The 56683-nt window shown below is 65.7% G+C and carries 49 protein-coding genes (1 of these 49 cut by a window edge); 27 read left to right on the top strand and 22 right to left on the bottom strand.

What is annotated here, in order from left to right; all coding sequences use genetic code 11:
* The 6 genes from AC06E9_RS19420 to AC06E9_RS19395 all read left to right on the top strand — a co-directional run.
* On the top strand, window positions 1–278 hold the final stretch of the coding sequence (locus tag AC06E9_RS19420; RefSeq protein WP_478056655.1) for an SURF1 family protein. 457 nt of this gene lie to the left of the window's left edge; the window shows 278 of its 735 coding nt (coding positions 458–735); its start codon lies beyond the left edge, outside the window; its stop codon occupies window positions 276–278.
* 27 nt (window positions 279–305) lie between these two features.
* The gene (locus AC06E9_RS19415; protein WP_121042257.1) at window positions 306–881 is read left to right on the top strand and encodes a hypothetical protein; all 576 of its coding nucleotides are present in this window, start codon (window positions 306–308) and stop codon (window positions 879–881) included.
* 11 nt (window positions 882–892) lie between these two features.
* Window positions 893–2104, top strand: a complete 1212-nt coding sequence (locus AC06E9_RS19410) for a COX15/CtaA family protein (RefSeq protein ID WP_121042259.1) — start codon at window positions 893–895, stop codon at window positions 2102–2104.
* A 4-nt stretch (window positions 2105–2108) separates the two neighbouring features.
* Window positions 2109–2999: a heme o synthase gene (cyoE, locus tag AC06E9_RS19405; RefSeq protein ID WP_152153737.1), complete on the top strand. Its 891-nt coding sequence runs from the start codon at window positions 2109–2111 to the stop codon at window positions 2997–2999.
* 72 nt (window positions 3000–3071) lie between these two features.
* A complete protein-coding gene (locus tag AC06E9_RS19400) occupies window positions 3072–3896 on the top strand; it encodes a TraB/GumN family protein (RefSeq protein ID WP_226956685.1) in 825 nt (274 codons plus the stop codon).
* A gap of 490 nt (window positions 3897–4386) precedes the next feature.
* The gene (locus AC06E9_RS19395) at window positions 4387–5253 is read left to right on the top strand and encodes a hypothetical protein (RefSeq protein ID WP_478056654.1); all 867 of its coding nucleotides are present in this window, start codon (window positions 4387–4389) and stop codon (window positions 5251–5253) included.
* Between the two features lie 98 nt (window positions 5254–5351).
* Here AC06E9_RS19395 and AC06E9_RS19390 read toward each other — a convergent pair whose 3' ends face one another.
* From AC06E9_RS19390 to AC06E9_RS19375, 4 genes are all read right to left on the bottom strand, one after another.
* Entirely contained in the window at window positions 5352–6332 is a 981-nt protein-coding gene (locus tag AC06E9_RS19390; RefSeq protein WP_152153742.1) for a bile acid:sodium symporter family protein, read from the bottom strand.
* Window positions 6333–6384: 52 nt separating this feature from the next.
* On the bottom strand, window positions 6385–6831 hold the full coding sequence (locus AC06E9_RS19385) for a protein tyrosine phosphatase family protein (RefSeq protein WP_461770724.1): 447 nt from the start codon (window positions 6829–6831) through the stop codon (window positions 6385–6387).
* A 98-nt stretch (window positions 6832–6929) separates the two neighbouring features.
* On the bottom strand, window positions 6930–8660 hold the full coding sequence (gene dnaG, locus AC06E9_RS19380; RefSeq protein ID WP_121042271.1) for a DNA primase: 1731 nt from the start codon (window positions 8658–8660) through the stop codon (window positions 6930–6932).
* A 62-nt stretch (window positions 8661–8722) separates the two neighbouring features.
* Window positions 8723–9637, bottom strand: a complete 915-nt coding sequence (locus AC06E9_RS19375; protein WP_121042273.1) for a YihY/virulence factor BrkB family protein — start codon at window positions 9635–9637, stop codon at window positions 8723–8725.
* 147 nt (window positions 9638–9784) lie between these two features.
* Between AC06E9_RS19375 and AC06E9_RS19370 the strand changes: the two genes are divergently transcribed.
* Window positions 9785–10720, top strand: a complete 936-nt coding sequence (locus AC06E9_RS19370) for a hypothetical protein (protein WP_226956686.1) — start codon at window positions 9785–9787, stop codon at window positions 10718–10720.
* Window positions 10721–10789: 69 nt separating this feature from the next.
* On the opposite strand, the gene AC06E9_RS19365 is transcribed toward AC06E9_RS19370, so the two are convergent.
* On the bottom strand, window positions 10790–11236 hold the full coding sequence (locus AC06E9_RS19365) for a GatB/YqeY domain-containing protein (RefSeq protein WP_121042277.1): 447 nt from the start codon (window positions 11234–11236) through the stop codon (window positions 10790–10792).
* A 136-nt stretch (window positions 11237–11372) separates the two neighbouring features.
* Window positions 11373–11588 carry a 30S ribosomal protein S21 gene (rpsU, locus tag AC06E9_RS19360; protein ID WP_002808376.1) on the bottom strand — a complete coding sequence of 72 codons (216 nt, stop codon included), beginning with the start codon at window positions 11586–11588 and terminating at the stop codon, window positions 11373–11375.
* Between the two features lie 167 nt (window positions 11589–11755).
* Between rpsU and tsaD the strand changes: the two genes are divergently transcribed.
* The 5 genes from tsaD to AC06E9_RS19335 all read left to right on the top strand — a co-directional run bounded on the left by tsaD (window position 11756) and on the right by AC06E9_RS19335 (window position 17549).
* Window positions 11756–12781: a tRNA (adenosine(37)-N6)-threonylcarbamoyltransferase complex transferase subunit TsaD gene (gene tsaD / locus AC06E9_RS19355; protein WP_070471538.1), complete on the top strand. Its 1026-nt coding sequence runs from the start codon at window positions 11756–11758 to the stop codon at window positions 12779–12781.
* 80 nt (window positions 12782–12861) lie between these two features.
* Window positions 12862–13230: a dihydroneopterin aldolase gene (gene folB / locus AC06E9_RS19350; RefSeq protein ID WP_088434566.1), complete on the top strand. Its 369-nt coding sequence runs from the start codon at window positions 12862–12864 to the stop codon at window positions 13228–13230.
* A gap of 26 nt (window positions 13231–13256) precedes the next feature.
* Window positions 13257–14531, top strand: a complete 1275-nt coding sequence (locus tag AC06E9_RS19345) for a mechanosensitive ion channel family protein (RefSeq protein ID WP_121042281.1) — start codon at window positions 13257–13259, stop codon at window positions 14529–14531.
* 137 nt (window positions 14532–14668) lie between these two features.
* Window positions 14669–16843 (top strand): glycoside hydrolase family 3 N-terminal domain-containing protein, encoded by a 2175-nt coding sequence (locus tag AC06E9_RS19340; RefSeq protein WP_478056653.1) that lies wholly within the window; start codon window positions 14669–14671, stop codon window positions 16841–16843.
* Between the two features lie 118 nt (window positions 16844–16961).
* Window positions 16962–17549, top strand: coding sequence for a hypothetical protein (locus AC06E9_RS19335; protein ID WP_478056652.1), 588 nt, complete (start codon window positions 16962–16964; stop codon window positions 17547–17549).
* A gap of 69 nt (window positions 17550–17618) precedes the next feature.
* Here AC06E9_RS19335 and AC06E9_RS19330 read toward each other — a convergent pair whose 3' ends face one another.
* The 7 genes from AC06E9_RS19330 to AC06E9_RS19300 all read right to left on the bottom strand — a co-directional run bounded on the left by AC06E9_RS19330 (window position 17619) and on the right by AC06E9_RS19300 (window position 24862).
* Window positions 17619–18773 carry a PQQ-dependent sugar dehydrogenase gene (locus tag AC06E9_RS19330; protein ID WP_478056651.1) on the bottom strand — a complete coding sequence of 385 codons (1155 nt, stop codon included), beginning with the start codon at window positions 18771–18773 and terminating at the stop codon, window positions 17619–17621.
* A gap of 147 nt (window positions 18774–18920) precedes the next feature.
* A complete protein-coding gene (locus tag AC06E9_RS19325) occupies window positions 18921–19268 on the bottom strand; it encodes a hypothetical protein (protein WP_121042287.1) in 348 nt (115 codons plus the stop codon).
* Window positions 19269–19373: 105 nt separating this feature from the next.
* On the bottom strand, window positions 19374–20675 hold the full coding sequence (locus AC06E9_RS19320) for an APC family permease (RefSeq protein ID WP_478056650.1): 1302 nt from the start codon (window positions 20673–20675) through the stop codon (window positions 19374–19376).
* Window positions 20672–21430: a L,D-transpeptidase family protein gene (locus AC06E9_RS19315; RefSeq protein ID WP_478056649.1), complete on the bottom strand. Its 759-nt coding sequence runs from the start codon at window positions 21428–21430 to the stop codon at window positions 20672–20674. The genes AC06E9_RS19320 and AC06E9_RS19315 overlap by 4 nt, the downstream gene beginning before the upstream one ends.
* Window positions 21431–21448: 18 nt before the next feature.
* Window positions 21449–22297 (bottom strand): MurR/RpiR family transcriptional regulator, encoded by an 849-nt coding sequence (locus AC06E9_RS19310; RefSeq protein WP_121042293.1) that lies wholly within the window; start codon window positions 22295–22297, stop codon window positions 21449–21451.
* A gap of 10 nt (window positions 22298–22307) precedes the next feature.
* Complete coding sequence (locus tag AC06E9_RS19305) at window positions 22308–23417, bottom strand: dipeptide epimerase (RefSeq protein ID WP_478056648.1); 1110 nt, start codon at window positions 23415–23417, stop codon at window positions 22308–22310.
* Complete coding sequence (locus AC06E9_RS19300) at window positions 23414–24862, bottom strand: C40 family peptidase (RefSeq protein WP_478056647.1); 1449 nt, start codon at window positions 24860–24862, stop codon at window positions 23414–23416. Before AC06E9_RS19300 ends, AC06E9_RS19305 begins: the two co-directional genes overlap by 4 nt.
* Before the next feature lie 134 nt (window positions 24863–24996).
* Here AC06E9_RS19300 and AC06E9_RS19295 point away from each other — a divergent pair, with 134 nt between their 5' ends.
* The 9 genes from AC06E9_RS19295 to hglS all read left to right on the top strand — a co-directional run bounded on the left by AC06E9_RS19295 (window position 24997) and on the right by hglS (window position 35936).
* Window positions 24997–26481, top strand: coding sequence for a transglutaminase-like domain-containing protein (locus tag AC06E9_RS19295; protein WP_478056646.1), 1485 nt, complete (start codon window positions 24997–24999; stop codon window positions 26479–26481).
* Window positions 26482–26524: 43 nt separating this feature from the next.
* Complete coding sequence (locus tag AC06E9_RS19290; protein ID WP_478056645.1) at window positions 26525–29551, top strand: TonB-dependent receptor; 3027 nt, start codon at window positions 26525–26527, stop codon at window positions 29549–29551.
* Window positions 29552–29733: 182 nt separating this feature from the next.
* On the top strand, window positions 29734–31311 hold the full coding sequence (locus AC06E9_RS19285; protein ID WP_461770718.1) for a serine hydrolase domain-containing protein: 1578 nt from the start codon (window positions 29734–29736) through the stop codon (window positions 31309–31311).
* Window positions 31265–32011: a M15 family metallopeptidase gene (locus AC06E9_RS19280; protein WP_478056644.1), complete on the top strand. Its 747-nt coding sequence runs from the start codon at window positions 31265–31267 to the stop codon at window positions 32009–32011. The genes AC06E9_RS19285 and AC06E9_RS19280 overlap by 47 nt, the downstream gene beginning before the upstream one ends.
* Window positions 32012–32054: 43 nt before the next feature.
* Window positions 32055–32432 (top strand): hypothetical protein, encoded by a 378-nt coding sequence (locus tag AC06E9_RS19275; RefSeq protein ID WP_121042305.1) that lies wholly within the window; start codon window positions 32055–32057, stop codon window positions 32430–32432.
* 219 nt (window positions 32433–32651) lie between these two features.
* Window positions 32652–33068 carry an EF-hand domain-containing protein gene (locus AC06E9_RS19270; RefSeq protein ID WP_152153771.1) on the top strand — a complete coding sequence of 139 codons (417 nt, stop codon included), beginning with the start codon at window positions 32652–32654 and terminating at the stop codon, window positions 33066–33068.
* Window positions 33069–33177: 109 nt separating this feature from the next.
* Window positions 33178–33930: an HAD family hydrolase gene (locus AC06E9_RS19265; protein ID WP_121042309.1), complete on the top strand. Its 753-nt coding sequence runs from the start codon at window positions 33178–33180 to the stop codon at window positions 33928–33930.
* Window positions 33927–34472, top strand: a complete 546-nt coding sequence (locus AC06E9_RS19260; RefSeq protein ID WP_282264171.1) for a hypothetical protein — start codon at window positions 33927–33929, stop codon at window positions 34470–34472. The genes AC06E9_RS19265 and AC06E9_RS19260 overlap by 4 nt, the downstream gene beginning before the upstream one ends.
* 96 nt (window positions 34473–34568) lie before the next feature.
* Window positions 34569–35936 carry a 2-oxoadipate dioxygenase/decarboxylase HglS gene (gene hglS, locus AC06E9_RS19255; RefSeq protein WP_282264168.1) on the top strand — a complete coding sequence of 456 codons (1368 nt, stop codon included), beginning with the start codon at window positions 34569–34571 and terminating at the stop codon, window positions 35934–35936.
* A 220-nt stretch (window positions 35937–36156) separates the two neighbouring features.
* On the opposite strand, the gene AC06E9_RS19250 is transcribed toward hglS, so the two are convergent.
* A complete protein-coding gene (locus AC06E9_RS19250) occupies window positions 36157–37671 on the bottom strand; it encodes an acetyl-CoA hydrolase/transferase family protein (RefSeq protein ID WP_461770716.1) in 1515 nt (504 codons plus the stop codon).
* A 318-nt stretch (window positions 37672–37989) separates the two neighbouring features.
* Here AC06E9_RS19250 and glnE point away from each other — a divergent pair, with 318 nt between their 5' ends.
* Complete coding sequence (gene glnE / locus AC06E9_RS19245) at window positions 37990–40830, top strand: bifunctional [glutamate--ammonia ligase]-adenylyl-L-tyrosine phosphorylase/[glutamate--ammonia-ligase] adenylyltransferase (protein ID WP_478056643.1); 2841 nt, start codon at window positions 37990–37992, stop codon at window positions 40828–40830.
* 224 nt (window positions 40831–41054) lie between these two features.
* Here glnE and AC06E9_RS19240 read toward each other — a convergent pair whose 3' ends face one another.
* From AC06E9_RS19240 to AC06E9_RS19220, 5 genes are all read right to left on the bottom strand, one after another.
* Entirely contained in the window at window positions 41055–41609 is a 555-nt protein-coding gene (locus AC06E9_RS19240) for a queuosine precursor transporter (protein ID WP_046272868.1), read from the bottom strand.
* Between the two features lie 76 nt (window positions 41610–41685).
* On the bottom strand, window positions 41686–42213 hold the full coding sequence (locus AC06E9_RS19235) for a hypothetical protein (RefSeq protein WP_478056642.1): 528 nt from the start codon (window positions 42211–42213) through the stop codon (window positions 41686–41688).
* A gap of 34 nt (window positions 42214–42247) precedes the next feature.
* On the bottom strand, window positions 42248–42769 hold the full coding sequence (locus tag AC06E9_RS19230; RefSeq protein WP_478056641.1) for a hypothetical protein: 522 nt from the start codon (window positions 42767–42769) through the stop codon (window positions 42248–42250).
* A gap of 67 nt (window positions 42770–42836) precedes the next feature.
* The gene (locus AC06E9_RS19225) at window positions 42837–43700 is read right to left on the bottom strand and encodes a DUF2145 domain-containing protein (RefSeq protein ID WP_259261658.1); all 864 of its coding nucleotides are present in this window, start codon (window positions 43698–43700) and stop codon (window positions 42837–42839) included.
* Between the two features lie 57 nt (window positions 43701–43757).
* Window positions 43758–44729 (bottom strand): mitochondrial fission ELM1 family protein, encoded by a 972-nt coding sequence (locus tag AC06E9_RS19220; protein WP_478056640.1) that lies wholly within the window; start codon window positions 44727–44729, stop codon window positions 43758–43760.
* Between the two features lie 129 nt (window positions 44730–44858).
* Between AC06E9_RS19220 and AC06E9_RS19215 the strand changes: the two genes are divergently transcribed.
* A complete protein-coding gene (locus tag AC06E9_RS19215) occupies window positions 44859–45449 on the top strand; it encodes a malonic semialdehyde reductase (protein WP_176990511.1) in 591 nt (196 codons plus the stop codon).
* A gap of 85 nt (window positions 45450–45534) precedes the next feature.
* Entirely contained in the window at window positions 45535–46236 is a 702-nt protein-coding gene (locus AC06E9_RS19210; RefSeq protein WP_121042323.1) for a YceI family protein, read from the top strand.
* A gap of 97 nt (window positions 46237–46333) precedes the next feature.
* On the opposite strand, the gene AC06E9_RS19205 is transcribed toward AC06E9_RS19210, so the two are convergent.
* The 3 genes from AC06E9_RS19205 to AC06E9_RS19195 all read right to left on the bottom strand — a co-directional run bounded on the left by AC06E9_RS19205 (window position 46334) and on the right by AC06E9_RS19195 (window position 48219).
* Window positions 46334–46771 carry an efflux RND transporter periplasmic adaptor subunit gene (locus AC06E9_RS19205; protein WP_282260239.1) on the bottom strand — a complete coding sequence of 146 codons (438 nt, stop codon included), beginning with the start codon at window positions 46769–46771 and terminating at the stop codon, window positions 46334–46336.
* 57 nt (window positions 46772–46828) lie between these two features.
* Window positions 46829–47626 (bottom strand): siderophore-interacting protein, encoded by a 798-nt coding sequence (locus AC06E9_RS19200; protein WP_478056639.1) that lies wholly within the window; start codon window positions 47624–47626, stop codon window positions 46829–46831.
* A gap of 89 nt (window positions 47627–47715) precedes the next feature.
* A complete protein-coding gene (locus AC06E9_RS19195; RefSeq protein WP_478056638.1) occupies window positions 47716–48219 on the bottom strand; it encodes a PadR family transcriptional regulator in 504 nt (167 codons plus the stop codon).
* Between the two features lie 468 nt (window positions 48220–48687).
* Here AC06E9_RS19195 and aceE point away from each other — a divergent pair, with 468 nt between their 5' ends.
* The 3 genes from aceE to AC06E9_RS19180 all read left to right on the top strand — a co-directional run bounded on the left by aceE (window position 48688) and on the right by AC06E9_RS19180 (window position 56356).
* The gene (aceE, locus tag AC06E9_RS19190; RefSeq protein ID WP_088434592.1) at window positions 48688–51375 is read left to right on the top strand and encodes a pyruvate dehydrogenase (acetyl-transferring), homodimeric type; all 2688 of its coding nucleotides are present in this window, start codon (window positions 48688–48690) and stop codon (window positions 51373–51375) included.
* 78 nt (window positions 51376–51453) lie between these two features.
* Window positions 51454–54327 (top strand): NACHT domain-containing protein, encoded by a 2874-nt coding sequence (locus tag AC06E9_RS19185; RefSeq protein ID WP_478056637.1) that lies wholly within the window; start codon window positions 51454–51456, stop codon window positions 54325–54327.
* Between the two features lie 889 nt (window positions 54328–55216).
* Window positions 55217–56356, top strand: coding sequence for a YncE family protein (locus AC06E9_RS19180; RefSeq protein WP_478056636.1), 1140 nt, complete (start codon window positions 55217–55219; stop codon window positions 56354–56356).
* Window positions 56357–56683: the final 327 nt, after the last annotated feature.

Raw genomic sequence — 56683 nt, 5'->3', positions numbered from 1 at the left:
AGCCGGGCGTCTGGCTGGCCAGCCGGATGCCACCCGACGACATGGCCCGCGCGCTGTCACTGCTGCCGGGCAGCCTGGGCGCGCGCGTGCTGCGGTTGGATCCGGCGCTGCCAGTTGGCTACGCGCGCGATCTGGAGCTGCTGCCCAATACCCTGCCGCCCAGTCGCCATCTGGGCTACGCCGTGCAATGGTTCGGCCTGGCGTTGACCGTGCTGGTGGTCGCGCTGGTCCTGGAATTCCGTCGCCATCGCCGCCGGCGTGGCACTCCCCGGCGCTGACCGGCTCAACATGAGAAAATGCCGCCCATGAATGCCACTTCCCCGGCCCGGCTGCCGTCCCGTTCACGCGGCCGCTGGACCCTGATCGCGTTGTTCGGCGTGTTCTTCGGCGCCATGGCGCTGGCGGGCGTGCTGCGCTTCTCCGGCTGGCAGCCGACCTCGCACCGCAATACCGGGGAGCTGCTGCAGCCGCCGGCCGATCTGCGCGCACTGCCGCCCACCCTGGCCGATGGTCAGCCGTACCCGTGGAACCCCAACGACCGCACCTGGCGGATCCTGGTGGCCCCGTCTGCCAGCTGTACCAGCGAGTGCGTCACTTTGTCGCAGGGATTGGGCAAGGTGTGGCAGCTGTTCGGCCATAACGCCGATAATGTCGAGATCCTGTGGCTGGGCACGCCGCCGGCCGAGGTCCAGGGCATGCCCGCACTGCGCGCGCTGCGCGCCCAACCGGACCTGCGTGCCGCTTTGCCCGCCGTGGATGACGCCGCCGGCACGCCTGTGTATGTGATCGATCCCAACGGATTCGTGATCATGCGGTACGCGCCGGGATTCGATATGGCCGGTCTGCGCAAAGACCTGGCCACGCTGCTGAAACTGAAGTGAGTTCCGTTTAGATGAGCCTCTCCGCACGCCCGGTGCTGCACCGCAATTTCCACCGTCTGGCGTGGTTTGCGCTGATCATGACCGCCAGTACGATCATGTTCGGTTCGTTCGTGCGTCTGTCCGATGCGGGCCTGAGCTGCCCGGACTGGCCGACCTGCTATGGCCGTGTCACCTGGCCGCAGCACGCCGAGGAAGTGATCGGCCACGAGGCCGCCAAGATCCGCCCGCTGGAAACGCACAAGGCGTGGCGCGAGCAGGTGCACCGTTTCCTGGCCGGTGCACTCGGCATCGAGATCCTCACCCTGGCGCTGCTGGCCACGCGTCGTCGTCGCTGGGGCAACACGGCGGTGATCACCGCCTGTGTGCTGGTGGCGACCGGCATACCGCTGTACATGATGGGCATGCACGTCCCCGCGAGCATCATCGCCCTGATCGGCGAAGCGATCCTGCTGATCGCCGCGCTGCGCTGGACCAACATCGACCTGGCCCGCGCCGCGTTGCTGACGCTGGCGGTGGTGATCTTCCAGGCGCTGCTCGGCATGTGGACGGTCACCTGGCTGCTCAAGCCGATCGTGGTCATGGGCCATCTGCTCGGCGGCATGCTCATGTTCGGCCTGCTGGTGTGGATGGCGTGGCGCGCCACGCATATGCCGATCACCCTGGCCGAGGCGCCCAGGCTGAAGTGGCTGATCCGCGCCGGCGTGGCCGTGCTGGTCGCGCAGATCGCCCTCGGCGGCTGGGTCAGCGCCAACTACGCCGCACTCGCCTGCGGTGGCGGCAGCGCCTCGCTGGACAATTTCCCGCGCTGCGTCAGCCAGTGGTGGCCGCCGCATGATTTCAAGGAAGGCTTCACCCTGTGGCGTGGCATCGGCGTGGATTACGAAGGGGGCGTGCTCGACGGCGCCTCGCGCATCGCGATCCAGATGGCGCACCGCGTGATGGCGATCGTGGTCGCCGTGTACCTGCTGTGGCTGTCGGTGCGCCTGTTCCGCCTGCCGAGCATGCGCGGCTGGGCGAGTGCCCTGGGTCTGCTGGTGGTGTTGCAGATCACCCTGGGCATCCTCAACGTGAAGCTGGCGGTGCCGCTGGAAGTGGCCGTCGCGCACAGCGGGGGCGCCGTGGCCCTGCTGTTCGTGCTGGTGACCTTGCTGGCGCGCCTGCGCGCGCCGGATGCCGAGGGTGGCAAGGCCAGCGCTGCGTCCACTGCCGTGCAGGCAGGCTGACGGCATGGCCAGTTACCGTCAGTACTGGGATCTGACCAAGCCCAAGGTCGTCGCCCTGATCGTGTTCACCGCGCTGGTGGGCATGTTCCTGGCCATCCCCGGGGTGCCGACCGCGCAGCAGGCGCTGGACGGCGCCCTCGGCTTCCTCGGCATCTGGCTGGCCGCTTCGGCCGCCGCAGCGATCAACCAGCTGCTGGACGCGCGCATCGATGCGCAGATGGCGCGCACCTCGTGGCGCCCGCTGGTGGTGGGCAAGGTCAAGCCTTGGCAGGTGCTCGTCTTCGCGGGCCTGCTGATCGCGCTGTCGATGACGATCCTGGTGGTCTGGGTCAACGTGATCACCGCCGTGCTGACCTTCGCCTCGCTGATCGGGTACGCGGTGATCTACACCGTGTACCTCAAGCGCGCGACCTCGCAGAACATCGTCATCGGCGGCCTCGCCGGTGCTACCCCGCCGATGCTCGGCTGGGCCGCGATCACCGGCATGCAGGGCCCGTGGGACTGGGCCTACGCGTCGCTGCTGGTGCTGATCATCTTCATCTGGACCCCGCCGCACTTCTGGGCGCTGGCGATCTTCCGCCGCGAGGATTACGCCAAGGCGGAAATCCCGATGCTGCCGGTCACCCACGGCGTGGCGTACACCCGCAAGTCGATCATGGTCTATTCGATCGCCCTGGCCATTGTCAGCCTCCTGCCGGTCGTGTTCGGCATGAGCGGCATGTTCTACCTCGGCGGTGCGATCGTGCTCAACGCGGTCTTCCTCTGGTACGCCTGGCGCATGCTGAATCCGCCGGACGAACTGTTCTCGATGAAGATGTTCGGCTACTCCATCGTCTACCTGATGGCGCTGTTCGCCTTCCTGATGGTGGACCACTGGATGTTGCCGTTCCTGTGAGCTTCCTGCGCCGGCCTTGAAACGGGCCACAGCATCGCCATTGCTTTCATGACCCCAACAGGACGTGACGGTATGAAGCGATGGCTCTGGATGGCTGTAATGGTGGCTTCGATGGTGTGCGGCACAGCCGCTGCCGTGCCGGCAGGCAGTGTCGCTGACACCGCAACGCAGATAGTGACCTTGGCGGGCAACCACCGGCTGGTGATGCTGGGCGAATACCACGGCACCGCCGAGACACCGCTGCTCGTGGCCGACCTGATGGAACGCTACAGCCGCGACACCGCACCGGTGCGGTTGGGCCTGGAACTGCCGATGAGCGAGAACGCCGCGCTGGCGCGTTACCTGCGCTCCAGCGGCGATGCTGATGCGCGGGCGGCACTGCGCACCTCGCCGTTCTGGCAGGTAAAGGACGACCAGCACGACGGGCGCCGCAGCCGGGACATGCTGGCGCTGATCGAGACGCTGCGCGTGCTGCGCCTGCAGGGGCGCGACATAGGCGTGGCCGGCTATGACATTGAAATCAGTACGTACGACAGCGATATGGATCGCGACGCTGCGATGGCCACGCACTTGCGCCAGCAGTTCAACGCACTGCCGGCCGGGGCGCGGATGGTGGTGCTCACTGGTAACGTGCACGCGATGCGCCACCCCTTCGCGGACGCGCCGCCGGAGATGAAGCACCGCACCATGGCGTCGTACCTGCTGGACCTTCCGCTGTACAGCGTGCGCGTGGAAGCGCTGCGTGGGCAGTTCTGGGGCTGCATGAACCCCTGCCGCGCGCTCACGCTGCGTGAATTGCCGGCGCAGGATCCGGTCGTCGAAACGGATCCGGAACGGTCCTACGACGTGTGGGTGCATCTGCCGGCGCTGAGCGTGGGGACGCTGACGGACCCGTAGCGAGGCCGAATGCCGAGGATGCGGTGCCCTGGTAGGGTCGCTTCCCAAATGACCGCACGCAGACACCACCAGCCCGGTAAGGCATGACCTTTACCGGAGTTCGGCTTTGTAAGCGCCGTTACGTTTGCGACCGCGCTTACCCTCCGCCAATCATCGATACCGGCGGGGCGCTTCTCCGCATCCTGCGGCCGCGCCGCGCTGCATCCATGCGCGGTGTCATCTGGGAGACGACCTCCCGGCACTCCCCTCACATGGATGGCGCTTGAGGCACGGTCTCTTGTAAGGAACCCCCGCGTCGAGGGGGGGGACAGATTGCACGACCTGCAACGATACACAGCGCTCACTTTCATCAGAAACAACCCCGTAGAAATGACGTCGCGAGACTTTGCTCGCTCAATCTCATGGTGCTCAAGTGACGTCCATAAGAGACATCGGGGTCGTAGCCGCTACGGCTACTGGCCTGCTCATCAGTGCAGAAGCATCTGCTGCGATGAAAACCCTGAGTCGTGCCAACTGTCTGTTGTCCGTCAATGAATCAATCACGTATGACAGGCCGCTTTTCAGAAGAATGCCGGGATCAGCCGCGAGCACACATCATGCGCAAGGTGTGACCTTCATGAATTCTTTGGCCGTGTCGTTGCTGATTGTCGCGTCGCTGTACAGTGCCCCGAGCTTCAGTGCCCAGAACGACGTGGATGCGGTTGGAAAGTGGTTGAATGAGCGAACCATGCGCGCCGCAATGGAAGACAGCAGCAATGGAGTGCGCCGCTCGTCGGAGCAGGGTACCTATCAGGTCATTCCCCTGTCTGAGTTGGATGCACCCGAAGAAGTCAAGCAACACTTCCGTGCCGAAATAGCGCTAAGTCGAGCCGGAGTGCGACGGGTTTCCAATGGCGAGATCCCATCGCAGGGCCAGCTGATCTCTTCGCTTCCAAGAACCGTACGTTCCAACGCAGAACTGCGTCGGCGATTGCCTTCGCCGCCATCCGATCTCCAACGCACAATTCTCGGTGCGGCGGAGCTGATCGGAATGGAGCCAAGCGGCGCACTGGATGGGCTCAAATCCACCGGTCTAACCCGTTTCTATCGCGTGAATGGCGTGGGTATCGTCGAGTTCAATGAACACAACTTTCGTGCCCCAGGCAGCAAAGTAGAGGTGATCGCAGAGTTTCAGAACATCCGCGTTAACGGTGTGCCTGCGCAGCTGGAACAAGTCTCGGATGATCTTGGGCGCAGCCGCGCAACGTTGGAATGGGCAGGGGAAAACAAGGCCTACTCGCTGATCGCTATCGGGGAAGGCGACGTGGAGCAAAAAGCCATCGTGTTGCAACAGATCGCCGCTGGTGTGAAAGATTGAGACGACGGCGATAACAGCGCAACGCTTCCACGGGCTGTCCTCCGGTAGGGTCGCTCGACAGACGACTTCCGGTATCGGCGGTCGTCTGTCGAGCGACCCTACCGCGGGGTGACCGGGTCACGTGCATACCGCTGCGCGATCATCGCGCAGACGATCAACTGGATCTGGTGGTAGATCATGATCGGCAGCACGATCGCACCGAGGCTGCCGCCGGCGAACAGCACCTTGGCGATCGGCACGCCGGTGGCCAGGCTCTTCTTGGAGCCGCAGAACAGGATGGTGATCTCGTCTTCGCGGTTGAAGCCCAGCCGGCGCGCGATGAAGCGGATCAGCGGCATCGCGATGCCGAGCAGCACCGCCGCCACCACGGCCACACTGAGCAGCGACAACAGCGGCGTCTTGCTCCACAGCCCTTCGCTGACCGCTTCGCCGAAGGCGGAGTAGACCACCAGCAGGATCGTGCCCTGGTCGGTATAGCGCAGCAGCGCGCGCTGCTTCTCGACCCAGCGGGCGATCCACGGGCGCAGCAGATGGCCGGCCACGAACGGCACCAGCAACTGCAGCATGATGCTGACGATGGCCTGGCCGGGGTTGTGCATGCCGCCTTCGGTGCCGGCCAGCAGGGCCAGCAGCAGCGGGGTCAGGAAGACGCCGAGGATGCTCGACAGCGAGGCGCTGCACACCGCCGCCGGGACATTGCCACGGGCGATCGAGGTGAACGCGATCGAGGACTGCACGGTGGACGGCAGCGCGCACAGGAACAGCACGCCGATGTACAGCTCGGGCGTGAGCAGCCAGCCATCCAGCGGTTTGAACATCAGGCCCAGCAGCGGGAACATCACGAACGTGCAGGCCAGGATGGTCAGGTGCAGGCGCCAGTGCAGCAGGCCGGCGACGATCGATTCACGCGGCAGGCGCGCGCCGTGCAGGAAGAACAGCGCGGCGATGGCGACGTCAGTGACATCGTCGAGCACCATCGCGGCGGCGCCGTGCATCGGCAGGAAGGACGCCAGCAGCACGGTGCAGAGCAGGGCGAGGGTGAAGTTGTCCGGTCGCAGGCGCGACCACCAGCGGGTCATGGTGGGCAGGCTCCTGTAGAGCAGGGAAGTAAGCGGGAGAAGAAGAGCAGGGTCAACGCGCGGCGTCCTGCTCCAGCAGGGCACGGGTCGGCGCTTCCAGCGAGGTCATGCCGGCCGCGCGGCCGAACTGCAGGGCCTGATCCACCGAGGCACCGTCATGCGCCTGCAGCAGTGCCAGCAGCGCACCGGCGCGATTGCCGGAGGCGCAGTGCAGCAGCACCGGGCCCTGGCTCTGCGCCAGCGCGGTACGCAGGGCCTGCGCATTGGCGTCGGTCAGGCCGGCGGCACCGGCAACGGGGATGCGCACATAGCGCAGCCCCAGGCGTTCGGCCGCGGCGGTTTCATCGAAGCCGCGCGCTTCGTCGGGCTGGCGCAGGTCGATCAGCGTCGTGACCCCGGCCGCGGCGGCCTGCTGCAGCTGAGCGGCGCTGGGTTGTCCTGCGGTGTACAGCTGCGGCCGTGGCTGCGCGAAGGGCAGCTCCGCGGCCCAGGCGGGCATGCATAGCGCCAGCAGTGCGGCGATGACGCCAGCGCGGAGCCAGCGGAGGATCGATGCAGCGGGACGGGCGAGGTGGGATGCCACGGCGGCTCCGTTGGTCAGAAGCGGAGGGTGCTGCGCGCCTTGAGCAGTTCGCGCAGCTCGTACTTGTCAGTATCGTCCAGACCCTGCTGGCTCTGCTTTGCCTGAAGCTCATCCAGACGTTGCATCAGCAGCTGTTTCTCCAGCTGGGCCACCGCGTCATGCAGCTCCTGGGTCCACATCGCCTCATCGCCGGGCAGGGTCTGCGCGGCCAGCTTGTGCAGCGATTCCTGTTCCTCGCGGCCTTCGAAGTGCTCCAGCAACGCCCCGGTGCTGATGTCCGGGCGCTGCTCGACCAGGGTCAGCAGTTCGGTCAGCAATTCGATGCCGGGCAGGCGCAGGCCGGTGAAGTGGTGGCCTTCCAGCGTCATCGCCAGCGAGGGCTGCTGCAGCAGGATCGCGATGGCCGCGCGCACCAGGCTGCGGCGCTGTGCCGGTGCCACCGCGCGCTGCGGTTGGCGTGAGGGCTGCGCGGATGCACCGGGCTTGGCGCCCAGCCCGGTCAGCGTGGTCAGCTGCTGCTTCATCAGGTCGCCGAAGGCGCCATCGGGAATCTGCGCCAGCATCGGCTTGGCCCGTTCGGCCAGACGTGCCTTGCCGTCGAGCGTGCCCATGTTGACCTCACGGGTGAGCTCGTCGAAGAAGAACTGCGACAGCGGCGTGGCCTGCTGCAGGCGGGCATCGAAGCCCTCGCGGCCTTCCTTGCGCACGATGGTGTCCGGGTCTTCGCCATCGGGCAGGAACAGGAAGAAGGCCTGGCGGCCGTCCTTCATGCGCGGCAGCACCGACTCCAGCGCACGCCAGCCGGCGCGCCGGCCGGCGGCATCGCCATCGAAGCAGAAGAACACGTCCGGCGCATTGCGGAACAGCAGCTCGGCGTGGTCCGGCGTGGTCGCCGTGCCCAGTGTCGCCACCGCCTGGGTGACGCCGAACTGGAACAGCGAGACCACGTCCATGTAGCCCTCGACCACGATCAGCCGCTCGATCTTCTGGTTGGCCTGGCGCACCTGCCACAGGCCGTACAGCTCGCGGCCCTTGTGGAACAGCGCGGTTTCGGGCGAGTTGAGGTACTTCGGGCCGTCGTCTTTTTCCATCACCCGGCCGCCGTAGGCGATCACGCGGCCACGGCGGTCGAAGATCGGGAACATGACCCGGTCGCGGAACTTGTCGTAGACGTGGCCACGGTCGTTCTTGGAAAACAGGCCGGCGCGGTCGAGCAGCTTCATCCGCCGCTCGTCCTTGCCCAGGGCATCCTTCAGCGCGCTGTAGCCATCCGGTGCGTAACCGATGGCGAAGCGCTCGCGGTTCTCTTCATCGACTCCGCGCTGGTCCAGGTAGGCGCGCGCCTTGTCGCTGCCCTTCAGCGCGGTCTGGAAGAAGCGCGTGGCCGCATCCAGCGCCGAGTACAGATCGCGGCTGTCGTCCTGCTGCTGGGCGGTGCGCGGCTGGGTATCGCGCGGCACTTCCATGCCCACGCGCTTGGCCAGCTCATCGACCGCGTCGAGAAACTCGAGGCGGTCGTAATTCATCAGGAAGCTGATCGCCGTGCCATGCGCGCCGCAGCCGAAGCAGTGATAGAACTGCTTGGTCGGTGAGACCGTGAACGAGGCCGAGCGCTCGTCATGGAACGGGCAGCGCGCTGCGTATTCCTTGCCCTGGCGCTTCAACGGCACGCGACTGCCCACCACCTCGACAATGTCGGAGCGGGCCAGCAGGTCGTCGATGAATGCGTCGGGGATACGGGCCATGGGCAGCAGGCGGGGCATGGCCGCTCACGGCCACGCACGGAAGCGGGGGTACCGCTAGTCTACTAGCTGCCGGCCGGTTCGCCCGGTTTCGGTGGCTCCACCCCAGCCTCGGCGAGGACGGCATGGGCGCGCAGGCGCTCATCAATCACCGAGGTCATCAGTGCACCGACGAAGAAGACCACCGTGGCGTAGTAGATCCACACCAGCGAGATCACCAGCGCGCCCATCGAGCCATACGCGCTGCCCGGTGCGACGGTGGCGATGTACAGGCCGATGCCATAGCGGCCCAGTGCGAACAGGGCCGAGGTGATCGCACCACCGATGAAGGCCTGGCGCCACGCCACGCGGCGGTCGGGCAGGTAGTGGTAGAGGAAGGCGAAGCCCACGGTGTACAGGGCCAGGCTGGTCAGATAGCCGATCGCCGGCAGCACCGAGGGCAGGTGCGCGAACACGACCTGCAGCATCGTGGTGGCGGTCATCGAGAGGATCAGCAGGAAGCCCAGCGCCAGCACCACGCCGAACGAAAACACGCGCTTGCGCAACCAGGCCACGATGCCGTCCAGGCGCTCGCCGCTGGTGTTGAAGATCAGGTTCAGGGCGTTCTGCAGCTGCGCGAACACCGCCGTGGCACCAATGAACAGCAGCAGGGTGCTCCACACGCCGGCCAGCGTGCCGATGTCCGGCTGGTTGTTGGCGTTGCTGAGCACGGTCTCCGCCACCGAGGCGGCGCTGGTGCCGGCCACATCATTGATCTGGCCCAGCAGCGCCTGCTGCGCCGGGGGGTACAGCGAGGCGGTCAGCCACAGCAGCAGCACCAGCAGCGGCGCCATCGAGAGCAGGGCGTAGAAGGCCAGCGCGGCGGCCTGGGTCATCACGTCTGCATCGATGAAGCGGCGCAGCAGCACGGCGGGGAAGCTCTGCTCCAGCCGCGCCAGGTGTTTGCGGACGGTGGACAGGGAAGGGCGCGTATGCGGCATGGACGGCGTCAGATCGGGAGCGAGGCCTCCGTTCTAGCAAATCGCCGGGTTGAGCCGGGTGAAGTGGTTCGATCAGGTCAAGATCTTGACGGATATCGCGTTATCCTTTTGCCCGGTTTTCCACCTTCACAGCAGAAAGGACGCTTCATGAAAGGAATGGTCTACACGACGATGGTGCTGTTGGCCGCTGCAGGGCCAGCGATGGCGTCCCCGGCCTGCGAAAAGGCCTTCAAGACGGTAGGGGATCCGCGCAACGGCGCCCTTTACATGGCCGATCTCACCTTGCCGGGGTTGAAGGTTCAGAGCGCGCTGGACCAGCTGCGCAAGATCGGCGGCGATGACAAGTTCGAGGTCGGCGGCCAGCTGGTGGATGGCGACAGCGGCGATCAGTACCTGATCCAGCGAGAAGGCCTGCGCACCCCGCTGGTGATGGTTGCGACGGCCGACCGCACCGGCCGCGTCACCCTGGCGACCAAGCTGGCCCGCGGCCAGACGATCGAGCCGCAGGCGGCCAAGCAGTCGATGTGCGAGATGCTCGGCAAGCTGAAGGCAGGCAGCCAGGGCGATGCGCTCGCTGCGGCGGGGCGTTCGCAGTATCCAATGCCGGCGGTAGAGACGGTGGCCGCACCGGACCTGTCCAAGAAAATGGGCAAGGAAGTGAAAGACACCATGGCGCTGTACCGCAGTGCCGGCGCCTTCAAGGACATGTTGCTGGGGACCACCACCAACAAGGAAGACAAGGGCGATCGCTCGGCCACCTTCCTGCCGCTGTACGCGAAGTACGTGGGGCGGCGCTATCAGATCGACGGCCAGATCTATACGGTCAACACCAACACGTATTCGACCAAGCCCGGCGAGGTCGGCTCGATCAACTATCTGGTCACCCCGACCCGCGGCCTGCTGCGCGTCCGCCAGAACGACACGTTCAACAACAACAACTACACCATCCGCTGCGAATTCGCGTCGGACCAGGCCGCCAACTTCACCATGCTGCGCGAGCGCGACTGGGCCAAGCTGGAAGGCGAGATCAGTTCGATCGAGGAAAGCTCGATGACGCTGCGCAACTGTCGCCAGGCCTCGTAACAACGGACCTGTTGAAACGGAAAAGGCCCGCGAGATGCGGGCCTTTTCACTGCGGCGTGGCGGCGGGATTCAGCCAGCCAGCTGCTGCTTGACCAGCTTGGACACCAGGCCCATGTCGGCCTGACCGGCCAGGCGCGGCTTGAGGGCGCCCATCAGCTTGCCGATGTCGGCCGGGGTGGTCGCGCCGGTTTCGGCGATGGCGGCCTGGATGGCGGCCACGATCTCGGCCTCGCCCAGCTTGGCCGGCAGGTACTGGTCGATCACCACGATTTCCTCGCGCTCGATCACGGCCAGGTCTTCGCGGTTGGCGGCTTCGAACTGGGTGACCGAGTCCTTGCGCTGCTTGACCATCTTTTCCAGCACGGCGAGCACGGAGGCGTCGTCCAGCTCGATGCGCTCGTCGACTTCGCGCTGCTTGATCGCGGCGTTCATCAGGCGGATCACGCCCAGGCGGTGCTTCTCGCCGGCCTTCATGGCGGCCTTCATGTCATCGGTGAGCTGCTGCTTCAGGCTCATGGGAACACCTCGTGTCGGTGGAAAAGGAAAACGGGGCGCCGAAGCGCTGGAACGCAAAAAGCCGGTAACGCTCGCGCGTTCCGGCTTCGGCTCCGTCACGACAGGCCAAGGCCTGCCGTATCGAAGTTGCGTCCGATCAGTACAGGCGCTGACGCTTGGTGACGTCGCGCGACGAACGGCGCAGCTGACGCTTCACAGCAGCGGCAGCCTTACGCTTACGCTCCTGGGTCGGCTTTTCATAGAACTCGCGCTTGCGGGTTTCGGCCAGCACGCCGGCCTTTTCGCAGGTGCGCTTGAAGCGACGGAGCGCAAACTCGAAGGGCTCGTTCTCGCGGACTTTAACGCTGGGCATGGAATCTCCGGGACACAGTAGAACCGGGTCACGCCCGGTGAGAGCCGCACATTATAGCGGCGAGAAAAGAAGTTGCAACCCACCCCGGCGAACTTCTTGGCCACGGGTGATGCGCAGACAGGCCAGCGTACGTCTGCCGGGGCCTGAAGAGGTCCATAATACCCATTATGCGAGTCCTTGGTATCGAATCTTCCTGCGATGAGACCGGCGTGGCGGTGTATGACACCTCCCTGTCCGGGATCGACGCCCTGCGCGCCCATGCGGTCTACAGCCAGATTGCCCTTCACGCCGAGTACGGCGGGGTGGTGCCCGAGCTGGCCAGCCGCGACCACGTGCGCAAGCTGCTGCCGCTGATCCGGCAGACCCTGGCCGAGGCCGGCATGACCGTGGCCGACATCGACGGGGTGGCCTATACCGCCGGCCCCGGCCTGGTCGGCGCGCTGCTGGTCGGGGCGGGCGTGGCCCGTTCGCTGGCTTGGGCGCTGGAGGTGCCGGCGGTCGGTGTACACCATATGGAAGGGCATCTGCTGGCCCCGCTGATGGAAGACGACCCGCCGCAGGCGCCCTTCGTGGCCCTGCTGGTGTCCGGTGGGCATACCCAGCTGGTCGCCGTGGACCGGATCGGCCAGTACCGCCTGCTGGGCGAGACCCTGGACGACGCCGCCGGCGAGGCCTTCGACAAGACCGCCAAGCTGATGGGCCTGCCGTACCCCGGTGGCCCACAGTTGGCCGCCCTGGCCGAGCGCGGCACGCCGGGCCGGTTCAAGTTCACCCGCCCGATGACCGACCGCCCCGGGCTGGATTTCAGCTTCTCCGGGTTGAAGACCCAGGTCCTGCTGGCCTGGCGCGACAGTGACCAGAGCGAGCAGACCCGCGCTGACATTGCCCGTGGCTTTGAAGATGCCGTGGTCGACACCCTGGCGATCAAGTGCGAGCGCGCGCTGGATGCGGCGGGCACCGATGTGATCGTGGTGGCCGGCGGGGTGGGGGCCAACAAGCGCCTGCGTGCCAAGCTGCAGCAGATGGCGGCCCGCCGTGGTGGCCGCGCCTGCTTCCCGCGCCCGGCGCTGTGCACCGACAACGGCGCGATGATCGCCTTCGCTGGCGCGCTGCGTCTTGAAGCGGGCCAGCACACTCCGCCCCAGGTGCAGGTCACGCCGCGCTGGGATATGGCGACGCTGCCGGCGGTGTAGGGCGCGCCCACTCACCCCGGTTCCCGGCACATTCCGGACAGCCCCGTTACCATGGTCGCCATCTTCCACGTGGCATGGCTATGGACAAGGTATTCATTGAAGGGCTCGAAATCGATGCCCTGATCGGGATCTACGACTGGGAACGGCGGATCCGCCAGACCCTGCGTTTCGATCTCGAAATGGGCTTCGACAACCGCCGCCCGGCGGCCAGCGACGACATCGCCGATACCCTCAATTACAAAGCCGTCAGCAAGCGCATCGAGCAATTCGTGCGTGACTCGGACTACGGCCTGGTCGAAACCCTGGCCGAGCGCATCGCCGAGATCGTGCTGCGTGAATTCAACGTGCAGTGGCTGCGCCTGAAGCTCAGCAAGCCCGGCGCGGTACGCGGCGCGCGCGCGGTTGGCGTGATCATCGAGCGCAGCGCGCAGGACCTGGCAACGCCCTGATACCCCTGATAGGAGAGCGATACACGATGTTGGATGCGGTAGTGGCAACCCGATGGCTGGACAGTGTCCAGCGGACCCTGGAACCCTGGCCCTGGGCCTACACCCTGCTGGTGCTGGCGGCGCTGGCCCTGGCGGCCTGGCTGGCCAACTTCGTCACCAAGAAGATCCTGCTGCGCGGTCTGCGCAAGCTGGTCAACCGCCTGCCTGGCCACAGCGCGGGCAATGAAGGTGGCAACAACCTGCGGGTGATCTCGCGGCTGTCCAACGTGGTGCCGAGCATGGTGATCGCCGCCGGCATCCGGATCGTGCCCGACCTGCCGCCGGAGCTGGTGGAGTTCGTGATCGGGGCGTGCCGGGCGTGGGCGGTGCTGACCGTGGCGCTGGCCGTCTCGCATGCGCTGGACGCCGCCAACGATCTGTACGAGCGCCGCCCGGATGCGCGCAACAAGCCGATCAAGGGCTACCTGCAGGTCGTGAAGATCATCGTCTTCGTGATCGCCGGCCTGTCGATCGTGGCGACCCTGCTGGGGGTGAAGCTCGGCCCGCTGGTCACCGGCCTCGGCGCGGCCACCGCGGTACTCATGCTGATCTTCCAGGACACGATCCTGTCGCTGGTGGCCAGCGTGCAGATCAGCGGCGATGGCCGGGTGCGGCTGGGCGACTGGATCGAAATGCCCAGCCAGAACGCCGATGGCGATGTGATCGATATCGCGCTGCACACCATTACCGTGCAGAACTTCGACAAGACCATCACCACGATCCCGACCAAGAAGCTGGTGACCGAATCGTTCAAGAACTGGCGCGGCATGCAGGAAGCGGGCGGGCGCCGGATCAAGCGCTCGTTGTATCTGGACCAGCACAGTGTCGGCTTCGTCGATGCGCCGATGCTGGCCGAGCTGGAGCAGTTCGCGGTGCTGGGCGATTACCTGCGCGGCAAGCAGGCCGAGCTGCAGCAGTACAACGCCGAACTCCAGGCCAAGGGCGTGGCGGCCGTCAATGCGCGCCGGGTCACCAACCTGGGCACCTTCCGCGCCTATGTGGAGCGCTATCTGCAGCACCATCCGGGCATCCATACGGAGATGACCCTGCTGGTACGGCAGCTGCAGCCCACCACACAGGGCCTGCCGCTGGAGATCTACTGCTTCACCCGCAGCACGGCGTGGGGTGAGTACGAGGGCGTGCAGTCGGACGTGTTCGATCACCTGCTGGCGATCCTCCCGGCCTTCGGGCTGCGGGTTTTCCAGGAATCCAGTGATGCCATGTTGATGGCGGGGCAGCAGCGCTTGGCCGCTGCGGAGTAAGCTCCTGTGCCTCCGTCGCCGCCCGCGCGGCGGCGGGGGTCTCCCTCCGGGGAAGAAAAATGAACGCAAAAGTCATTCACAACGGCTTCGGGAACGCTAGAATCCCGGGCTTGTAAACGTTTTCATAAGGACAGCCGGTGGCCGCCGATCGTATCGAAACCCTCATTGCCCAGATGACCGTCGTTGAAAAAGTCGGCCAGCTGGGTGTGTTCGCCGACATGGTCCGCCCGTTCGCGCCGGATGTGAATCCGGAAGCCAACGTCAGCAACGCCGACCAGGTGCTGCAGCAGGTGCGCGAGGGCAAGGTGGGCTCGCTGTTCAATGGCGTGGGCGTGGAAGCCGGCCGCCGCATCCAGCAGGTCGCGCTGGAAGAAAGCCGCCTGAAGATCCCGGTGATCCTGGCTGCGGACGTGATCCATGGCATGCGCACCGTGTTCCCGATCCCGCTGGGCGAGGCCGCCAGCTTCGAGCCGGATCTGGCTGAGCGCACCGCACGTGCCACCGCGGTGGAAGCCACCGCCGCCGGCCTGCACTGGACCTATGCGCCGGCCGTGGATATCGCCCGCGACCAGCGTTGGGGCCGGGGTGCCGAGGGCGCCGGTGAAGACGTGGTGCTGGGCTGTGCATTCGCCGCCGCCCGTGTGCGCGGCTTCCAGGGCCCGGACCTGCGCGCCGACGATGCGCTGCTGGCCACGCCGAAGCATTTCGCCGCTTACGGCGCGGTGATGGCCGGCATGGAATACAACATGGTGGACATCTCGCCGCAGACCCTGCGCGACGTCCACCTGCCGCCGTTCAAGGCCGCCTTCGAAGCCGGCGCCCTGACCGTGATGTCCTCGTTCAACGACATCAACGGCGTGCCGGCCAGCGCCAACGCTGAGCTGCTGACCGACATCCTGCGCGGGGAGTGGAACTTCCCGGGCGTGGTGATCTCCGATTACACCGCCGACATGGAACTGGTCGCGCACGGCTATGCCGCCGATGACCGCGACGCCACCGCCAAGGCCTTCACTGCCGGCTTGGACCTGAGCATGCAGAGCGGCTTCTACGCCGAGCACCTGCCGGGCCTGATCGAGAGCGGCGAAGTGCCGATGGCCACCCTGGACGAATCGGTGCGCCGCATCCTGCGCCTGAAGGACGCGATCGGTCTGTTTGACGACCCGTACCGCTCGCTCGATCTGGCACGCGAAGCGGACACCTCGCATATCGCTGCGCATGACGAACTCTCGCGCGATGCCGCGCGCCGCTCGATCGTGCTGCTCAAGAACGCCGAGTCGGTGCTGCCGCTGAAGAAGGCCGGGCAGAAGATCGCACTGATCGGGCCGTTCGTGCAGGACCGCGAGAACATCGAAGGCTGCTGGACCTTGTTCGGCGACAAGTCGCGCTACGTCACCCTGGAAGCCGGCGTCCGCGCGGCGATCAGCGATGAAGCGCTGCTGGAGATCGTGCCGGGCTGCGATCTGGAAGCGGCCGTGCAGAACGGTATCGAACAGGCGGTCGCTGCCGCGCTGCGTGCCGATGTGGTGGTACTCGCGCTGGGCGAACCGCAGCGGTACAGCGGTGAAGCCCAGTCGCGCGTGGAGATCACGCTGCCGCCCGCGCAGCAGGCATTGGCCGAGGCAGTGGCGATGACCGGCAAGCCGCTGGTGGTGCTGCTGCGCAATGGCCGCGCGCTGGCCCTGCAGGGCGCCGTGCGCAATGCGCATGCCGTGGCGATCACCTGGTACCTGGGCACCCAGACCGGGCACGCCGTGGCCGATGTGCTGTTCGGTGATTACAACCCGTCCGGTCGCCTGCCGGTCAGCTTCCCGCAGGTGTCCGGCCAGCAGCCGTACTTCTACAACCACGCGCGTACCGGTCGCCCGGAACTGCCGACCATGTCCGAGTTCAAGGCGCGCTGGCGCGAGATTCCGAACGAGCCGGCATACGCCTTCGGCCACGGTATCGGCTACACCACGTTCGCCTATGGCGTGCCGCAGCTGAGCAGCGCGCAGCTGGGCTGGGACGACACCCTGACCATCACCACCACGCTGACCAACACCGGCGCGGTGGCCGGTGAGGAAGTGGTGCAGCTGTACATCCACGATCGCGTGGCCAGCCGCGTGCGGCCGGTGCGCGAGCTGAAGGGTTTCGACAAGATTGCCCTGCAGCCGGGTGAGAGCACTGAGGTGCAGTTCACGCTGGACCGCCATGCGCTGGGCTTCACCGGTCGCGATGGCGTGTTCCGCGCCGAGCCGGGCCAGTTCGAGCTGTGGGTGTGCGCATCGTCGGTCAGCGGCGAGCCGGTGATCTTCGAGCTGCTGGCCGCCTGAGCCGGCCTCGCGTCATCTCGTAGTGCCGGCCGCTGGCCGGCACTACCGGGGATCCATCATCGGCGGCTGACGTTTCGGCGGGTACGCTGGCTCCCTCGTGAAACCGATGGAGCCCCCCATGCGCCTGACCCGTACCCCGTTGCTGTTGGCCCTGGCCAGCCCGTTGTGGCTGGCCGCCTGCAGTCCGTCGGCGCCGCCGCCGGCCGAGACTGCCGCCGCCGATCCCGCCCAGGGGCCGGCCACGACCATTCCGGAAGGCCGCCCGACGCCCGGTGATACTGTGCCGTCGTCCGGCCTGTCGCCGGATGCGGTCACTGCCGGCAGCCCCGCGCCGACCAGCGCTGGCACCCGCGATGTCCGCCAGCGCATCGACCAGGTCCTCGGCGATTCTGCCCAGTATGAGACCGTCTTCAACGCCTTCCAGAAAGCCGTCAATGGTGGCGATCGCGCCGCCGTGGTCGAGGAGGTTCGCTTCCCCTTGAACATCGCCAACGGCGCCAGGATCACCGGCCCCGGCGAGTTCCAGCGCAACTACGAGCGCATCCTGACCCCGGCCGTGCGCAAGGCCATCGCGGCGCAGAAATTCGACGACGTCATGGTCAACCAGCAGGGCGTGATGATCGGCGACGGCCAGGTTTGGCTCAACGGCAGCTGCCTGGATGCGGCCTGCAGCCGCACCGAGGTCAAGGTCGTGACGATCCAATAAGCCGGTGCAGCGCCGGAACGCGCGTGAGTTGTGCAGGCTGCCGGCGATGCGCCGGCAGCCTGCCAAGGCTCAGGCCTTCGGCGTGAGCTTGAGCAGCTTGCCGTTGCTGCCATCTTCCAGCAGCCAGATCGCGCCATCCGGACCCTGTTCGATCTCGCGGATGCGCTCACCCATGTCGAAGCGCTCGGCCTCGCGGGCGGTGTCGCCGTCGAAGGCCACGCGGACCAGCGCCTTGGACGACAGGCCGCCGATGAAGCCGCTGCCCTTCCACGCCGGGAACTGCGTACCGTTGTAGATGATGAAACCGGCCGGGGAGATCACCGGGGTCCAGGTCACCTTGGGGGCAGCGAACTCCGGACGGGTGTCGTGGTCGGGGATGTCGCGGCCGTCGTAGTGGCTGCCGTTGGAGACGATCGGGTAGCCGTAGTTGGCGCCGCGCTCGATCAGGTTCAACTCGTCACCGCCGGCCGGACCCATTTCGTGCACCCACAGCTTGCCGCGCGCATCGAAGGCGATGCCCAGCGCATTGCGATGGCCCAGCGACCACACCTGCGCGGCCACGCCGCCCTGCGAGGCAAACGGATTGTCGGCCGGTACGCTGCCGTCGTCGTTGAGACGGATCAGCTTGCCGAGATTGCCGCTCATCTCCTGGGCCGGGTCGAACTTCTGGCGCTCGCTGGAGGTGATCCACAGTTTGCCGTCCGGACCGAAGGCGAGGCGGTGGCCGTAATGGCCCTTGCCGCTGACCTTGGGGGTCTGGCGCCAGATCACCTTGAGGTCTTCCAGCGTCCCGCTGCCATCGGCCGCCAGTGCCAGGCGCGCACGCGCCACCGCAGCACCGCGGGTATCGCCATCGCCTTCCTCGGCGTAGCTGAGATAGATCAGCTGGTTCGTCGCGAAGTCAGGGTGCGGCAGCACATCGCCGAAACCGCCCTGGCCCCCGTAGGCCACCTCGGGCACGCCGGTGATGGTGGCGGTCTTGCGGGTCTGCACGTTGAAGTGCTTCAGCGCGCCTTTCTTCTCGGTGACCAGCAGGCTGCCGTCGGGCAGGAAGCTCATCGCCCACGGTTCGTCGAAGCGGGCGAACTCCGTGGCGGCGAATGGCCACTGGGCTTTCTTGAGGACCGGTGCGGTCGGGCTGGCCGTGTCTGCCGCGACACAGGCGGTGGTGAACAGGGCGGGGGTGAGACTGATGGCGAGGGTGAGCAACAGCTTGCGGGTCATGGAAGTCTCCGTCGGGGAGGCGATGGCCAGCCCCTGTTGTACACCATGGCCATCAACGCCGCGTGGACCAAAGGTCCTGCAGACATGACAACGGCGACCCGAAGGCCGCCGTTGTCGGTTGCGCCGTTGCTCTGCGGGCAAGCGCGATCAGGTGCCGCGCGGTACGCCCTTGTCCAGGTGCGCCTGGCGCAGCGCGGTGGATTCATCCCAGCCGCGGCGCACGGCAGTGCGGGCCTGTTCCCAGCTCAGCTTGCTCTGGCCATGTTCCTGCGCCCAACGGGACTGCAGCTCGGCTTCCACTTCTTCATACGCGCGGATCATATCGTCGGCACGCGTACGATGACCGAGTTGGTACGCGGGCTCGTAATCATCGAAGAACTGATTGTTGTCGTAGTACGGTTCGCTTGGAAAGCGCTCACGCCAATAGTCCGATACGGCCTGGCGCGGGACACCGTCTTCCGGCACCCGGCCGGGAATCTGATAGTCAGTGCTCATGTGTTGGCTCCGGTTGGGTGAGGCTTCACCGTACCCAAAGCCGGGTTAACGTCATGGGCCCGCGAGGTGAATGACACATCAAGCGCCATTCACCTGCGCATCTGCTCAGCCCGGGTGATCGCGGCGCGGGAACATGTAGATCACCGCACCGACGGCGAACGCGATGACCGCCGCAGCAATGTTCTGCCAGCTCGCACTGGCGAACAGGGCCAGGCACAACACCAGCGCCAGGATCGGAATCAACGGGCCACCCGGCAGCTTCAGTGCACCCGGGCGATCACGGAAACGACGCGCCAGGACCAGCACCGCGGCGGCCGTGCCGATGTAGGCGAACAGGCGCGTGGTCATCGACAACAGCGCCAGCTGCACGAACGAACCGGACAACGCCAGCGCCAGCGCGATCAGGCCCTGCGCGATGATCGCCGCCGCCGGTGTGCGCAAGCGCGGGTGCACCTGGGCCAGGATCTTCGGCCCGTAGCCATCGCGTGCCAAGGCGAACAGGAAGCGCGGGCCCATCATCATCGTGTTGCTGTTGGTGCCGAGGATGGAGATCGTCGCGCCCACCGTCAGGATCAAGGCGAGCGTGAGTCCACCGAAGCTGGCGGCGGCATCGGCCAGCGGCGTCGGCGAGCTGGCCAACCCGGCCAGCGTGCCCTGCGCGATGAACTGCACCGCGCCGTAGATCACGGTGACGGTGATGATCATGGTGATCAACGCGAACGGAATATCGCGGCGCGGGTTCTTGTACTCGCCGGCGGCGGCCGGAATGTTCTCGAAGCCGGCGTAGGCATACAGCAGCAGCAGCGCGGCTTCGCCCATGCGCTGCAGATCGTGCGGGTCCGGGCGCACGCCGGAGAAGGCCAGATCGGTATCGACGTAGAACACGCCGATCGCCACGAACAGCAGCAGCGGCAGCAGCTTGCCGATCACCAGAATCACCCCCGTGCGTGCCGCCGAGCGCACGCCGGCCACGTTCACCGCAGTGAGGAAACCGAGCGAGACGACGATGATCGCGACGCGGCCGATGTCATGCCCGGCCCACGGCCAGAAGCGTGCCACCGCATCGGCCAGTGCATTGCTGAGCGCGGCGGCGGAGCTGATGCGGGTCAGCCAGATCATCCAGCCGATCTCGAACCCGGCAAACCGGCCGAAGGCCTCACGCGCATACAGATAGCTGCCACCGGGCTCGTCGAAGTAGCTGGCGGCCTGCGCATAGCAGAGCACCAGCAGCGCGACCACGATGCCGGCGGCGACCACGCCCCACAGGCTGAAGGGGCCGAGCAGGGCAACGGTGGCGGCCGGCAGCAGGTAGATGCCACTGCCGATCACATCGTTGATCGAGAGCCCGACGATCTGCCAGCGGCTGACCGCGCGTTCGAGCTGCGGATCCGGCGGTGCGGTACTCACTGCACGGTCCCCGCCAGTACGGGCAGTTGCCACTCGGCCTGCAGGCGCTGGTACTCCGCACGCGGCAGCAGCACGAAGCGCGGCCGCGCGCTGGCATTCAACCAGGCCAGCAGCGTGGTCATCCGTGCAGGCTCCATCGCGGTGCAGCCGGCGGTGGCCTCACCGGGCGCGCGCCACAGGTGGGCGAAGATGCAGCTGCCACGGCCGGGCGTGGCCCTGGGGTTGTGCTCGATGACGAAGCCCTCGCGGTAGCGCACGTCGCCCTTGTTGTGCAGGTCCAGTCGCATCGGCTCGGTCGAGCCTTCGACGGCCTCGGCCCCGACCACCTCGGCATCGACGATGCGGTTGTAATACGGCGAATCCGGCACATCCATGCAGTAGCTGGTGTCGCGCATCGGCTGGTAGGGCAGGCCGCTGGTGACGCCGGGCGCATAGCCGAAGGCCGGCCCGATCGCAAAGATACCGGCCGGGCTGCGCCCGTCGCCTTCCTGTTTCTGCGGCGTGCCGGCCTGGGCCGGATGCAGTCCCTCGCCCCACGCGCTGCCGCTGCGGCCCACGGCCACATCGAAGGCGGCGCCATGTGGCTGCCAGCCCGTGTCGGTGCGCTCGAAAGCCTGCAGCCTGCCCTGGGTGGCCTCCCAGCCTTCGGTGGTGACCACGACCAGCTGCGTGCTGCCCTCCAGCGTGGCGGCGAAAACGGACGCGGTGGCGAGCAGCAGCACGGCGGCGGTGACGGAACGGAACAGCGACATCATCGTGGCGGACTCCAGGGATCAGCTGTCGATCAGGTGTTCGATCCGTTCCAGGTTCACCCCGAGCTGGCGGTGGCGGTCCGGGTTGGCGTGGCACAGCAGGACGAAGACAACATCCAGCAGGGACTGCAATGAGGAACGGTACAGCAGTTGCGCCACGTGCGGCGCCGGGTCGTGGGCGCACAGCACCAGGCTGGCATCTGCATGCGCGCGCAGCGGGTTGGCGCTGTGGCGGGTGATCGAGACCACCTTGCCGCCCATGTCCTGGAACTGGCGCGACAGCTGGAACAACTGCGGCAGCTTGCCGAACTCGGAGAACACCAGCATCGCATCCCCGGGCCGCGCGGCCGAGAGGTTGGCCATCATCAGGATCGGATCGGCGTGGTGCACGGTGAGCATGCCGAGCAGCGACAGCCGCATGGCGAACTCACGCGCGTACAGGCCGTCATCGCCCAACCCGTAGACGAACACCTTGGGTGCCCCGTCGATCAGCTGCACGATGGCTTCGATGTCGGCCTGTGGATTGGCCAGCCAGGTTTCTTCTTCGGCGGCGGCTTTGCTTGCGCGCAGCCGCTCGGCGATCTGGGTGAAGCCGTCGGCCGCCTCCGGCGCGGGTGGTCGGCTGTGCGGGTCATTGCCGGCGCGCGCGACGGCCTCGCCGATGGAGTACTTGAGATCGGGGTAGCCCTTGAAGCCGAGCTTCTGGCTGAACTTGACCACGCTGGACTGGCTGATCCCCAATGCACTGGCCAACTGCTGGGAGGAGTAATCGCGCAGGAGGTGGGCGTTGTCGAGGATGAAGTCGGCGATGCGACGTTCGATCGCCGACATGTGGTCACGCTCGGAGCGGATTTTCACCAGGGGCGGCATGGGCACGGGGTCAGGACCACCGCCGCGGCGTGATCATGTCCAGCCCACGCACCTTGGTGATGCCCAGCCCGGGCGCATCGCTGATGGTGATCTCCGATTCGTTGAAGTTGACCCCGCCGGTGACCGGGTTGAACTGGCCCAGTGACGGCCCGTCCAGATCCACCTTGGTGATGATGTCGCTCTTGGCGACGGCCAGGTGCACGGCGGCGGCCACCGAGATGCTCGATTCGATCATGCAGCCGATCATGCACGGCACGCCGTAGATCGCGGCGATGTCGGCGATGCGGATCGCGTTGGACAACCCGCCGGTCTTCATCAGCTTGATGTTGATGATGTCGGCGGCGCGCTGCTGGATCAGGTCGAATACCTGGCCGGGGTTGAACACGCTTTCATCGGCCATGACCGGCGTGTTGACGCGGTCGGTGACGTATTTCAGGCCACTGATGTCGGCGGCCTTGACCGGTTGCTCCAGCAGCTCCAGCACCACGCCGGCTTCTTCCAGCGCACGCATCGCATGCACAGCCTGCTTGGCGGTCCAGCCCTGGTTGGCATCCAGCCGCAGCAGGGCGCGGCCCTGCACCGCGGCGTGGATCGCCTTGACCCGTTCGATGTCCAGGCCGATGTCCTTGCCGACCTTGATCTTCAGCGACTCGAAGCCGCGTTCGATCGCCGAGAGCGAGTCGGCCACCATCTTGTCGATGTAGTCCACGCTGATGGTGATGTCGGTGGTGATCACCGGGTCGCCACCACCGAGCATGCGGTACAGCGGCGCGTTGTGCAGCTGCGCCCAAAGATCGTAGACCGCGATCTCCACCGCCGCCTTGGCGCTGGTGTTGCGTTCCATCGAGGTCTGGATCAGCCCGCAGAGCCGGTTGAGGTTGGCCACGTCCTCGCCGATCAGGCGCGGCTTGATGAAGCTGTCGATGGCCTCGATGATCGAGCCGTGGGTATCGCCGGTGATCACCGCCGTGGCCGGCGCCTCACCGTAGCCGGTGTGGCCGCTGTCGGTGCGGACCAGCACCACTACGTCTTCGACGGTGTCCACGGTGCGCAGCGCGGTCTTGAACGGGGTCTTCAGCGGCACGCGCAGCATGCCGAGTTCGATGTCGGTGATCTTCATTCAGGGGTCTGTGGCCGAAGGCGCTGGATGTTGGTGATGCGGTCGATGTAGCTCACGGTATCGCTGGCCATCATCGGCTCCAGCGGAGTGACCGACACGCCGTTGAGATGGGCCTGCACACGCTTGCCGTCCGCGCCGATCCAGCCGCCGCCGGCGGTGTCATGGATCAGCCAGGTGCGGCCGTCGATGTGGCCGATCGCCATCATCACGTGGCCGGGGATGTAGACCAGATCGCCGACCTGCAGCTCTTTTACGGCGGCGTCGCGCGTGGGCTTGCCGTCCTTCGCGGTGAAGGCGATGCGGTCCAGCGCGGGGCTGATCGCCTGCGCGCTGGTGTTGCGTGGCATCAGCACGCCCACGCTGCGGTAGATCTCCGAGACGAAGCCGCTGCAGTCGCGGGTGTCGTAATCGTGGCCCCAGCCGTAGCGTTCGCCGAGGAACTTGAAGGCCTGGGTCAGCAGTGTGCGCGGGGTCAGCGGCAGGTGGTCATCCGCAGTGTCCTGCGAACGCGGCAGCAGCGCCGGGATCAGTGCCAGGCGACCGTCGGCTTCGCGTACCGGCAGCCGCACCACATGCGCGGCATGTGCCTGCTGGCCATTGACGGTCTTCTCCAGCGGCCAGTCGGCGATCACCGGCAGGCGCACGCCCATGTCCAGTTGAAGCCGCGACACGCGCGGTTCCTCGGGGGTGTAGGCGGTGAACGCCGTGGCGCCGGTGACCACGCGGTAAGGACCGTGCTGACCGTAGCCGAGCACGGTGTCCGCATCACCGATACCCACGAAGCGCTTCTCGATCCACGCCGAATACCGTTCGCTGGTGATGAACAGCCAGCGCCCGTCGGCGCTTTCATGCAGCACCGCCACCGCGTCGCCGGGGAACAGCGCCGACTCCTGGAAGCGATCGATGTCGGTGTCGCCCTGGCTGCTGAAGACCCGCAGCGTGGTCGGGAACGCCCGCAGCGCGGCACGATGGGTGACCAGGCCGTACTGCAGGGGGCGCTGCGCCGGTATCGCGTCCAGCGCGAGATTGGCCAGCGTCTCCCTGCGCTGCCCGTCGCTGATGGGCTTGCCATCCTGGCCATACAGCGTGCGCTCCGGCCACGTGGACAGCGACTGGATGCTGCCCAGCACTTGAGCACGGGGCAGCTGCGCCGGCAGCGTGCGGAGATCGTGGATCGAGCCGTCTTCGGCACGCATGCGGGCGTTCTGCGCGGCGATAGCCGCGCGATTGAGGATCACGCGGTCCGGATCGGGCAGGCGATCGGCCCAGAAGCCGGGCGCGAGATACGCCTCGCGCAGGGCGATGACCCCGCCGAAATCGGCGGCCGGTGCAGCCCGTGGCGCCTCGGCCCATGTCGGCGCGAGGTTGGCCGCGAGCACCGCAGCCAACACGGTGCGCGACAACCAGCGGGACCGCACGGGGCGGTGGGGGGAAGCCAGGATCATCACGCGGTCACCCTCCTCGGAAGCAGTAGGAATATTTATTCCTTTTTTCGGCGAAAGCAAGAATAAATTATTGACCGGCTATCAGGCCCGTGTTACACAGCGATTACCCCACCCGCACCTTGGGAAGTGTCGCCGTGGATCCTGTGATGCGCAAACCGCGATTGCCTCTGCCTGCTGTCTGGTGCCTGTGCGCTGGTCTGCTGGCAACGCCGTGGGGGCTGGCCGCTGCGCCGGCCGCGCTGCCGACGGTGATCGCCGGGATCGACCGCGGTGCGTTCGCGCAGGCCGAGGCCGACATCGCGACGGCGTTGCAGGATCCGCGCCTGCCGGCAGCCGATCGTCAGGCCTATGCCTTCGAGCGCGAACGCATGCGTCGCATGCGACTGGACTTCACCCTGGACGCGTCGGCTGCCAAAGCGCAGCTGCGCAAGCAGATCCCCGACCTCCGCGAGGACGAGTTCGCGCGCTGGGAGGCGGCCGGCCTGATCGAACACCTGGATATCGATGGCCAGCGCCGCTACTTCAAACGCGCGCCGTCCAATCTGTTCCGGATCAGCGCGGAAGCACGCGCCCGGCGCGCACCCGGTGCCCCGGTGCCGAAGGATGGCCCTTACGAGCATCTGCACCCGCACCACGAAGAGATCGTCGCCGCCGCCCGCGCTACCGGCGCGACCAGCCTGGTGCCGCGCCGCATCGAGGTGACCCAGTCGCTGGTGGTCAAGCCCGATGCCGTGCCTGCCGGCGAAATCATCCGCGCGTGGATTCCGTACCCGCGCGCCATCCCCGGGCAGCAGCAAGACATCACCTGGATCGTGGGTACACCGGCCGGCGCGCAGGTGGCGCCTGAAGCCACCCTGCAGCGGACCGCCTACCTGGAGCGCAAGGCGGTGGCCGGCGCGCCCACGGAGTTCCAGATCCGCTACGCAGTGACTGTGTACGCCCGGCATATCGAGGTCGATCCGGCCAGGGTCCAGCCCACGCCGCAGGATCCTGCGCTGAAGCCGTACCTCGCCGAGCAGGCGCCGCACATCGTGTTTACCCCGGCGCTGCGCGCGTTCTCGACGAAGGTAGTCGGGACGGAGACCGATCCGTACCGGATCGTGCAGAAGCTGTTCGACGCGGTGGACGCCATTCCGTGGGCCGGTGCGCGCGAGTACGCGACGATCGCCAACATCAGCGATTACGCCCTGCATGCCGGCCATGCCGACTGCGGGCAGCAGACGCTGCTGCTGATCGCCCTATTGCGCTTGAACGGTATTCCCGCGCGCTGGCAGTCCGGCATGGTGTATTCGGACGATGCGGTCGGTTACAACAATCTGCACGATTGGGGCGCGGTGTATCTGGCCCCGTATGGCTGGGTGCCGATGGATGTCACCACCGGGCGGCTGGACAGCCCGCAGCCGGCGCTGCGCGATTTCTATCTGGGCGGGCTGGATGCCTATCGCATCGCCTTCAACGACGACTACGGCCAGCCGCTGGTGCCATCCAAGCAGCACGTCCGCTCGGACACGGTGGATTCCCAGCGCGGTGAGGCCGAGTGGTCCGGCGGCAACCTGTACTTCGATCAATGGAATTACGACGTCCAGTCGCACGTGGTGCCACTGGAGGCAAAGCGGTAAACAGCGGTATCCACGATTCCACATCTGCAGGAGAGAGCAGGGAATGAATGCAAAGCGATTGAAGCGTGCGGCGTTGTACGCCGCGCTGGGGGTGTGTCTGGGCAGCCTGGTGCCGATGGGCGCCTCGGCACAGAACGTCAGTGGTGCCGTGGCCGGCCGTGCGACGGCCGGTGACCAGGTGACGGTCGTCAGCAACGGCACCGGCCTGACCCGTACGGTCACCGCCAGTGCCGATGGCAGCTACCGCCTGGGTCAGTTGCCGGTCGGCGATTACCAGCTGCAGCTCAGCCGTGATGGCCAGAAGCTGGGTGAGCCGTTCGCGGTGAGCGTGGCAGTCGGCGGCACCACCACCGTCAATCTGGCCAGCAGCGGTGACGTGGTCAACCTCGATGCGCTGCAGGTGATCGGTGCCCGCGTGGTCAACCGCGTGGATGTGTATTCCACCGAGACCTCGTTCAACGTCAACCGCCAGGAGCTGTCGCGCCTGCCGGTGGCGCAGGACCTGTCGGCCGTGGCATTGCTGGCACCCGGTGTGGTGGGCGGCAATTCCTCGTTCGGTGGCCTGTCCTTCGCCGGTTCCTCGGTGGCAGAGAACGCGGTCTTCATCAACGGCTTGAACGTCACCGACATGTACACCCGTCGTGGCTTCTCCAGCGCGCCGTTCGGCTTCTTCAACGAATTCCAGGTCAAGACCGGTGGCTACTCGGTGGAATTCGGGCGTTCCACCGGCGGCGTGATCAATGCGGTGACGCGCTCGGGCACCAACGAGTTCCAAGGCGGCGTGGAAGTCACTGCCGAACCGAGCGCGCTGCGCTCCAGCCCACGTGACCACTTCCATCGCGACGGCACGCCGCATTCCTATGCCAGCCGCGACAACAGCTCGTTCCTGAAGACCAACGTCTGGGGTTCCGGCCCGATCATCAAGGACAAGCTGTTCCTGTTCGCGATGTATGAAGACCGCGACGACACCGGCCACAACACCTCCTCCGACGCACTGAGCTGGTTCAAGAACAAGAGCGACAACGGCTTCTGGGGCGCCAAGCTGGATTGGAACATCAACGACAACCACAGCCTGGCGCTGCTGGCGTTCTCCGATGAGGGCGAGATCACCAACGGCGCGTACAACTACGATTGGGATGATGATCAGATCGGTGCGTGGGGCGGCGATTCAGTCACCGAGACCGGTGGCAAGAACTGGTCGGCAACCTACACCGGTCACTTCGGCGAGAACTTCACCGCGCGTGCCATGGTGGGCGAAAACAACCAGCGCGCCTTCACCAACTCCTCGCTGGATGAAGCGTGCAGCCCGGTGTTCACCGACGCCAGCTATGCGTCACGTCTGGGCAAGCTCAACGGCCTGCGCCCGGGCTGCCACCCCACCGGCGCCGCCGTTGCCGAGCGCGATGACACGCGCGAAGTCGCGCGGTTGGACTTCGAATGGCAGCTGGGCACGCACCTGCTGCGCTTCGGTGTGGACCGCGAGCTGATGACGACCAAGCAGTCCACGCGTTACCCGGGCCCGACCCAGCTCAGCTACACCGCCTACGTCGCCCGGCCGGGCGATGAAGTGTGGGATGGCGCCAACGCCTATGTGCCGGCCGGTGTGACCGAGATGCTGCGCGCACGCAATCGCGTGTCTGGCGGCACCTTCGAGACGGAGGCCAACGCGTTCTACCTGGAAGACATCTGGAACATCACCCCGAACCTGATGTTGAACCTCGGCGTGCGCTGGGACCGCTTCGAGAACCGCACTGCCGACGGCGATGCCTTCATCAAGATGGACGACCTGATCGCGCCGCGCTTCGGCTTCTCGTGGGACATGAAGGGCGACGGCAGCACCAAGCTGTTCGGCAACGCCGGCCGCTATTACCTGCCGGTGACCAACAACATCAACGTCAACTTCGCCGGTGGCCTCACCGACGAGTACTCCTACTACGTGCTCAACGGCTGGCAGCAGCAGGCCAATCCGGTCACCGGTGCGCCGTACATGGCCCCGGTCATCGGCCAGCAGATCGGCCCGGTCGATACCCGCATGAACACCGGTGCGGCCGACCTGCGCCAGAGCGTGGACAAGGATCTGAAGGCGGTCTACCAGGACGAGTACATCCTCGGCTTCCAGACCATGATCAACCAGGCCTGGTCGTGGGGCGTCAACGCCACCTACCGCAAGATGGACCGCGCGCTGGATGACATGCGCATCAACCACACCCCGTGCGGGCCGACCGGCACCACCCTGTGGCCGATCGCCAATCCGGGCGAGAGCCTGACGATCTGGGGCGACTCCAGCATCGGCTGCGCCACCGAGGGCTGGATCACCATTGATACCTCCAAGGATGGCTACCGCAAGGGCGGCAGCCTGGAGGTGGTTGGCTATTCCAAGCCCAAGCGCACCTACAAGGCGCTGGAATTCCAGATCGACCGCGCGTGGGATGAGAAGTGGCTGTTCAACGCGTCCTATCTGTGGTCGCGCAGCGATGGCAACTTCGAAGGTCCGGTCAATTCGGATACCAACTACGGCGACACCGGCATGGTCCAGCACTGGGATCATCCGTCCAACAACCAGCGCTATGGCCCGCTGTTCAACGACTTCCGCCATCAGTTCAAGTTCCGCGCCGCCTACGCGCTGAACGAGCAGTGGTCGTTCGGCACCACGCTGCAGGTGTTGTCCGGTGGCCCGATCACCGCCTTCGGCGTGATGTGGCCCAACGACACCGTGGCCGGCGGCAGCACCTCCAGTGAAGGCAGCGGCGGCGGTACCGGATGGCTGTGCGTGGCCAACTGCTCGGGCGCGTACAACCAGCGCCAGTTCGAGTACAGCCCGCGCGGCGCCTTCGGTCGCCTGCCGTGGACCTGGACCATGGGCGCCAACGTCACCTGGCGGCTGCCGGTGGAGGGCATCGACCTGAGCGCGCGCCTGTCGGTCTACAACCTGTTCAACAACCAGACCGTCATCAACGTGCACCAGCGTTATGAAGCCCAGCCGGGCCAGGTGCGTGAGAACACCTTCAACACCGGCACCCGCTGGCAGGCACCGCGTTACACGCAGCTGATGGTGACCTGGAACTTCTGATCCGTCCCGTGCGTGGCAGGTGCCGACAGTGCGTCGGCACCTGCCTTCACCGCCATACGGTAGGTACCGACCGGTGGTCGGTACGTGCCTCAAACACCCACTGGTAGGTACCGACCGTTGGTCGGTACAGCTTTCAACCGGCGGCCAAAGGAGCAGGCCCTCCGGTCATGACGAGGGAACCCATGCCGTCACGCGCTTCAACACACAGTCGATCCCGCCTTCTCACGCTTGGCTTGGCCTGCACCCTGGCCATCGCCCCCAGCGCACGGGCAGCCGAGCCCACCGACACCTTCAATCGCCTGCTCGATGAGACCGTCGCCCACGAACAGCTGCCGGGCATCGCCATGGCCGTCGTCGACGATGGCAACCCCGTCTTCATCGGCACCCGTGGCGAGCGCCGCGCCGGGCAGGGCGAGGCCATCGATGCGGATACCCTGTTCAAGATCGCCTCCAACAGCAAGGCGATGACCGCCGCGCTGCTCGCCCGTCTGGTCGACCGCGGTCTCCTGCGCTGGGACGACCCGGTCATCAAGTACCTGCCGCAGTTCCGCATGCACGACCCGTGGGTCACGCAGCAGATGCAGGTGCGTGATCTGCTGATCCACAACAGCGGCCTGGGCCTTGGCGCGGGCGATCTGATGCTGTGGCCCGAGCCGAACAGGTTCACCCGCCAGGACATCATCGCCGGGCTGGCCCACCTCAAGCCGGTCACCAGCTTCCGCAGCGGCTATGCCTACGACAACCTGATGTATGTGGTCGCCGGCGAAGTCGCCGCCGCAGCCGGTGGCAAACCGTACGATCAACTGCTGCGCGAGGAAGTCTTCTCGCCGCTGGGCATGGATCGCTGCCAGGTCGGCGCGTGGTCGGTCGCAGCGGTGGGCAACGTCGCCCAGCCGCACACGCGGAAGGACGGCCGCAACGTGGTGCGTGGTGCCGATGGTGACACCAGCGCCGATCTGACCTCGATGGCCGCCGGCGGCATCCGCTGCAGCCTGCGCGACATGACCCGCTGGATGCAGGTGCTGCTCGATCCGGCGCTCGTGCCCGGTTGGCTGAGCACGGCGCAGCGCCGCGCGCTGTGGACCGCGCACATGCCGATGCCGCTGGGCGAGCGCCAACGCCGCTGGGACAACGCACATGTGTCCGCCTACGGCTACGGCTGGCGCGTGTCGGATATGGACGGCCAGTGGAAGGTGGCCCACACCGGTACGCTGTCAGGCATGTATTCCTCGCTGGCGCTGCTGCCGGACCGCAAGGTCGGCGTGGTGATCCTGATCAACAGCGACGCCGAGGATGCACGCATCGCGCTGATGCAGGCCGCGTTGAAGACCTACACCGCACCGGAGGAGACGGCCGACGTGAGCCACTACCTGGCCCTGCTGGACCAGGAGCGCACTGGCCGCCGCGATGCCGGGCAGGTGCGCCCGGATACCGGCGCGCGCCGGGCCGCCTCGCTTCGCACGACCGCCGCCGCGCACGGCCGTTATCGCGATCCGTGGCTGGGCGAGGCGCTGCTTTGCCCGGAGCAGGGCGTGCTGCGTTTCAGCGTGGCCAAATCGCCGATGCTACGCGGCCAGGTCATGCAGCTCGGTGAGCGCTGGCTGGTGCAGTGGGATACGCTCGGGGCCGATGCCGAGCCGTGGTTGCAGCTGCAGCCAGGCGCGACGCCCGCCCTGACCTTGGCCGCGATCGATCCGGAGATCGACTTCAGTTATGACTACCAGGACCTGCACTTCACCCGCACCGGCGATTGCCCGTAGCCCGCTGCTGCGGGCGTTGCTGGCGCTGCTGGCCGGCAGTGCCCACGCGGCAGCGCCAGCGGTGACGATCTCGCCCGCCCGCGATGTGGCTGACGCCGGACTGGTCGACATCCGCACGCTGACACCGGCGATCGAACAGGACATCCGCTACGCCGGCCCCGACAACTTCACTGGCCAGCGCGTGCCCGGCTATGACGCGCCCAAGTGCTATCTGCTCGCCCCGGCGGCTACTGCACTGGCACAGGTGGAGGCCGACCTGCGTGCGGATGGCTTCGCGCTGCGGCTCTTTGATTGCTACCGCCCGGCCCACGCGGTGAAGGCCTTCGTCGCCTGGGCACAGGATCCGCACGAGCAGTCGCGCAAGGCGCAGCAGTACCCGGACCTCGACAAGCCCGCCCTGCTCGGTGGCTACATCGCCGAGACCTCCGGCCACAGCCGCGCTGCCACGGTCGATCTGACCCTGCTCGATTGCCGCACCGGCCCCTGCGCGCCGGTAGACATGGGCACCGACTTCGATTTCTTCGGCCCGCGCGCGCATACCGATGCGCCGGAGATCAGCGCGGCGCAGCGCAGCCACCGCCAGCACCTGCGCCAGGCGATGGCGCGGCATGGCTTCGCCAACTACCCGATGGAGTGGTGGCATTTCACCCTGCAGCCCGAGCCGGCACCGACCACCGCCTACGATGTGCCGGTCCGCTGAGGCGCACCGCTACACTGTGCACTGACTGCCGGATCGGACCACGATGAACCTGCCGCTGCACGTTGGATTGCTGGGAACGCTGGAGGCAGGGCTGATCGCGCTGTTGGTCGGGCTGCTGGTGTATGCGCTGTGGCATCGCCTGTGCCGCTGGGCAGGCTGGACCGACGGGCATGCGATCGGCTGGGCCTGCGTGATCGCGGTGGTGGCCTCGGCCGGCATCGATGCGTGGAATCTCTTCTATATGGGCATGATGCGGCTGGAGTCGCCGCTGTATGCGCGGTTGTTCCTCGCCGGTATCCATGATCCGAACGAGCTGGGCTCGCGCGTGGTGCTCGAAGTGGCCGGTGCGATCGGCGGTGTGGCGCTGGGGTGGCTTTTGTTCAGCTCCCGCTCAGGCGAAAAAAACAGCAACACCGCGTGAGATTGCGTTCGCATCCGGTTAAATGCCCGGCCAATGAATGGGCGTGTTACCAACTGCTCACCTGCGGCTAACCACTGCGGTAATGCACACGTTCGCGCAGGTGGTTAAGGCCGCGTGCGCAGCGCGGTCGAGGGGCAATATCGATTCACAAACGGGGTGGCAGTGTAGGGCCGTGCGGAAACAACAGGCCGCGCAATACCTACCAAGGAGACCACCCCAATGACTACTCGCATCCGCAAGCCCCTGATCGCCCTGATCGTCGCCGCAGGCAGTGTGCTGGCCATGCCGGCGATGGCCCAGTCGGCACAGCACAGTGCCGCGCAGGCGCAGAATCAGGCCGCCCAGGCACAGCAGGCGGCGGCGCAGGCCGGTGACGCAGCCGATACCGCGGCCAACGCCGCTGCACAGGCCTCCGCGCAGGCCAATGGTGGCGGTGGCCAGACGTGGGCCAGCGTCGATACCGACGGCAACGGCACCATCAGCAAGGCCGAGGCGCAGGTGAACGCGGGCCTTGCGCAGGTGTTCGATCAGGCCGATACCAACAAGGACGGCGAGCTCTCGCCGGATGAATACAAGGCGTATGTGGCCGCCCAGCAGGGCAAGGCCGCCGATAACGGCGCCCAGCAGAGCAAGTAAAGACCGGGGACACCGGTAGCGCAGTGAGGGGGAAAGGGCGGCTTCGGCCGCCCTTTCTTTTTGCGCTGCCGGGGTGGGGCCGCTGGGCCGCTGTTGGTATCCTTGGCCGATGATGACTTCCCTGCCCACGCCGCAAGGCGCTATCGGCCTGGTTGGTTTTGACGGTGATGACACGCTGTGGAAGAGCGAGGATTTCTACCGCAAGGCCGAGCAGGACTACCTGGATATCCTGTCGCGCTACATCGACGTGCATGACACGCAGACCGCGCGCCATCTGCTGGAAGTGCAGCAGCGCAACCTCGGCGTGTTCGGCTACGGCGTGAAGGGCATGACCCTGTCGATGGTCGAAGCGGCCATCGAGATCACCAACCAGACCATCAGCGCCCGCGACCTGCAGCAGATGCTGGACATCGGCCACGACACTCTGCGCCACCCGGTCGAGCTGATCGACGGTGTGCGTGAGTCGGTCACCGAGATCGCCCGCGATTACCCGGTCGTGCTGATCACCAAGGGCGACCTGTTCCATCAGGAGGCCAAGATCAAGGTGGCCAACCTGCGCGACCTGTTCCCGCGCATCGAGATCGTCTCCGAGAAAGACCCGGAAACCTATGCCCGCGTGCTGGAGGAGTTCGATCTGCCGATCAAGCGCTTCGTGATGGTCGGCAATTCGCTGCGCTCGGACATCGAGCCGGTGGTCACCCTCGGCGGCTGGGGCATCCACACTCCCTACGCGGTGACCTGGGCGCACGAAACCCAGCACGGCGTGGCCGACGACGAACCGCGCATGGTCGATGCACCGACCGCCTTCGACTGGCCGCAGGCGCTGCGGACCATCGAAGCCAAGGCCGCACAGGCCGGATGATGCGCGCCGGCCTGCTCGCGCTGCTGCTGATGCTGCCCTGGGCAGCCGTGGCCGAGCAGACCCCGGAGAAGTCCGCCGCCTACGTGGTGGACACCGGCGATGCCTGGGTGGACACCCAGCTGCAGGACATCAACCACTACGCCGAGCGCTACCCGGACAGCTTTCTGGATGAAGTCTCGCGCTATGCCGGCGTCTCGCGTGGCTACATCGCCGCGCTGATGCACACCCACGGCTGGCAGGCCGGCGACATCTACTTCGCCTGTTTCTGGGCGCATGTGATCGAACGTTCCTGCCGCGAAAGCGTGCAGACGTGGTCGCGTACGGTACCGGAGGAGGGCGAGGCCAAACGCTGGGAAGCGGTGGTGGCCCAGCTGCCGGTCACGCCGACCAACCTGCACTGGCGCGCCTTGCGCCACGCCATCGTGGCCAGCCACGACCACTGGGACCGCCCGGTGAAGCTGGACGCGACGCTGCAGCGCCAGCTGGGGAACCGCGAGCAGCGCCAGCGCACGGCGAGCAGTCCCACGCCACCTGCGCGCTGAGGGACTTCTTTGCTGCTGTGCAGATCGCGGTAACCCCCGCGCTCGGCGACAATGCGCGATTGCTGCCCCCCCTCGTGATCCGTTGCCGAGTACGTAATGAGCGCCGACTGTTTCGTTTCACCCGACGATATCCGCAGCCTGTTCGCCCAGGCGATGTCCACCATGTACCGCACCGAGGTGCCGCTGTACGGCACCCTCGTCGACCTGGTGGCCGAGATCAACGACGCCGTGCTGACCGCCACTCCGGCGCTGGCCGAGCAGTTGGACCGCACCGATGAACGCGCCCGGCTGGACCACGAACGCCATGGTGCGATCCGGGTCGGCACGGCGGAAGAACTGGCCACGCTGGGCCGCCTGTTCGCGCTGATGGGCATGTACCCGATCGGCTACTACGACCTCTCGGTGGCCGGCGTGCCGGTGCATTCCACCGCCTTCCGCCCGCGCACCGCGCAGGCGCTGGCGCGCAATCCGTTCCGCGTGTTCACCTCGCTGCTGCGGCTGGAGCTGATCGAGAACGCCGCGCTGCGCGAGCAGTCCGCTGCCATTCTTGCCCAGCGCCGGATCTTCACCGACACCGCGCTGGCCCTGATCGCGCAGGCCGAACGCGAGGGTGGCCTCGACGAGGCCGATGCGCGCCGCTTCGTCATCGAAGCACTGGAGACCTTCCGTTGGCATGGCGACGCCACGGTGTCACTGGATACCTATCACGCGCTGCATGACGCGCACCGGCTGATCGCCGATGTGGTCAGCTTCCGCGGCCCGCACATCAATCACCTGACCCCGCGCACGCTGGACATCGACGCTGCGCAGGACGGCATGCTGGCCCGTGGCATCGACGCCAAGGCCGTGATCGAAGGTCCGCCACCGCGCCGCTGCCCGATCCTGCTGCGCCAGACCAGCTTCAAGGCGCTGGAAGAAACCGTGCACTTCCCCTCGGGGGAGGCAGCGGACGCCGGCACGCATACCGCGCGTTTCGGTGAGATCGAACAGCGCGGCCTCGCCCTGACGCCCAAAGGGCGCGCGCTATACGACCAGCTGCTTGCGCAGGCGCGAGACAGTGGGGGTGCCGGCAGCACCGGCCAGGATTACCCGACGCGTCTGGCCGCGGCCTTCACCGCCTTTCCGGATGACCACGACACCCTGCGCCGCGAGGGCTTGGGGTACTACCGCTACGCGCTGACCGACGCCGGTCGCGCCAACCCGGGTGCGGTGGGTGATCTGCCGGCCGAAGCGCTGATTGCCGCCGGGCTGGCCAGTGCCGATCCGATCGTCTACGAGGATTTCCTGCCGGTCAGCGCCGCGGGCATCTTCCAGTCCAATCTCGGCGGCGACGAACAGCGCGCCTACGCCGCACATGCCAACCGCGATGCCTTCGAGCAGGCGCTGGGCATGACGGTGGAGGACGAGTTCGCGATCTACGCGCGGCTGCAGGCCGAATCGCTGGCAAGCCTGCGGGGCGGCTGACGGAAGGAGCCGGCCAGCGGCCGGCACTACCGGTAACCCGCCCGGATCGCTGACCACTCACGGACCGCCCTACGGTAGTGCCGGCCGCTGGCCGGCTCCTCATGTACCAAACGCGCATCCGGGCTTGCGGACGGTAATGCGTGGAGCCGGCCAGCGGCCGGCACTACCCGGAAACAGAACGTCCCGGCAGGTACCGACCGTCGGTCGGTACCGTGCATCCTCAGGCTTTCATCGTTCCGGTATCCAGCCACCGCTGGTGCCACGACAGCGCTTCGGGCAGCAGATGCGGGGTGTGCTTGCCATAGCTCTCGCGGCTGGCACGGTCGAAGTAATCGTTCAACTGATCGCGGAAATCCGGATGCGCGCAGTTGTCGATGACCACCCGCGCCCGTTTGCGCGGGGGCAGGCCGCGCAGATCGGCCAGGCCCTGTTCGGTGACGATCACCGACACATCGTGTTCGGTGTGATCCACATGGCTGACCATCGGCACGATCGCCGAGATGCTGCCGTTCTTCGCCGTCGAAGGACTCAGGAACGCGGACAGGAAGCCGTTGCGCGCGAAGTCGCCCGAGCCGCCGATGCCGTTCATGATCCTGCTGCCCATCACGTGGGTCGAGTTGACGTTGCCGTACAGGTCGGCCTCGATCATGCCGTTCATGCCGATGCAGCCCAGGCGACGCACCAGCTCCGGATGGTTCGAGATTTCCTGCGTGCGCATGATGATGCGCTCGCGGTAGAAATCGATGTGTTCCTTGAAGGTCTCGTTCGCCTGCGGGCTCAGCGCGAAACCGGTGCAGGAGGCGTAGCTCAGCACGCCATCGCGCAGCAGATCGAGCATGCCGTCCTGGATCACCTCGGTGAACGCGCTCAGATCGCGGAAGCCGCTCTTGGCCAGCCCGGCCAGCACCGCGTTGGGGATGTTGCCCACGCCGCTCTGCAGCGGCAGCAGATTGGCCGGCAGGCGGCCCTTGGCCACTTCGTGCTTGAGGAATTCGATCAGGTACTGCGCGATCTGCTCGCTGGTCGTATCGATCGGGCTGAACGGACTGTTGCGGTCCGGGCCGTTGGTACGCACCACGGCGACGATCTTGTCCGGGTCGCAGCGCAGCGCGGTCTCGCCGATGCGGTCGTTGGCGTGCACCAGCGGGATCGGCTTGCGGTGCGGCGGCAGCGCGGTGCCGTAGTAGATGTCGTGCATGCCGTCCACGCCGGCCGGCTGCCATTCGTTGACCTCGACGATCACCTTCTTGGCCAGGTCCAGCCAGGTCTTGTTGTTGCCGACCGAGGTGGAGGGCACCAGCGAGCCATCCTCGCGGATCGCCGAGACCTCGATCACCGCGGTATCGATATCGCCATAGAAGCCGAACCACACGTGCTGGGCGACATGGCTGAGGTGGATGTCGATGTAATCCAGCTTGCCCTCGTTGATGCGGTTGCGCGCATCCGGGTCGCTCTGGAACGGCATGCGCATCGCGATGCCATCGGCCTTGGCCAGCGCGCCATCCAGCTCCGGCGCGGTCGAGGCGCCGGTCATCAGGCTGATCTGGAAGGGCAGCCCCTGGGCGTGCACCGCTTCGATGCGCTGCGCCAGCGCGACCGGCACCGCCTTGGGGTAGCCTGAACCGGTAAAGCCGCTCATGGCGACGGTTTCACCCGGCTGGATCAGGGCGGCGGCAGCTTCAGCGGAGACAACGCGGTCACGCAGACGCGCGTTTGCAATGCGATCGACAGACATGACGACAACGTTTTTGGGGGGATCGCCATTATCGGCGATCCACGCAGGGGCAGGGGTTCTACCTTGGTGGGATGGCGTTTTTACATCGGCGCCTCCCTGTTCAGGTTTTCCGCCTACTTCTGTACCCGCAAGTATTGTTTTGCAGTGCAGCGTGCAAGTTCGTCGCCGACCCTAGAAGATCGACCTGCATCCCGACGTGGGGGAGGGAGCAGAGCCCGCTGGCAGTTCGCTGCAAGCGGGCTTTTTTATGTCTCGCTTCCGGAACATCGGGGCGCCGATGGGTCTCTCGCGTCGACACGCGCCGGGCATAATCCCCCCATGCCGATTTCCGACCTCGCCGCGCCCGCGCGCGTCCCCGACGCCCTTGTTCCCCTGGTTGATCGCGCCCTGGCGCGCTTGGCCCTGTCGCTGACCGATGGCGGCCACTGGCCGCCTCCGGCACCCGTACTGGCGACCCTGCGCGCGCTGGCCGTCACCAGCGATTTCGCCATCGACACCCTGTGCCGCCAGCCGGCGCTGGTGTCCCATCTCACCCAGGAGGGCTGCCCACCGCTGCCCCTGCCGGAACTGGATCCACTCCAGCCCAGCGAATGGCAGCAGCGCCTGCGCCGCTACCGCACCGCCGCCTCCACGCGCCTGATCTGGCGCGACCTGACCGGGCAGGATGACGTGCCTGCCACGCTTGCCGGTGCCACCCGCTTGGCGGAGGAGTGCCTGCAGCTGGCGCTGTCCGCGCTGGAGCAGGAATTCACCGGCCGCCATGGCGTGGTCCGTGCGGCGGACGGCAGCGCGCAGCAGCTGGTCGTGTTCGGGCTGGGCAAGTTGGGTGGTGGTGAACTCAATTTCAGCTCGGACGTGGACCTGGTCTACGCCTACCCGCAGGGCGGCGAATCCGATGGCGCGCGCCCGCTCGCCGCCGAGGAATACTTCGCACGCCTTGGCCAGCGCCTCGCGCGGTTGCTCGATGACACCACCGTGGATGGCTTCAGCCACCGTGTCGATCTGCGCCTGCGCCCCTTCGGCAATGCCGGACGCGTGGCGCTGTCGTTCGCCGGCATGGACCAGTACTTCCAGCGCGAAGGCCGTGACTGGGAGCGCTATGCCTGGCTGAAGGCGCGCGCCGTCGCCGGGGATATCGCCGCGGGCGAAGCGTGGCTGCAGACCCTGCGCCCGTTCGTCTACCGCCGCTATCTGGATTTCACCGCGCTCGATGGCCTGCGCGAAATGAAGGCCGCGATCACCGCCGAGGTCTCGCGCCGCGAGATGCACGATGACATCAAGCGCGGGCCCGGTGGCATCCGTGAGATCGAGTTCCTCGCGCAGGCCCTGCAGTTGATCCGCGGCGGCCGTGAAGCGCCGCTGCGCGAGCGTCGTCTGCTGCACGCGCTGCCGGCGCTGGTCGCCTCCGGCCAGATGGCCGAACAGGACGGCGCCGACCTGCTGCATGCCTACGGTTTCCTGCGTCGCCTGGAAAACCGCCTGCAGATGCTCCGCGATGCACAGACGCATGCGTTGCCCACCGACACCACCGACCGCCTGCGCATCGCCAGCGGACTCGGTTACGGCGACTGGGACGCGCTGGTTGCCGCGCTGGATGTGCAGCGCGAGCGCGTCAGCACCGAGTTCGCCGCACTGCTCGCACCGCGCCGTGGCCAGGCTGCGCCGGATGCACTGGCCAGCTACTGGCGCGGCCTGCCCGACAACGGCAGCGCCGAGGTGCTGGCCGAAGCCGGCTTCTTCGATGCCGGCAGCGCCGATCAATCGCTGCGTGATTTCGCACAGAGCTCCGGGGTGAAGTCCTTGTCCGATGCCGCGCGTGCGCGCCTGGACCGCGTGCTGCCGGCGCTGCTGCACGCCGCCACGCGCTCACCGCAGCCAGATGCCGCGCTCAAGCGCGTACTCGGCCTGCTGCAGGCGATCCTGCGCCGGACCAGCTATCTCGCCCTGCTCGACGAACAGCCCAGCGCATTGGCGCGCCTGGTCGATGTACTTGCACGCAGCGCATTGCTGGCCGAGCGCCTGGCGGCGTATCCGCTGCTGCTCGATGAACTGCTGGACGTGCGTGTCTCCGGTCCGATGCCGGATGCCGCGGGCATGCAGGCCGAGTGCGCTGTCGCGCTGACCATCGATGATCCCGAAGCCGCGCTGCGGCTGCTCAACGAGATCCGGCTGGCGCTGAGCTTCCGCATGGCGATGGCCACGCTGGATGGTCGCCAGCGCGCGGTCGACACCACCCGGCAACTGGCCGAACTCGCGCAGGCGGTGGTCGTCACCGTGCTCGCGCTGGTGCAGGCGGACATGCAGCGCCAGCACGGTGGCATTCCCGGCGGGCGTTTCGCCATCATCGGCTACGGCAGTCTGGGCGGGTTGGAGCTGGGCTTCGGCTCGGATCTGGATCTGGTCTTCCTGCACGATCACCCGGCCGATCAGGACAGCAGCGACGGTCCACGCCCGCTGGACCCCGGCCGCTGGTATGCGCGCCTGGCGCAGAAGGTGATGGCGATGCTCGGCGCGGTCACCGCCGCCGGCCGCCTGTACGACATCGACGTGCGGCTGCGCCCGGATGGCGGCAAAGGCGCGCTGGTGTCCTCGCTGGCCAGCTATACCGAATACCAGCGCGAACGCGCCTGGACCTGGGAGCACCAGGCACTGGTGCGTGCCCGTGCCATCGCCGGCGATGACTCGCTGTTGGCCGACTTCGAACGGGTGCGCGCGCAGACGCTGGCGCGCCCGCGCGACAACGCCGTGCTCTACACCGACGTGCTGAAGATGCGGGCACGCATGCGTGCCGAACTGGACCGCAGCGATGCCGCACGGCTCGATCTCAAGCAGGGCGCAGGCGGTATCGTCGATCTCGAGTTCCTGCTGCAGACCGGCGTGCTCGACAGCGCCGTTACGCACCCGCAGGTGGTGCAACCGCGCGATACCCCCAGCCTGATCGATGCGCTGGCCGACATCGCCTGGCTGCCCGGGGGCACCCGCGATGGCCTGCACGAGGCGCACGCGGCGCTGTTGGATGTGGGCCTGGCCTGCACGCTGGACCGCCGCCCGCGCCTGGCGCCACCGACCCCTGCATTGGAAGCGGCGCGCGCGATGATCACCGCGGCGAGCGATGCGGCGGGGTTGCCGTTCCAACAACGGATCGATGTCGTCAGCTGACGGCGGTTTGCACCGTCATCGACCTCGCACCGCTCTGGCACCGGTAGTGCCGGCCGCTGGCCGGCTCCCATGAACTCTGCTGAGCCGGCCAGCGGCCGGCACTACCCATCGTGATGCCCGACCGATAGCGATACCCGGCCGAGAGCGATGCCCGACCCAGGGTGATACCGGACCCAGGGTGATACCCGACCGCCAGCGCTACACCGGACGATCGGCGCCCGATGTCACACCGCGCGCGGTGCCATCTTCCACAGCAACGCGCGGAACGGCGCCAGCAGGAACACGCCGATCGTCAGCTTCACCGCCAGATCGCCCAGCGCCCAGCTCACCCACGGCAGGCTGGAACCGGCGAAGGCGATGCTCCAGAAAATCGTCGTATCCAGCGTCGCGCTGCAGGTCGTTGCGACCATCGGGGCGCGCCACCAGTGCCCGCGGCGCAGCCGGTCGAACACGGTGATGTCCAGCAGCTGCGCGGCGATGAAGGCCAGGCACGAGGCCACCGCGATCCGCGGCGTGGCGATCCAGATCGACAGCAGTACCGCCAACGCGAACCCGGCCCAGGCCACCCGCCGCGCCGCCGCCGGCCCAAAGCGGCGGTTGATCAGGTTGCTGACCAGGAACGCCACCGGGTAGCTGAAGGCACCCCAGGTCAGCCAGTCGTTGATCGGGTACTGCACCAGCACGTTCGAGCCCAGCACCACTGCGCCCATGGCCAGCACCGCCAGCAGCAGCGAGCGCGGGGTCAACGGGGCAAAGGCAATGGCAGGACGCGCGGACATGGCGAGCCGGGGAAGTCGGGGGAAGCGGCGGATTATCCGGGCTTGGCCGGCCCAGGGCCAGCCCGGACCGGTTCAGTCAGAAGCGTTCGCTCATGCTGGTGGCCGCCGCATCCTGGGTCGGCAGGAACGCCAGCGCGGCGCCTTTGGCATCGGCCACCATCCAGCCCGCGCCGGCCGGGGTCGGGGTGAACGCCAGCACATCGCCCACCTTCACCCCTGCCGCCGGGTTGTCGGCACGCGCCGGCCAGGCCACCACGGCCGGTGCATCCGGGGCCTGCGGGTTCTTCAGCGCCACCTGGTAGCTGCCGTCGGGCTGGTGCGCCACGCGCTCCACGGTGAGCGGCGGTAGCGGGCCGGCCTTCTGCCGCTTCGCGGCCCGGGCGGTCAGGTTGTGCGGCATGGAGGCGTCATGCAGCTCGCTGACCCCCAACGCACTGAGCCAGACCGGGGCGGTGATCACCGCCAGGCTCACCACCGAGGTGGTGAGGACGCTGCTGGTGACCGGCGAGGCATTGCTGAGGTTCTGGGCGGTGACCGGCAGGCTGGTCGCGAGCAAGGCCACCGCCAGCAGTGGCGCAACGGCAGGACGGGATATCCGGTTCATTCAATAGCTCCGCGGGACGGTGGACAGCAAGGGGTTACCAACGTGCACTCGGCTGCGCCGCCGCCGCATCGATGGGCAGGAAGGCCAAGGCCGTGCCCTCGGCCGTGGTCACGGTCCAGCCGGCGCCGCCCTGGGTGGGCGTCAGCGCCAGTACGTCGCCCACCGCCACCGCGGCTGCCGGGTTGTCCTCGCGCGCAGGCCAGGCAATCACGGCCGGCTCGTCCGGTGCCTGCGGGTTCTGCAGGGCCATTTCGATGCCGCCTTCGGGCGTGCGTTCCACCTTCTCCACGGTGAGCGGCGGCAGCGGCCCGGCTTTGCCGCGTGCGTCCTTGGCCGCGCGGCTGCGTCGGGCCGAAGCGTCGCTGGCCTTGCTCAGGCCGGCCGAAACCAGCCACACCGGTGCGGTCACCACCACCACGCTCACCACCGAGGTGACGATGACGCTGCTGGTCACCGGATGATTGATGCCTACCACCTGCGCGGGCGCCGGCAGGCTGGTAGTGCACACGGCAATGGCCAACAACGGCGTAACGATGCTGCGCGAAACTCGTGTCATCGAAGATCCTTCTGATGGCTCAACATAGGCCCGCAGTATGCGCGCTGGCGTGCTGCCCGCCGCTGACTCACGGTTTGGGGGCGGTAATGCCTTTCACCGGTACATGCGGCACGGCCAGTTCCTGCTGCAGGCTGCTGCGCAGTTGCAGGAAATCAAAGATCGACTCCACCGTCACCACCGAGTAATTGCCGGAAATGCGCTCGCTGGCCGGGTGGTCGGTAACGGCGGCATTGGGCACGAAGAAGCGCGCGCCGAGCCGCTTGGCCACGCCGATGTGCAGCGTGCTGGGCGTATACATGTGTCGCTGCAGCCATTGCTGTGCCTGGGTACGGTTGACGATCAGGGTGCGCTCTTCCACCTGCGCCATCGCCGCGCCCAGCACTTCCAGGATCCACTGGTTGGAATTCTGGTACTCGGTGCGGAACGGATACGCCACCACGCTGTAGCGTGCTTCATGCAGCGCCTTGGCCTGGATCGCCGGCTGGGTGAGCATCGCCTTGAGTGCATCGCGCAGCGCAGGGGTCGGCACGCCGATGCGCAGGTCGGTATGGCTGGAGGTCTCGCCGATGAAGGTGGCCACGCCCTCGCGGAACAAGTGCGACTCGGCGGTCTTGCACGGATTGAGCAGGTGCACCGCGCGCCACTGCCCATCGTCTTCGCGCAGCAGGAAGGCCAGATGACTGTGGCGCAGGCCGTACTTGCTCAGGTCCTGACCACCGCGGGCGATCAGCACCACGTCCACGCCATCGAGTGCGTCCAATGCGTCGGTGGTGGCCAAGGCCACATCGAACATGGAGGCCAATGCAGCCGGCGTGGGATAGCGTTCGGTGCACTGCGGTTCGGCCTGCGCGGTCAGCGCGGCGCCCAGCAATACGCCACACAGCAGAACGGGGTGCAGGCGCTTGATCAGTGCAGCGAAGGGTACGTCCATGTCACACAGTCTCCGGCGGCACCGGCCGCGGTCGCATCATAACGCTGTGCGATGCCGTCAGGCCTGAATCCCCAACCGCGCGCGTACTTCATCAGCAACGCGCGTGGTCTCGCGCAGCGGCTCGATGCGGCCCTGCGTCTGCCAGTCCAGCCAGCGCGCCTGCAAGCGGCCACGTTCGCGCAGCGCGTGCTGGAAGTGCGCGAGTCGCCCTTGCGCCTGGCCGGCCAGGGCCACGGCGACCGGCATGCGTGTGGCGCACGCTTCAGAGAGCAGGTTCACCGAATCCGGCGAGACCACCACGCGGTTGGCCCAGCCGAGCAGCCCGGCATACGGGTTCACGCCATCGCCGCCATCGCCCCAGATCACATTCGGCACCTCGGCAAACGCACTGCGCAGCGCACCGACCAAGGCCGGTGGGGTACGCCGCGAGGTCGTGGCCAGCAGGCTGCCGCCTTCCTCGCGCAGTTGGGAAGCGAGCTGCTGGAACACCTGCACCATGTCCGGCTCGTGCCACGGCGCGTGCGGGGTCGGTCCGCCGACCAGCAGCGCGGTGCGTGGGCCGGGCAGGGCGCTGAACGCGGCGAATGCCGCACGGCCGCAGGCCAGCCAGTCATCGTTGACCGGGTTGAGGCTGCCGAGCAGGGTGAGCACGTTGCTGCCGCGCAGCCGGTCGTGTTCGGGCACGACCAGCAGGTCCCAGTGGCGCGGGCTGAGGCGAGGGTCGAGGATCTGGACGACCTTGGTGCCACGGCGGCGCAGTTCGCGCAGCGCGCCGGCCGCCTGGCGGCCACAGCCGACGGCCAGCTCAGGGGCGTCGGCGGCCAGGGCTGCGAAGGCGTCACCGTAGCCCTTGGCGGCACCCGGCAACCAGCGCGGGGCCAGCCAACGCCAGGGCGCGCGCGGGGTGAGCACCAGCGGACGATGCGCCCCCAGCTTCAATGCCGTGGCCAGGGCCACCGCCTGCCGCACATTGCCGGCACGGCCGTCAGTGATCGTCCAGGGCGGACTCCATCGTTTCACGTATGGCATTAATTCGTTTCAGTCAGGCTGGGTGTTGCAACTGTCGCGACACTCTACACTGCCAGCCTTCGCCGATCGCGCGGTCGCCCTGCCACGGTAGCCGATGCGCGAACGATTCCCCTTGTTTCCGGAGGCTTCATGTCCCACGTCCTTGACGATGCTGCGCTCGATCAGTTGTTCCGTACCGCCCGCACCCAGAACGCCTTCCTTGATAAGCCGGTCGAGGACAGCCAGCTCAAGGCGCTGTACGAGCTGCTGAAGTGGGGCCCGACTGCCGCCAACGGCAGCCCGGCGCGCTTCGTGTTCGTGAAATCCCCGGAAGCCAAGGCCAAGCTCGCCCCGGCCCTGTCCGAAGGCAACCACGACAAGACCCTGGCCGCCCCGGTCACGGTGATCGTCGCCTTCGACGAAGACTTCCACGAGAAGCTGCCGTTCCTGTTCCCGCACACCGATGCCAAGGCGTGGTTCGACGGCCCGCGTGAAGGCCGCACCGAAGGCGCGTTCCGCAATGGCAGCCTGCAGGGCGCCTACCTGATCCTGGCCGCCCGCGCGCTGGGTCTGGATGCCGGCCCGATGTCCGGCTTCGACAACGCCAAGGTCGACGAAGCCTTCTTCAAGGGCACCGCGATCAAGTCGAATTTCCTCGTCAACCTGGGGTACGGTGACGCCTCGGGCCTGTTCCCGCGGCTGCCTCGCCTGTCCTTCGACGAAGCCGCCCGCATCGCATAAGCGTTACCGCCGGATCGTGGCCCGTCCGTGCGGATGGGCTGCATGAATTTTTTTCTTTTCCCTTCGATTACGAGAGAGACCTGACATGACCGTGACCCGCAAACTGCTGCTGCCGCTCGCCCTGACCCTGGCCATCGCCGCCTGCTCCAAGCCGGCCGACGAAGCCGCTGCCCCGGCTGCTGACGCGCCGGCCGCCACCGAAACCGCCGCCCCGGCTGCGGACGCCGCGGCTGCCGCCCCGGCCGCCGAGGCCATCCAGATCGCCTCGGGCACCTACAAGCTCGACCCGACCCACACCGACGTGCTGGTCCAGTGGAGCCACTTCGGCTTCTCGCACCCGACCGCGCATTTCGGCAGCGCCGAAGGCACCCTGGTGTATGACGCCGCTGACGTGACCAAGTCCACCGTGGAAGTGAAGCTGCCGCTGACCGGCCTGAACAGCTTCACCGCCAAGTTCGACGAGCACCTGAAGAGCGCCGATTTCTTCGACGCCGCCAAGTTCCCGGCCGCCACCTTCAAGAGCACCAAGGTTGAGGCCAACGGCACCAACAAGCTGACCGTGACCGGCGATCTGACCATCAAGGACATCACCAAGCCGGTGACCCTGGATGTCACCATCAATGGCGGCGGCGAGCACCCGATGGCCAAGGTGCCGGCGGCGGGCTTCGATGCCACCACCACCATCAAGCGCAGCGACTTCGGCGTCGGCGCGTACGCCCCGAACGTCAGCGATGAAGTGAACATCCGCATCACCACCGAGGCCACTGGCGAGAAGCCGGCTGCCTGAGTTTCTCCTCACTCGTCGTGAGAAGGCAGAAAGCCCGCCAATTGGCGGGCTTTCTTTATAGGGCGAGCCGGCCAGCGGCCGGCACTACCGTACCTGATCAACCCGCCGCCACCTGCGCGCTCACCTTGCCCAGCCACAGCGTGGTGAAATCGGTCGGCGTGCGCCGCGCCGGCGCGGTCAAGCCGCTCTCACGCAGGAACGCATGGGTGGCCTGCGCGAACGCCTGGCGGGCCAGCAGCGCGGCCTGCTTCACCGAGGCCTGCTGCTTGCGCAGCTGCACGATCTGCAGGCTCGGCTTACCGGGCATCGCGTACTTCTGGTAACGGCGCAGCTCATCGGCGACCAGGTCGATATCGATGTTCGCCTGCACCAGCGCGGCCTGCGCACGGGCCAATGGCACCAGGGCGGTGCGCAGCGGGGCGATGTGCTCGCCCACGGAAGGCGCCAGCGCCGCCAGGGCGGCATCCAGCGCGGGATCGGCCCGCTCGGCGCGGTCGATCAGGTCGGTCAGTGCCGAAAGAGGAGAGGCTTGCATGAAAGGCACCGGCACAAAACGCGATTGTCGCATTCGCGGCCGGTGCCCGTCGCGGGCTCAGTCGTCGTGGTGTTCGCTGCCGTGCGCCTTCCAGTAGCCGGTGGAGCGGATCCAGTCCTTCGGCACACCCAGGTGACCCTCGATGTACTTGCGCATCATCCGGGCCCGGCGCGATTCGGCGGCGATCCAATAGAAGGTGTCGCCGTCCGGTTCCTCGAAATCGGTCAGCACGTCCTCCAGCAGGGTGCTGCTGGCGGCGTCGAAGCCGTTGCGCTCCAGCCACGAGATGCGGATGCGGTCGTCCTCCGGCAGCTCCTGGCGATCGCCGGATTCGGGGATCTCGATGTAGACATCGGCATTCGCGCCGTCCGGCAGCGTCTCCAGCCAGCGGCCGATCGCCGGCAGCGCGGTTTCATCGCCGATCAGCACGTAGGTGTCGAAGTCATCGGCGGTCATGTGCGAGCCACGCGGGCCGCCCACGGCGATCGCATCGCCCGGCTGCGCGTTGGCGGCCCAGGTCGAGGCCAGGCCGTCGCCGTGCATGACGAAATCCAGCGCCAGCTCGTGGGTCTCCAGGTCCCACCAGCGGGGGGTGTAATCGCGCGAGGGGGAGGGCGTCTGGCCTTCCGGGTAGCGCGGGCCTTCCGGGGTCATCGTCGGGACCACGAACTGGCCCTCGGCGTTGGGGAAGAACAGCTTGACGTGGTCGTCCGGCGAGGGCGAATCGAAGCCTTCCAGCGCCTCGCCCCCGACGATCACCCGGCGCATGCACGGGCTGATCTCTTCGGTGCGCAGCACCTGCAGCGGGCGGAACTTCACGGTATGACGGAGCAGTCGGTTTTCATGCAGAGCCATGGGAATACCTGGATCAGTGCCGCAGCGCGGCGTTGAGAAAGAAGGACCTGGCGGGCGGTGGCTGGCTGGGTCTGAAACGAAGAAGGAGGTCAGCGGCCCTGCGCACGGATGTGCGCGGCGGCCTCGCGCAGCGCCTCGGCGACGGCCGCGGCGTTGTCGTCCTGCCAGCGGCCGTGGCACAGGCCCAGCGCGTGCTTGAGCTCGCGCAGCGCATCGCGCACGGGCGGCGGCAGGTTGGCCTTGGTGATCGTGCGCGCGCTGTCGCGCACCCGATGTACCGCGGCATCGACCTCATCGCGTTGCGCCTCCAGCTCGGCCAGGCCCAGCGCGCTGAGCGCGTACCGCTTGCGCCCGCCGTCCTCGACCGCGCCGACCCAGCCGGCCGCCTCGAACTGCGCCAGCACCGGGTAGATCGAGCCGGCGCTGGGCGTGTAGACCCGCACGAACATGTCACTGATCAGCTGGATCAGCTCATAGCCGTGGCGCGGCTGGTCGGCGAGCAGGGACAGCACCAGCAGGCGCAGGTCGCCGCGGCTGAGGGGCCGGGCGGTCAGCGGGCGGGCAGGGCGGTCGAGGTCGCGCGGAGAGGTCATTTCGATATATCGAATGCAGTGGCGGAACGATATATCGAAAACTCCGTTTCGACCAGCGCTCGCGCACGCATGGGAGGAATGCGTTCAGGTCAATTCCTCCTGTGACGGTGCGTGCTTGTGGTGGAACACTGCACCCGGTTGTCACCTCCCAACGGCACCGATGATCCACGCCGATGGGCGCTCCAACGCCGTCGTTTCGCGCACGTTCCGCGCCAATCGCCTGCGCCGCAGCGGCTGCGCTGTCCATCGGTGTCCTGCTGACGCGCCGGTGTCATCGCCGCCGGGCAGGCTGAAATGCAGCGGGAACCTTCCGGCGCGGCCCTCGCGCTGTCGCCTGCTGTCCTTCCGGACACGCCGGGATGGTTCCATACGCAACCGTAGCGAAGTAAGCAAACCCCTTGGTGCGCTACACTTTGCGGCTAGAAATCTAAAACAGTCGCGCGCGTGCGTGCGGTCATGGGAGCGCAAATGAACTGGTTGAACGAGGTGCTGAACAACGACCCGAATCCTGTGGAAACCCAGGAATGGATCGAGTCGCTGAAGGCCGTAATTGATGTCGAGGGCCCCGAGCGCGCGCATCAGCTGTTGGAAGGCATGGTGGAACTGACCCGTCGTTCGGGTGCTTACCTGCCGTTCTCTCCCACCACCGAGTACGTGAACACCATCGCGCCGACCCTGGAGGCCAAGAGCCCGGGCAACGCCGAACTGGAATGGCGCATTCGTTCCATCATCCGCTGGAACGCGATGGCCACCGTCGTGCGCGCCAACCGCAAGCCGGGCGACCTGGGCGGCCACATCGCCTCCTTCGCCTCCGGCGCCACGCTGTATGACGTGGGCTTCAACCACTTCTGGCGCGCCCCGAGCGAAGACCACCCGGGCGACCTGCTCTTCATCCAGGGCCACAGCGCCCCGGGCATCTATGCGCGTTCCTTCCTGGAAGGCCGCATCGACGAAGCCCAGCTGGATAAGTTCCGCATGGAAGTCGACGGCGGTGGCCTCTCCAGCTACCCGCATCCGTGGCTGATGCCCGATTACTGGCAGACCCCGACCGTGTCGATGGGCCTGGGCCCGCTCGCCGCGATCTACCAGGCGCAGTTCCTGCGTTACCTTGAAAACCGTGGCCTGATCGAAAAGTCCGACCGCAAGGTGTGGTGCTTCATCGGCGACGGCGAGAGCGATGAGCCGGAAACCCTCGGCGCGATCGCGCTGGCCGGCCGCGAAGGCCTGGACAACCTGATCTTCGTGGTCAACTGCAACCTGCAGCGCCTGGACGGCCCGGTGCGTGGCAACGGCAAGATCATCCAGGAACTGGAAGGCGTCTTCCGTGGCGGCGGCTGGAATGTCATCAAGCTGCTGTGGGGCGGTTACTGGGATGCCCTGCTGGCCAAGGACACCAATGGCGTCCTGCGCAAGCTGATGATGGAAACCGTCGACGGCGAATACCAGAACTGCAAGGCCTTCGGTGGCGCGTATACCCGCGAGCATTTCTTCGGCAAGTACCCGGAAACCGCTGCGATGGTCGCCGGCCTGTCCGACGACGATATCTGGCGCCTCAACCGTGGTGGCCACGATCCGCACAAGGTGTACGCCGCCTACCACCAGGCCGTGAACACCAAGGGCATGCCGACCGTGATCCTGGCCAAGACGGTCAAGGGCTACGGCATGGGCAGCGCGGGTGAAGCACTGAACCCGACCCACCAGACCAAGAAGCTGGACGACGACGCCGTCCGCCACTTCCGCGACCGCTTCAACATTCCGGTGACGGATGCGCAGCTGGCCGATGGCCAGGTGCCGTTCTACCACCCGGGCCCGGATTCGCCGGAAGTGAAGTACCTGCAGGAACGCCGTGCCGCCCTGGGTGGCTACCTGCCGCAGCGCCGCCGCAAGGCGACCAAGAGCTTCAACGCACCGAAGCTGGAAAGCTACGAGCGCCTGCTCAAGAGCAGCGGCGAGCGCAGCTACTCCACCACCATGGCCTTCGTGCAGAGCCTCAACATCACCCTGCGCGACAAGGAACTGGGCCCGCACATCGTACCGATCGTGGCCGACGAAGCCCGTACCTTCGGCATGGAAGGCCTGTTCCGCCAGATCGGCATCTACGCCCCGTTCGGCCAGAAGTACAAGCCGGTCGATGCGGACCAGCTGATGTTCTACCGCGAAGACCAGAGCGGCCAGGTGCTGCAGCAGGGCATCAGCGAGCCGGGCGCGATCAGCTCCTGGATGGCCGCCGGTACCAGCTACTCGGTCAGCAACGTGCCGATGCTGCCGTTCTACATCTACTACTCGATGTTCGGCTTCCAGCGCGTGGGTGACATCGCCTGGCAGGCCGCGGACATGCGTACCCGTGGCTTCCTGCTCGGCGGCACCGCCGGCCGCACCACGCTGAACGGCGAAGGCCTTCAGCACGAAGATGGCTTCAGCCATATCGTCGCCGGTGGCATCCCGAACGTGCGCAGCTACGACCCGACCTTCGGCTTCGAAGTGACGGTGATCCTGCAGCACGGCACCAAGGCCATGATGGAAGATCAGATTGATGAGTACTACTACATCACCCTGATGAACGAAAACTACACCCACCCGGAAATGCCGGAAGGCGCGGCCGACGGCATCGTCAAGGGCATGTACCTGCTCACCGACGCCGGCAAGCCGAAGAAGGGCGAGCTGCGCGTGCAGCTGCTGGGTTCGGGCACCATCCTGCGTGAAGCCATTGCTGCCGCCGAGCTGCTGGACAAGGACTTCGGCGTGACCGCCGATATCTGGAGCTGCCCGAGCATCAACGAGCTGCGCCGCGACGGTTTCGATGCCGAGCGCTACAACCGCTTCCACCCGGAAGCCGAGCCGCGCAAGGCCTACGTGACCGAGCTGCTGGAAGGCCGCCAGGGCCCGGCGATTGCCGCGACCGACTATGTGCGTGCGTATGCGGACCAGATCCGCGCGTTCGTGCCGATGTCGTACACGGTGCTGGGTACGGATGGCTTTGGTCGTTCGGATACCCGTGCGAACCTGCGTCGCTTCTTCGAGGTTGACCGGTACTACATCGCGCATGCCGCGATTGCGGCGCTGGCTAAGGAAGGGAAGATGACGGGTAAGGATGTTGCCCGGGCGATCAAGCAGTACAAGATTGATCCTGAGAAGGCTAATCCGGTCGGGGTTTGATAGGACTAAAAAGTTAAGTGGAAGGGGCCCGGCGTAAGTCGGGCCTCGTTTTTGTGGGTCATAAAACAAGGATATGTTATGGAGCTAAAGGATCTCGCTTCGTTGTTTGAACAGGCTCGTTCTGCAACATCGGAGAACGGATACCTGATGTTTATGCTAATTATCGGTTTCATCATTCTATTGCTGCATACGATAGTGAGGGTTGCGGAGTCGGCGCTGAAGTTTGTGGAACTACTGAAGAGCGCTCTTTCGCATGGTATGGAGCTGGTGCGTGGCGGTGCTAGGCATAGGGAGCACATTGAGCGAAGAAAGCAATTTCTATCCGTTCTTGGCTCTGACCTCGCTGGCATAGGAAAGGCAGAGGCATGGAACGACCAGAACTTCACTGACCTTGAGGCAGAGGTTCAAGTTGAGGGCGGATACTACGCGACAGTATTCGATCGAATTCGCCGGCGTCGCTCTTTCGCGCAACGAAAAGAGCCCTCGCTAATCGGCGCGATTGATGGCAGTACTGAAAGGTGCCTCCTTCTAACTGGAGATCCAGGTGCGGGCAAGAGCGTGGCCTTGCGTCATCTAGCTGTTCAGATGATAGAAAGAACCAAGAAATCAAAAAGGAAATACGCACCGATACCGCTTTACATAAATCTGCGCGAATTGGGTGGAGAGGGGGCGGTGGATAGCTCTGCGATCAGAAAGTTTGTGATTGATAATGTCAGGCGGGGGGATGCGGACACGGCTGAGTATGTTCAATCGAACTGGTCTGATTTCAATAAGAAAGGCGGTTGGTTTTTTCTTTTTGACTCATTTGACGAGATTCCAGAAGTCCTCCACGCGGCTAATGAAGACACCCAGATAGATCGCTATGGACGAGCTATTCAGCAATTTATGGATGGGCTTGGATCTTGCAGGGGCGTGCTCGCATCAAGGGAGTACAAGAGCCCTAAGCTCCTTGCATGGCCAAAGCTCAAAATTTTGCCCCTTAACGAGAGCCTTCAGGAGGAACTTGTAAATCGCACTTTTCTTGATAAGGACCAGAAGGGGATTGCTGTAAGGGCATTGTCTTCCTCTCCAAGCTCAACCTATCGAAACCCACTGTTCCTAACGCTCCTCTGCAGATTTGTCAGGGACAATAATGCGCCTCCTAAGAACGAGCACGAGCTTCTATATCGTCACGTTGAGGCACTCTCATCTCGCGATTCAGAGTTTGTTAGAAAGAAGTGGGGTCTTTCACCCACTCAAGTTAGGGCATCAGCGGCAGAAGTTGCGAGAATCTTTGCAATGGCGCCAGATATAGGCTTGGCGCCCACGGTTGAAGAGCTCGCCAACCATGCGAGTCGTTTGGGCTTATTTCCAGACGGTATTGAGCATGTAGTGGAATCCTTGACATACGTCAAGATTGGTAGAATGGACGTAGCATCGGCATCCCGTTCGGAGAGGAGATTCGCTTTCTCTCATCGGAGGTATCATGAGGCAATATTTGCAAAGTACCTTTCAGAAAATCCGGATGCGGTAGACGCCAGAGAGCTTTTATGTAATCCGAGGTGGCGTGAATATCTGGTTGCAATGCTGCAATCGACCCCAGCTCAGTCTCAGCAATGGTTAATAGATGAATCAGCTAGAATTTTAGGGGCTTGCTGTGCATCAGTAAGACTATTTGAAGAGAAGGTCTCAGGTTTCACTGTACGGACATACGCGTGGGATGATCGGACTCTCATGCATCTTCTCCAGTTGATGGTCGACGTCAAAAGGTTCAATCCATCAGGCGCATGGGGGATTGCGGAAGACAAGGTTGAAGCTTTCTTTGGGCCTTTGTGGGCAAAGGGAGATGCATTCGACCGTCTGATGATTATCAAACTTGGTGGCGCTGGTTCCTCGGCGGGTCATTCAAGGCGCCTTGACTTTGTTCGTCAGTCAGGTGTTTCACTGCTTCAAGAGGAGGCTGTATCCTCGTGTCAGTTTGCTGCCAATCCCAGTGCCGAGCTGGCCGGATGGATTAGGGGGCGTGTCTCGAGCAAAATTATTACATCACCTCGGAAATTTGAGCTTTTAAAATGGGAGGCGATCGCTAGCCAGCTCCCTCCAGCGTACGACATATCGGCGTGCTTAGTGCGTGCGAAGGCGGTGATACGTCAGCGCTTCTATGCTGAATTCTGGTCTATGCCGGTTCTAATTACCGTTAGACTTATATCTTCACTTAATCCGGTGGCCACCTTTGAGAGAGCGCTTGAACGATCCACCAGGATATGGTTGCTGACCACTAACATTATGCCGATGATGTTTGGCATTGCGGCATTGGCTCAGCCTGTTTCACGGGGGCTGCCATCAGCGGTAAAGTTATCCATTCTCGGGATTATTTGTATACTCATCATAAACTTCGCCACGCTGTTTATTAGGCTGGAGCATCTTTCCTTGCCAAGGAGGATCAAAATCACTGATCTTGTTCCAGCCATTCGGGGCGACTGGTGGACGATCTTGCTGGCTGGCGCGGCTGGCTTGATAGTGATGATTTTGATGACACTGCCCGGTTTAGGCTTGCTATGGCTTGTCCGACTGACGGGAGTACTTGAAGAAATGGACTCTCAAGAGGTTGTAGCGATTGGGTCCGCCATGTTTTTGATCAGCCTGATTGCAGGGCTAACAATCTTTTTGCGCTTTCGAGATTCAAAGGTTAGGAGTGCTGCAGTGTCCTTGCTGGCTGAAAGGAGATCGCTGAGATCCGCCATCTCCTCTTCACGAAGCAGTGTGGAGATTCTGCACCTGTGTCGAGCAGCCATCAATGACCCTGGGGTAACGAACAGTGATGTACGTCGCACCATTTCGTTTCTATCAGAAAGGCTGTTCTCGCGCGGGCGGGGCTCAAAGACACGGCAAGCTAGTTTTGACGTTCATATGAAAGGGGCCGTCTCGATTTTGCTAAGTCATCACGCTTCTCACGCCGAATCTCCTACATGAAAGAATCTTCGCAAAGTGGCGAAGTGTGCCCGAGGTTTAGCGTCGGGCACGTAGACTACCTGAGTTGCGTGTCTGTACAGCTCAGCACGCGGCGATTGGATCTATCCACCTTCGCCGCCACTATTAGGTGGCGTGAGGAGCCAGCCGGAATAAGCCTCCTTGGATTGTGTGGCAGGCTTCTTCCAGCAGCCACCTGAGAGAATGAAACGTTTTGTAGCTTTTGCTGAACTTGGAATGGATGTCGAAGGGCTCCTGGAGAACTGGCGGATCGAACTGTGGCCGGACCGATCGGCAAGGTAGTCAGTCGCACGGCTGCATGGGTGCCTTAACGTTTTCACTCGGACTGGTAAAGCATCCTGCCAGCCTCTGATTTACTGCTTACTGCTTACTGCTTACTGCTTACCGCTTACCGCTCCACATATTCAGCAAGCCATCTTGCTCGGGATTGCAAACCTCTACCTGCCCTTCAATTCGACTATGCGGTAAACCGCTGTGCACCATCAACCGCCGAAGCGATCTTGTATAAGCGGCGCTGCTGGTTGGGGCAAACAGAACAATCTTTCGCAAGTAGACCATGCTCTGTTGATCCCCTACGCCTGTGATACGCGCGCGCCCCGGAGCGTCTTAATTTTGCAGAACGACCGCAAGGACTATGCGTTCCGCCGCGTCAGCGCCGCCCAGAAGTGCCCGCCCAGATGGGTGTGAATGAACTGCGGCGGCGGAAGGAGTAGTAATCCTGTCGGTGGCCATGCACGTGTCGGCAAGAACCACCTGCTACCATCCCCCTAACCCAGCCAGCCCACCCAGCGCAGACAGATGCGGGGCCGGCCGTCACACGTACGGCCCAGCGAGCCAGGACACCCTCCCGTGCCCCTTCAAGGAAGCTCGCATGTACCGCAATTCCGTAATCCGCTCGGCCGCTCTGGCCTTCGCCATTTCCCTGAGTCTTGGCGCGCCGTCCGCGTTCGCCGCTGACCAGACGACAGCATCCGCCAGCACCGCCGCCGTCCAGCGCAAAGCCGTCGCCCAGGGCCTCTACGAGCTGGCCTTCAGCCCCAAGCAGAACGCCGTGTTCGTCGCCTCCTCGGGCGGCTTCGGCGACGCCGCCGGTCCGTCCCAGGTGCTGCGCCTGAATCCGGAAACCCTGGCCGTCGAAACCGCCATCCCGCTGGAGCGCAAGGCGTTCGGCGTGGTGCTGGACGATGCCAACAACCGTCTGTACGTCGGCAACACCGTCGATACCTCGGTCACCGTGGTCGACACCGCTACCAACAAGTCGGTCGGCATCGTGCAACTGATGGAAAAGAAGGTCGGCAAGGATGGCAAGGCGGCCTACACCCACGATCTGCGCGAGCTGGTCGTGGATGGCGCCAACAACCGCCTGTACGTCACCGGTCATTCGGGTGAGGGCAGCGTGCTGTTCGTGGTGGATACGCAGTCGCTGAAGGTCATCAACACCATTCCGGGCTTGGGCAATGCCAAGGCACCGGGTCTGGCGCTGGATGCCAAGGCCAAGCGTGTATACACCTCCAACCTGTTGGCCGAGGTCGTCACCGTCGGTACCGACAGCGGCAAGGTCGAGCAGCGCTTCAAGGTCAGTGCCGAGCAGCCGATGAACATCGCGCTGGATCCCGCCGGCAAGCGCCTGCTCGTGACCGACCAGGGCTCGGAGATGATCCGCAAGTACCAGGCCAGCAGCTCGGGCTTCGAATCGAAGCACCCGGGGCAGCGCGTGCTGGTGCTGGACCGTACCACCGGCAAGGAACTGGCCAGCATCCCGACCGATGCCGGCCCGCTGGGCATCCTGCTGGATGCGCCGCGCAAGCGCCTGTACGTGACCAACCGCGATGGCGGCACCGTGACCGCGTACAACAGCGACACCTACAAGCAGGTGGCTACGTACGCGGTGCCGACGCACCCGAACAGCCTGGCGCTGGATGCCAAGAAGAACGTGCTGTACGTGACCGTCAAGAACGGTGACAGCGAGCCGAAGGGTAGTGAAGAGTCCGTTGCGCGGATTGCGCTGTAACAAATAGTAGGGACGAGCTGCCCGGTAGCAGATATGCGCCGGGCAGCTTGCTACGTCGAAGTGTGGTGATCCCTAAGCGGGCGGTCGCATTTTTGTTCATGCGCTGAGCAAGTAAATCGCGGTCGACGCCTCACTTCGGCGCTGCACAGTACTTCTGTCCGGCACGCGCCATCGCGACAGCGTCCAGTCAGCCACTTTGGTGGGGCCGGCGCATCTGCGCGCACCAGCGCTACACATCCAGGGCAGCAAAGCTGCTCCGGATAGGTCTGTACAACAACATCGGCCAACCTTCTGCGAAATTTAGGGTGACTCGTCAGAGTCCCAAAG

It is taken from the genome of Stenotrophomonas sp. Steno-Z10-BAI, from assembly GCF_056393115.1.
The sequence above is the reverse complement of the archived record's forward strand: the minus strand, read 5'-3'. Positions and strand labels throughout refer to the sequence as shown.

Bases quoted from the DNA above. Each gene is read 5' to 3' on its own strand.
- AC06E9_RS19415 (WP_121042257.1), top strand. From the start codon at position 306: ATGAATGCCACTTCCCCGGCCCGGCTGCCGTCCCGTTCACGCGGCCGC.
- AC06E9_RS19410 (WP_121042259.1), top strand. From the start codon at position 893: ATGAGCCTCTCCGCACGCCCGGTGCTGCACCGCAATTTCCACCGTCTG.
- cyoE (WP_152153737.1), top strand. From the start codon at position 2,109: ATGGCCAGTTACCGTCAGTACTGGGATCTGACCAAGCCCAAGGTCGTC.
- AC06E9_RS19400 (WP_226956685.1), top strand. From the start codon at position 3,072: ATGAAGCGATGGCTCTGGATGGCTGTAATGGTGGCTTCGATGGTGTGC.
- AC06E9_RS19395 (WP_478056654.1), top strand. From the start codon at position 4,387: ATGAAAACCCTGAGTCGTGCCAACTGTCTGTTGTCCGTCAATGAATCA.
- AC06E9_RS19390 (WP_152153742.1), bottom strand. From the start codon at position 6,332: ATGACCCGCTGGTGGTCGCGCCTGCGACCGGACAACTTCACCCTCGCC.
- AC06E9_RS19385 (WP_461770724.1), bottom strand. From the start codon at position 6,831: ATGCCCGCCTGGGCCGCGGAGCTGCCCTTCGCGCAGCCACGGCCGCAG.
- dnaG (WP_121042271.1), bottom strand. From the start codon at position 8,660: ATGGCCCGTATCCCCGACGCATTCATCGACGACCTGCTGGCCCGCTCC.
- AC06E9_RS19375 (WP_121042273.1), bottom strand. From the start codon at position 9,637: ATGCCGCATACGCGCCCTTCCCTGTCCACCGTCCGCAAACACCTGGCG.
- AC06E9_RS19370 (WP_226956686.1), top strand. From the start codon at position 9,785: ATGAAAGGAATGGTCTACACGACGATGGTGCTGTTGGCCGCTGCAGGG.
- AC06E9_RS19365 (WP_121042277.1), bottom strand. From the start codon at position 11,236: ATGAGCCTGAAGCAGCAGCTCACCGATGACATGAAGGCCGCCATGAAG.
- rpsU (WP_002808376.1), bottom strand. From the start codon at position 11,588: ATGCCCAGCGTTAAAGTCCGCGAGAACGAGCCCTTCGAGTTTGCGCTC.
- tsaD (WP_070471538.1), top strand. From the start codon at position 11,756: ATGCGAGTCCTTGGTATCGAATCTTCCTGCGATGAGACCGGCGTGGCG.
- folB (WP_088434566.1), top strand. From the start codon at position 12,862: ATGGACAAGGTATTCATTGAAGGGCTCGAAATCGATGCCCTGATCGGG.
- AC06E9_RS19345 (WP_121042281.1), top strand. From the start codon at position 13,257: ATGTTGGATGCGGTAGTGGCAACCCGATGGCTGGACAGTGTCCAGCGG.
- AC06E9_RS19335 (WP_478056652.1), top strand. From the start codon at position 16,962: ATGCGCCTGACCCGTACCCCGTTGCTGTTGGCCCTGGCCAGCCCGTTG.
- AC06E9_RS19330 (WP_478056651.1), bottom strand. From the start codon at position 18,773: ATGACCCGCAAGCTGTTGCTCACCCTCGCCATCAGTCTCACCCCCGCC.
- AC06E9_RS19325 (WP_121042287.1), bottom strand. From the start codon at position 19,268: ATGAGCACTGACTATCAGATTCCCGGCCGGGTGCCGGAAGACGGTGTC.
- AC06E9_RS19315 (WP_478056649.1), bottom strand. From the start codon at position 21,430: ATGATGTCGCTGTTCCGTTCCGTCACCGCCGCCGTGCTGCTGCTCGCC.
- AC06E9_RS19310 (WP_121042293.1), bottom strand. From the start codon at position 22,297: ATGCCGCCCCTGGTGAAAATCCGCTCCGAGCGTGACCACATGTCGGCG.
- AC06E9_RS19305 (WP_478056648.1), bottom strand. From the start codon at position 23,417: ATGAAGATCACCGACATCGAACTCGGCATGCTGCGCGTGCCGCTGAAG.
- AC06E9_RS19300 (WP_478056647.1), bottom strand. From the start codon at position 24,862: ATGATCCTGGCTTCCCCCCACCGCCCCGTGCGGTCCCGCTGGTTGTCG.
- AC06E9_RS19290 (WP_478056645.1), top strand. From the start codon at position 26,525: ATGAATGCAAAGCGATTGAAGCGTGCGGCGTTGTACGCCGCGCTGGGG.
- AC06E9_RS19285 (WP_461770718.1), top strand. From the start codon at position 29,734: ATGCCGTCACGCGCTTCAACACACAGTCGATCCCGCCTTCTCACGCTT.
- AC06E9_RS19280 (WP_478056644.1), top strand. From the start codon at position 31,265: ATGACTACCAGGACCTGCACTTCACCCGCACCGGCGATTGCCCGTAGC.
- AC06E9_RS19275 (WP_121042305.1), top strand. From the start codon at position 32,055: ATGAACCTGCCGCTGCACGTTGGATTGCTGGGAACGCTGGAGGCAGGG.
- AC06E9_RS19270 (WP_152153771.1), top strand. From the start codon at position 32,652: ATGACTACTCGCATCCGCAAGCCCCTGATCGCCCTGATCGTCGCCGCA.
- AC06E9_RS19265 (WP_121042309.1), top strand. From the start codon at position 33,178: ATGATGACTTCCCTGCCCACGCCGCAAGGCGCTATCGGCCTGGTTGGT.
- AC06E9_RS19260 (WP_282264171.1), top strand. From the start codon at position 33,927: ATGATGCGCGCCGGCCTGCTCGCGCTGCTGCTGATGCTGCCCTGGGCA.
- hglS (WP_282264168.1), top strand. From the start codon at position 34,569: ATGAGCGCCGACTGTTTCGTTTCACCCGACGATATCCGCAGCCTGTTC.
- AC06E9_RS19250 (WP_461770716.1), bottom strand. From the start codon at position 37,671: ATGTCTGTCGATCGCATTGCAAACGCGCGTCTGCGTGACCGCGTTGTC.
- glnE (WP_478056643.1), top strand. From the start codon at position 37,990: ATGCCGATTTCCGACCTCGCCGCGCCCGCGCGCGTCCCCGACGCCCTT.
- AC06E9_RS19240 (WP_046272868.1), bottom strand. From the start codon at position 41,609: ATGTCCGCGCGTCCTGCCATTGCCTTTGCCCCGTTGACCCCGCGCTCG.
- AC06E9_RS19235 (WP_478056642.1), bottom strand. From the start codon at position 42,213: ATGAACCGGATATCCCGTCCTGCCGTTGCGCCACTGCTGGCGGTGGCC.
- AC06E9_RS19230 (WP_478056641.1), bottom strand. From the start codon at position 42,769: ATGACACGAGTTTCGCGCAGCATCGTTACGCCGTTGTTGGCCATTGCC.
- AC06E9_RS19225 (WP_259261658.1), bottom strand. From the start codon at position 43,700: ATGGACGTACCCTTCGCTGCACTGATCAAGCGCCTGCACCCCGTTCTG.
- AC06E9_RS19220 (WP_478056640.1), bottom strand. From the start codon at position 44,729: ATGCCATACGTGAAACGATGGAGTCCGCCCTGGACGATCACTGACGGC.
- AC06E9_RS19215 (WP_176990511.1), top strand. From the start codon at position 44,859: ATGTCCCACGTCCTTGACGATGCTGCGCTCGATCAGTTGTTCCGTACC.
- AC06E9_RS19210 (WP_121042323.1), top strand. From the start codon at position 45,535: ATGACCGTGACCCGCAAACTGCTGCTGCCGCTCGCCCTGACCCTGGCC.
- AC06E9_RS19205 (WP_282260239.1), bottom strand. From the start codon at position 46,771: ATGCAAGCCTCTCCTCTTTCGGCACTGACCGACCTGATCGACCGCGCC.
- AC06E9_RS19200 (WP_478056639.1), bottom strand. From the start codon at position 47,626: ATGGCTCTGCATGAAAACCGACTGCTCCGTCATACCGTGAAGTTCCGC.
- AC06E9_RS19195 (WP_478056638.1), bottom strand. From the start codon at position 48,219: ATGACCTCTCCGCGCGACCTCGACCGCCCTGCCCGCCCGCTGACCGCC.
- aceE (WP_088434592.1), top strand. From the start codon at position 48,688: ATGAACTGGTTGAACGAGGTGCTGAACAACGACCCGAATCCTGTGGAA.
- AC06E9_RS19185 (WP_478056637.1), top strand. From the start codon at position 51,454: ATGGAGCTAAAGGATCTCGCTTCGTTGTTTGAACAGGCTCGTTCTGCA.
- AC06E9_RS19180 (WP_478056636.1), top strand. From the start codon at position 55,217: ATGTACCGCAATTCCGTAATCCGCTCGGCCGCTCTGGCCTTCGCCATT.